The sequence below is a fragment of the Gordonia alkanivorans genome, from assembly GCF_004011905.1.
Lineage (GTDB): Bacteria > Actinomycetota > Actinomycetes > Mycobacteriales > Mycobacteriaceae > Gordonia > Gordonia alkanivorans.
Map to the genome: position 1 here is coordinate 342,646 of NZ_CP027114.1, position 57,671 is coordinate 400,316.

Sequence of the window (57,671 nt, forward strand, 5' to 3'; positions counted from 1 at the left end):
GGCACCCAGCCAGTCCGGATCGTCGCTGGGCGAGGAGACACCGCCGCTGGAGGCGACCTTGATGACGTCGACGCCGCTGCGGAGCAGCTCGCGGACGGCCTTGCGCGCCTCGTCGACGGTGTCGACCAGCTCACCGCCGATCAGGCCGGTTCCGCTGAGGCCCGACGGGATGTGGAAGTCGGCGTGACCACCGGTCTGGCTGAGCATCTTGTCGGCGACCAGCAGACGCGGGCCGGCGACCAGACCGTGGGCGACGGCGTCGCGGACGCCCACGTCGACACCCATGAGGTCGCGGACGGTGGTGACACCGGCCTCGATGGTGGTCTTGAGCCGGTCGATGAGCTCGAAGAAACGGTACGACGCCGGCACCATAGCGGCCATGATCGGCGAGCCCTTGGTGCCCGGCAGCGAGAGATGCACGTGGCAGTCGAAGAACCCGGGGGTCACGGTGTTTCCCCCGACATCCACCTTCACCGGCTTCGCCGATTCGTCGATCTGCGGGGCACCGGAAGCCGCACCGGCGTAGGCGATCTTGCCATCGTCGATCACGACGACCGCGTCGGCGATCGGGTCGGCGCCGGTCCCGTCGATCAGGCGAGCATTGTGAAGGATCGTTGTGGTCATGACTTTTGGTTATACCGTGTATTCATTCTTTTCCCGGCATCCGAGGGAGAACCTCACACCGGGTCCCGCATTCATGCGCAGATTTGTTCCTCGGAATAGGCACGAAATTGCCACTCGCCGGAACCACGCAAACAAAATGAGGGATTCATACCGTTTTTCCGGCACGAATCCCTCACTTTGCGAAGTGGACTTCTACAGGTTGATCATGTGCCCGATCGCGCCATGGAAAGTCTCTTGCAGCGCCTCCGACATCGTCGGGTGGGTGTGCACGTTGCGGGCCAACTCCTTGGCGGTGAGATCCCACTTGTGGGCCAGCGTCATCTCCGGGAGCAGCTCGGACGCACCGTCACCCACCACGTGGCCGCCGAGCAGCTCGTCGGTGTCGGCGTCGGTGACCAGCTTGGCGAAGCCCGCGGTCTCACCGAGACCCTGCGCCTTGCCGTTGGCGGTGAAGGGGAACGTGGTGGCCTTCACGTTGTAGCCCTCGTCCTTGGCCTGCGCCTCGGTGAGACCGAACGACGCGACCTGCGGCTGGCAGAAGGTGGCACGCGGCAGGAAGCGGTAATCGCCCAGGGTCATCGTCTCGGCGCCGGCCATGGTCTCGGCAGCCACCACACCCTGCGCTTCGGCAACGTGGGCGAGCTGCAGCTTGGCGGTGACGTCACCGATGGCGTAGATGCCCTCGACATTGGTGCGCATATGGTCGTCGATGGCGATCGCGCCGCGATCGGTGAGTTCGACGCCGGTCTTCTCCAGACCGAAACCCTCGACGCGCGGGGCGAAGCCGACGGACATGAGGACCTTGTCGACGGTGAGCTCGCCTTCGGAGTCCTTCGCGTCCTTGTAGGTGACGGTGACGCTGTCGCCGTTGTCGGTGACCGACTGCACCTTGGTGGAGGTGAGCAGCTTGACGCCGAGCTTCTTGTATTCCTTGGCGACGGCCTTCGACGAGTCGGCGTCCTCGTTCGGCAGGACGCGGTCGAGGAACTCGACGATGGTGACGTCGACGCCGTAGTTGGCCATCACATAGCCGAATTCCATGCCGATCGCGCCCGCGCCGACGATCACGATGGATTCGGGCAGCTCCCGGGTGAGGATCTGGGTCTCGTAGGTGACCACGTTCTCCGACAGTTCGACGCCCGGCAGCAGCTTCACGGTCGAGCCGGTGTCGATGATGACGTTGTCGAAGGTGATCTCGCGATCACCCACTGTGATGGTCTTGGCATCGGTGAACACGCCATAGCCGTCGATCTCGGTGATCTTGTTCTTCTTCATCAGGTAGTGGACGCCTTTGACGATGCCGTCCGAGACCTTGCGGCTGCGGTCGAACGCCGCGCCGAAGTCGAAGGACACGTCGCCACTCATGCCGAAGGTCTTGGCCTGGTGATTGAAGATGTGTGCCAGTTCGGCATTACGGAGCAACGCCTTGGACGGGATACATCCGACGTTGAGACACACACCGCCCCAGTACTTCTCCTCGATGACGGCGGTTTTCATGCCCAGTTGAGCCGACCGGATCGCGGCTACGTACCCACCTGGACCTGCACCCAATACAACTGTTTGAAAGTGTTCAGCCACGCCTGCCACCCTACGTCCCGTCGATGGTCCGTCGCAGTCCGTCCCGCTACTCCCTGGTAACACCACCACGATTTCAATCACTGTTTGAAACGCTGTTTGATCTGTGGTTCCATCCCACTGTGACCCAGACCACCGACGCGACGCCGTCCGGGACCGGCTCGCCCGGTACCCGCGAGACCCTGCTCGTCGTCGCCGAACGGTTGTTCCTGGCCGAGGGCTACGACAAGGTGTCGGTCCGCGCGATCTGCGCCGCCGCCGATGCAAACCCCGCGGCCGTGCACTACCACTTCGGGACCAAGGACGATCTGACCATCGCCCTTCTCGAATCCCGGCTGGCACCGTGCTGGGCAGACGCGCTGGCCTCGATCGATCCCGAGAACGATTCGGTGCGCCACGTCGTCGACGTGCTGCTCGCGCCGTTCGTCGATCTCCAGTGCGATCCGACCGGGCACCTACACCTGCGCCTGCTGTCGCGGTTCGTGCTGACCCACCCGACGGTCGGCTGGACCGCCCGGTGGTTCGGCCTCGATCCGTTCGCCGACCTCCTGCTCGACGCCATCCCCGGACTGCCCTCCCGCGCGGCACGGCGCCGCTGGGCACTCGCCTTCCAGCTGATCCTCCTGCGCTTCGGCAGCTCCGAGCCACTCGACGCCCAGGCCGTCGACGCGCTCGCCGGGTTCGTCACCGCGGGACTGTCGGCGCCACCAGACCCCAGCCCGTCCGAACAAGAAACCGATTGAGAGGAACCGACGTGGACAGCCCCGACGCCGGACCGTTCAGCCCAGCACAGCTCGGCCCGCTCACCCTGCGGAACCGACTGATCAAGTGCGCCACCTTCGAGGGCATGACGCCCGACGCGCTCGTCACCGACGAACTCGTCGAGTTCCACCGTGAGGTCGCGGCCGGCGGTGTCGCGATGAGCACCGTCGCCTACTGCGCGGTCTCACCGGAGGGCCGCACCGACCGCCACCAGATCTGGATGCGTCCCGAGGCGATGCCCGGACTGCGCAAGCTGACCGACGCCATCCACTCCGAGGGCGCACTCGCCGCCGCGCAGCTCGGCCACGCCGGCGCGGTCGCGAACTCGGTGTCGAACCGTGCGAAGGCCTGGGGGCCGGGCCGTATCCCCGCACCGATGGGGATGTCGCTGACGCACAAGGCGAGTGTCTCCGACATCGCCGAGCTGCGGGTGAGGTTCCGGCAGGCCGCCCGCATCGCCGTCGACTCCGGCTTCGACGGGCTCGAGATCCACTGCGGCCACAACTATCTCATCTCCAGCTTCCTGTCTCCCCTGCTCAACCACCGCCGCGACGGGTACGGCGGCAGCCTGGTCAACCGCGCGCGTATGGCACGCGAGGTCGTCGAGAGCGTGCGTGAGGAGGTCGGGGACGAGGCCGCGATCTGGGTGAAGCTCAACACCTACGACGGCGTCGGCAAGCCCGACATCGAACGGTCGCCGGAGGCACGAACGAAGGGCCGCGCCAAGCTCAGCGGCTTCAACGTCGACGAGGCCTGCCAGGTGGCGCAGCTGCTGGAGTCCGACGGCCATCTCGACGCCATCGAACCCACCGCGGGCAGCTCGCTGCTCAACCCGATGTACCTGTTCCACGGCGAGGCGCCGCGCAAGGAGTTCGCCGCCGCCTTCTCCGGTCCGATGAAGTACGGGCTCAAGGCTTTCGCGCCGATCTTCCTCAAGCACTATCAGTACCACGACGGCTACCTGCTGCCGCTCGCGCGGGAACTGCGGAAGGCCGTCGACCTGCCGATGATCCTGCTCGGCGGAATCACCGACCGGGCCTCGATGGACACCGCGATGGCCGAGGGGTTCGAATTCATGGCGATGGGCCGGGCGGTCCTGCGTGAGCCGGATCTGCCGCTGCGGATCGCCGCAGACCCGTCGACGACGTCGAAGTGCGTGCACTGCAACCTCTGCATGCCGACGATCTACTCGCACACGCGGTGCCCGATCCGCACCGGCGAGGTGCCCGATCCCCTCGCGGTCTCGTCGTCGGTGAGCGGCCCGGCCAGCTGACGCCGCGGTAGCTGTCGCGTGTCGTGGCGCCGACCGCACCGATACGCGACAAGTGCCTCAGCTACGTAGGAAGACCCCGTCGCTCTCTTCGTCGTCGTAGTACTCGATCGTCATCTTCGGGCCGTCGAAGGTCACCTGGGAGATGCTGCCGAGTTCGGCGTTCTCGTCGTGCAGGGTGAAGGTGAAGATGTTCCGATCCCAGTGTGCGAGTTCGTGTTTGCGGACTCCACCGGGACCCATCTCGAGGAACAGCTTGCCGTCCCGTTCGACGACCTCGGCCGGTCCGTAGACGGCGTTGGCATATGTGCCGACGAATGTCGGCAACGGCTGGGCCGGAGCAGGATTCGCCGGTGCCTGCTTTCCGACGAGGTCGCCGCTGGGCACACTCAGCGGCGCATATGCCTTGGCGTACAGCGCACGCCAGTCGCTGCGGATCTCACCGAACTGCACGAGATCCATGAACTCCGCGGCGAGTGCATCGACCGCCCCGATGGGTGCGGCGTTGGACAGCACCACGATCGCCGTGTCCGCGGACGGCAGGATCGAGAACGAGGTTCCAGCACCCGAGGCGAAGGCGCCGGCATGGCTGAACTGGGTGCGCGCATCGGTGGTGACGCCGACGTTGAAGCCGTGCCCGTAGAACCCGGCACGGTCGTCCGGCGACGCCGGCGGGTTGGACACGATCTGCGGAGAGACCGCCGGCAGCAGGGCGTCCGGCGCGACGATCTCGGCGCCGTTGTGCTTGCCCTGCGCCAGAACCATCTTCAGCCAGACGGCCATGTCGTTGACCGTGGAGCTCACCCCGCCGGCCGGCGACTGGGCGTCGGGGTCACGGGGGATGTCGGTCTTGGCCCACTTGCCGTCGATCTTGATATGCCCGACGGCTCGGTCGGCCCGCTTCTCGAAGTCGGCGTAGCGGGAACTGGTGCTGGTCATGCCCAGCGGCCCGTAGATGAGGTCCTGCGACAGCGTCGGCCAGTCCTTGCCCGCCTTCGCGGCGACTGCCTCACCACCGGTGGTGACACCGAAGTTGGTGTACGCGTAGCTGATCCGGAACGGGTCGAGAGGCATGAACCGAAGCCGCTGGAGGATTTCGGTCTGCGAGTAGCCCATGTCCTCGAGCTTGTCGCCGGCGTGATCGGGCAGACCGGATCGGTGCGAGTACATGTCGCCGACGGTCACGGTCCGGGTGACGTACGGTTCGGCGAGCGCGAACCAGGGCAGCCCCTCGACGATCGGCATGTCCCAGGCAACCGTCTTGTCGGTGACCGCCGCGCCGACCACCGTCGATCCGACCGACTTCGACACGGACGCGAGCTGAAAGACCGTGTTCGGATCGACCTTCTGCCCGGTCGTCAGGTCCTTGACCCCGAACCCCTTCGCATACTTCGTCTCTCCGCCCGACACCACTGCCACCGCGAGTCCGGGCAGACCCGTCGACGACATCAACGACTCGGCGAGCCCGTCGAGCTGCCCGACCGCTTTGTCCACCGCACCGTCGGGTAGCGGCATCGCGTCCACGGCGTTCGGGTTCACCAGCGCCGACGCCCCCGACGGTTCGGTCGGCGGGTTGCCGGTGCCGGACGAGGCCGTGTCGCACGCAGCGACGAGGGCGATCACCGACAGGGCCGAGCAGGCCGCGAGTGACACGCGTCCCCATCCCGGGCCGCGCCATCGTGATTGTCGCCCCGCGGCGGAGTCGGTGTCGGGGCCGGAGCGTCGGACAGGGACCGAATCGGTAGTGGGCATGCGGATCTCCTCATCCTCGCGGAGAAAGATACCGCGAAGACGCCCTGACGTGCACATTCCGTGGTCCACCGGCACGATTTCGGCCTGGATGGGCACAGACGTGACGAGGGCGGGTCCCGCACCGGCGGTGACCTGCACCCGTCCCGCGTAAGTTGGACGCCATGACCGAGCACGCCGACGGCATCTCCACCAGCACCGACACCGACGATCCGTTCCTCTGGCTCGAGGACGTCACCGGCGACGACGCGATGGCCTGGGTACGCTCCCACAACGACCCGACCGTCGAGAAGCTCTCGTCGTCGGACCGCTTCCGCGACATGGAGGCGTCGGCGCTGGCGATCCTCGACACCGACGACCGGATTCCGTTCGTCCGGCGTCGCGGTGGGTTCCTCTACAACTTCTGGCGCGACGCGACCAATCCCCGCGGGCTCTGGCGGCGGACGACGCTGGAGTCCTACGTGACCGATGCGCCCGAGTGGGAGATCATCCTCGACGTCGACGAACTCGCGCGCACCGAGGACGAGAACTGGGTGTGGTCGGGGGCCACGGTGCTCCGTCCCGAGTACGAACGCGCGCTGGTCTCGCTGTCGCGGGGCGGTGCCGACGCGAGCGTGATCCGCGAGTTCGACATCCCGACGCGGCAGTGGATCACCGACGGCTTCTCCTTGCCGGAGAACAAGTCGAGTGTGCGCTGGATCGACCGCGACACCGTCTATGTCGGAACCGATTTCGGCGATCAACCCGACGGTGTCGGGTCGCTGACCGACTCCGGCTATCCCCGCGTGGTCAAACGCTGGTCGCGGGGCACCCCGCTGGAGGCCGCGACCACCGTCTTCGCCGGCGAGAAGAGCGACGTGTCGGTGCACGCGATCTACGACGACACCCCCGGCTTCGAGCGACACTTCATCTCGCGCTCGACGGACTTCTTCAACTCGCTGATGTTCGAATTACGCGACGGCGAACCGGAACTCGTCGACGTCCCGACCGACGCCCACGCCGGTGTGCGGATGAACTGGCTGCTGGTGATGACGCGGTCGGAGTGGACGCTCGACGGTACGACCCACGCGCCGGGCACCCTGCTGGCCTTCGACTACGACGACTACCGGGCCGGTGGCCGCGACGCGACCGTGCTGTTCACCCCGGATGCCCACACGAGTCTCGTCGACTATGCCTACACGCGTTCGCAACTCATCATCGTGACGCTGCGCGATGTGCACACCATGGTCGAGGTGCGCAAGCTCGGCAGCTGGGAGGTCATCGACTTCCCGGGCCTCCCGGGCCTCGCCACCGTGTCCGTGCTCGACACCGATCCGGACGAGAGCGACGAGGTGTTCTGGATGGCCACCTCGTTCACCGATCCGCCGAGCCTCCTGCACAGCAACGGGACCGCGCCGGAGGTCATCAAGCGCAGCCCGACGTACTTCGACTCCGAATCGGTGATCGCCGAGCAGCATTTCGCCACTTCCGACGACGGAACACAGATTCCCTACTTCGTGATCCGTCGACGGGCGGTGACCAGCGGTCCCACCCTGCTCTACGGCTACGGCGGGTTCGAGAACTCGCTCACACCCAGTTACCTCTCGTTGTCGGGCAAGAACTGGATCGAGCGCGGCGGCATCTACGTCATCGCGAACATCCGCGGCGGTGGCGAATACGGTCCGTCGTGGCACACGCAGGCGCAGAAGGCCGGACGTCACAAGGTGTACGAGGACTTCGCCGCCGTGGCACGTGCCCTCGTCGACGGTGGCCTCACCACTCCGGAACAGCTGGGCGCACAGGGCGGTTCCAACGGCGGACTCCTCATGGGCGTCATGCTCACCCGATACCCGGAACTGTTCGGCGCGTTGGTGTGTCAGGTCCCGCTGATCGACATGAAGCGCTATCACCTGCTCCTCGCCGGCGCGTCGTGGGTGGCCGAGTACGGCGACCCCGACGATCCCGAGCAGTGGGAGTTCATGAAGCCGTTCTCGCCATACCAGAACATCGATCCCGGCGCCTCGTACCCGCCGATCCTGGTCACGACGTCCACCCGCGACGACCGCGTCCATCCCGGCCACGCCCGCAAACTCGTTGCGCGGCTGGAGGAAAGCGGTCACGAGGTGCTCTACTACGAGAACATCGAGGGCGGCCACGGCGGCGCCGCGGACAACAAGCAGGCAGCGTTCAAGTCCGCGCTCGCGTTCGAGTTCCTGTGGCGGACGCTCGCTCCTCAGGCGGGTTGACGTCGCAGCTCCACTACCCTGGGCAGCAGATCACCGCGACCGACAACGATGTCGCCCACGACGAGATGAGGAAACCTGATGGGGATCGACTACACCAAGCGTCCGAAAGCCCAACCCCCGCAACCGCCTGCGCAGCCTCCGGCCCCCACACCCACGTACGGCCAGCAGCCGCCCGCCCAGCCGGTGTCGCTCTCCAAGATCACGCTGACCAAGTCGGCGCCGAGCATCTCGCTGAGCAAGCAGGGCGCGACCACCGGCCAGGTGCGCGTCAATCTCAGCTGGACGGCCAACTCGTCGGGCGGCGGATTGTTCCGCAAGGCCAAAGGCATCGACCTCGACCTCGCCTGCATGTGGGAGTTCACCGACGGCAGCAAGGGCATCGTCCAGGCACTGGGCAACTCGTTCCAGGCGCCCCGCCAAGGGCAACCGATCATCTACCTCGACGGTGACGACCGCTCCGGCAAGGGCGGCGAGAACATGTACATCGATCTCTCCGCGACCAACCAGATCCGCCGAATCCTGATCTTCGCCTACATCTACGAGGGCACCCCCAACTGGGCGAGCGCCAACGGCGTCGTCACGCTGTCCCCGGCGAGCGGACCGGAGATCGAGGTCCGCCTCGACGAGGCCGACCAGTCCGCGATCTCCTGCGCAATCGCCTTGCTCGAGAACCGCGGCGGCGAACTGGTGATCAACCGCGAGGTTCGCTACATCCGCGGTGCCCAGGACAAGGTCGACGAGGCCTACGGCTGGGGCATGAACTGGCGGGGCGCACGCAAGTGACCGCCACCGCCCTGCCCGGTTTCCTCACCGGCCTCGCCGACGGATCCCTCCGGGTGATAGACCTGACCACCCCGCTGTCGAGTTCGACCCCGGCCCTGCGGTTGCCGGCCCCGTTCGCGAACCTGATCGACTTCAGTCTCGAAGAGGTCAGCGCCTACAACGAACCCGGACCATACTGGCGGCACAACAACATCCACACCGGCGAGCACATCGGCACCCACCTCGACGCACCGATCCACTGGATCAGCGGTCGCGACGGTGACGACGTCTCCCAGATCCCCGTGCAGCGGCTGATCGGTCCGGCAGCCGTCCTCGACCTGACCGCGAAGGTCGCCGACAACCCCGACTATCTGCTCGAGGTCGCCGACGTCGAAGAATGGGAGGCCGAGCACGGCGAACTGCTGCCGGGCGCCTGGCTCCTGCTGCGCACCGGATGGGAAGCACGAGGCGGGTCGGAAGCGGAGTTCCTCAACGCCGACGAGACCGGCTCGCACACCCCGGGCGTCTCGGTCGAATGCGCCGAGTGGCTGGCCGTGCAGCGGCAGATCACCGGACTCGGCGTCGAGACGGTCGGCGTCGACGCAGGTCTCGCGGGTGGCTTCGAGCCGGCCTTCCCAGTCCACTACCACTTCCTCGGCAACGACAAGTACGGCCTGACCTCGCTGCGGAACCTCGGTTCGCTGCCCGCTACCGGTGCCGTGATCGTCGTCAGTCCGCTCCCGATCGTCGGCGGTACCGGCAGCCCGTCGCGGGTGCTGGCCATCGTCGAGAGCTGATCGGCGTGACGGACTCGGCGACAACGTACGGCCCGACGGTCGCCGACGTAGCGGGCCGTGTTCTCGCCGATCTGGGCGTCGGTCACGCGTTCGGGGTCGTCGGCAGCGGCAACTTCGTCATGACCAACGCGCTGCGCGCCGGCGGGGTCGGGTTCACCGCGGCACGCCACGAGGGTGGCGCGGCCTCCATGGCCGACGCCTACTCGCGAATGTCTGGACGGGTGGGTGTGCTGACGGTGCACCAGGGTTGCGGCCTCACCAACGCGGTCACCGGCATCGGCGAGGCGGCGAAGAGTCGTACCCCAATGATCGTGCTGACCGCCGACGCCCCGGCTGCCGCGCTGCAGTCGAACTTCCGGATCGACCAGGACGCACTGGCGACGAGCGTGGGCGCGGTGAGCGACCGCGTCTACGGCCCGAACACCGTGGTCGCCGATGTGACCCGGGCGTACCGGACCGCAGTGACCCAGCGCCGGACGGTCGTGCTCAACATCGCAATCGACGTGGCCGCGGCACCGGTCGAGGTGTCCGGGCCGGTCGTCGCATCGTTCGGGGCACCGCGGATCCGGCCCGACGCCGCATCGGTGGAAACCCTCGTCGCGGCGATTCGCGCGGCCCGCCGACCGGTCTTCGTCGCAGGACGGGGCGGTCGCGAGGCCGGTCCGCAGATCGCGGAGCTCGCGGAGGCAAGTGGTGCGCTGCTCGCCACGTCGGCGGTCGCCAACGGCCTCTTCGCCGAGAATCCGTTCTCACTGGGCATCTCCGGCGGCTTCTCGTCGCCGACGACCGCGGAGCTCATCGCCGGCGCCGACCTCATCGTCGGGTGGGGATGTGCGCTCAACATGTGGACGATGCGGCACGGCCGGCTCATCGGTGACCAGACCGTGGTGGCCCAGGTCGATGTCGAGGTCGAGGCGATCGGCGCGCACCGCCCGGTCGACGTCGGCGTGGTCGGAGACTGCGCAGCAACCGCAACCGACGCGCTCGCCGCACTTTCCGGTGATCCGCTGTCGCACAACGGATACCGGACCGATGATGTGGCCGAACGGATCGCCGCGTCGACGCGGTGGCAGGACGTCCCGGTCACCGCCGAGCCTGTCGACGGCCGAATCGACCCGCGCGCGTTGAGCATTGCTCTCGACGAGATCCTGCCTGCCGACCGCATCCTGTCCATCGATTCGGGCAATTTCATGGGGTACCCGTCGACGCATCTGTCGGTGCCCGACGAGTTCGGCTTCTGCTTCACCCAGGCATTCCAGTCGATCGGTCTCGGACTGGGCACGGCCATCGGCGCGGCGATCGCCCAACCCACCCGGTTGCCTGTCCTCGGCACCGGTGACGGCGGTTTCCTGATGGCGATCTCCGAATTGGAAACCGCCGTCCGCCTGGCGCTTCCGCTCGTCGTGCTCGTCTACAACGACTCCGCGTACGGCGCCGAGGTACACCATTTCGGCGACGCCGACACGACGACGGTGACCTTCCCCGAGACCGACATCGCCGCCATCGCCCGCGGCCACGGCGCGAACGGCGTGACGGTCACCGGGTTCGACGACCTCGACCAGGTACGACGCTGGGTCGCCTCACTCGACTCCCCTGAACCGTCCGGCCCGCTGGTCATCGACGCCAAGATCACGAACGACGGCGGATCCTGGTGGCTCGCCGAGGCCTTCGCCGGGCACTGAGAGGCTCGCTTCGCTCGCATCTGGAGGGAGCGGGCGGCTCAGCGCCGGCCCGCGAAGACCACCCGGCCGATGAGCCCGACAACGACCATCGCGACGCCCACCCCGCCGACGATCAGCGCGACCTGGGTGAGGTCGGAGTAGGCCCCGTCGATGATCAGCTCGGCCACCTGCCGACCCGATGATTCGGCGCCCGCGACCTCCTGCTTGGCGCGGTCGGCGAAGAACAGGCCGATGACCCAGCTCGCGACCCCGGCCGCGACCGCGCCCAGCCCGAGCCAGGCGAAGACCGTGCTGCGCCGGTGCGCGAGCAGAAGGGCGAGGAGTCCGGCGATGACCGCGACCGCCGCCGCACCCCGGGCGAGCATGGTGATCTGGTTGCCGACCTCGGCGTATCTACCGGCCTCGAGACCCGAAGCCCCGTTGGTCAAGTCGACGACGACCGGTCCCGAGATCTCGTTCGGGGTGCCGGTCAGATTGAGCGCCCGGTTGATCATCGCGGTGATGTCGAGCTGCATGACGGACGTGTCCTCACCCGGTGCGGGTTGGGTGAACAGCCAGGCGTGCTGCTGGCCGACGACATCGGCGAAGTCGAGCCGGAACTGCTCGCTGTCGGTGTACGTCGCGGCCAGCGGACGCACCAGCGCACCCGCGATCGGGAGATCGGTGCGGGCGGTGGCCTGGGCGGCGATCTCGTCGGCGAGGTAGTCCTTCACCTTCTGGTTCTCGGCCATCGGCGCGACGGTGGAGACGAATCCGTCCTGGTCGACGATACGCAGGTCCAGCCACAGAGCCGGGACCGCGAGCACGGTCGCCGCCATCGCGACGAGCGTCATCAGAGCACTCAGAAAGCTTCGCACCCCACGAGGCTACCGAGCCACCGACGGCTACTCCCCGACCACGTCCGCGGCACGCCCGACGATCAGCGGATCCGGTCGGCCGACGAAGTCGTGGTTCTTGCCGTCGTACTCGAACAGGCTGAGCACGTGCCGCATCGCGTTGATGCGGGCACGCTTCTTGTCGTTGGACTTCACCACCGTCCACGGCGCGTGGTCGGTGTCGGTGGCGGCGAACATCGCCTCCTTGGCCTCGGTGTAGGCGTCCCACTTGTCGAGCGAGGCGAGGTCCATCGGCGAGAGCTTCCACTGTCGGACGGGGTCGATCTGGCGGATGGCGAACCGCGTGCGCTGCTCGAGCGGGGTCACCGAGAACCAGAACTTCACCAGGTTGATGCCGTCGTCGACGAGCATCTTCTCGAAGGCCGGGACCTGCGACATGAACTGGGTGTACTGCTGCGGATTACAGAAACCCATGACGCGTTCAACGCCGGCCCGGTTGTACCAGGACCGGTCGAAGAAGACCATCTCGCCACCGGCCGGCAGGTGCTGGACGTAGCGCTGGAAGTACCACTCGGTCGCCTCGCGCTCGCTCGGCTTCTCCAAGGCGACCACGCGAGCACCGCGCGGGTTGAGGTGCTCGTTGAAGCGTTTGATCGTGCCGCCCTTGCCGGCGGCGTCGCGACCCTCGAAGACCAGCAGATGACGCTGCCCGGTCTGCTTGGACCACTTCTGGAGCTTGAGCAACTCGATCTGCAGGCGACGTTTGGTGACCTCGTACTCGCGCCGGCTCATGCGCTCGGAGTACGGGTAGTCCTGACGCCAGGTGTCGACCACGTTGCGGTGCGGCAGCGTCAGCAGGACGGGGTCGTCGTCATCGTCGTCGTTCACGGTGAACTGCGTGACGTCGTGCAGGTCGACGAGTTGCTGAAGTGCCTCTCGGCCGTTCAAGACACTGAAGTCCGGGCCGACGTGGGGGTCTGCGTCGTGTAGTTCGGTCACGGTCCAACGATAGGACTACCGGGTGGACCACGCCCGACGCGCCGGTGAACGACGCGCCGCGTCGGGCGGGTTTGGTCTCAGATCGGTGGACGAGCCGACCGGTCAGTTGCGCAGATCGATGGAACCCGAATGCAGGCAGGCCTTCCCGGTGACCGAATCGAAGGCCGCCGCGAAGCCGCCGCTGCACACCGCGCCGTCGGGTCCGGCGTAGGCCTGGCCACCCCAGCCGCCGACCGCCACCGTGGTGCCGCCGCGCCGCGCCTGCGCGATCGACAGCGCCTTGGGACCGGTGGTCACCGAGTACGCCACGCCGCGCGAGTTGGCACCTGCGAGGGCCGACGAGCCCGGCTGCAGGTTGTACGACGAGGCGTTGCCGCCGTTGTCCGACACGGAGATGGCCGTGCCGTTGCCACTGCGGTCCTCGGCGGTCGCGCGGCTACCCAATCCGGCCTTGGCGCCGCAACCGCTCGCACCCACGACCCGTTCGATCTGTTGCCCGTTCGACGCCGTGCACTGAACAGCCGATGCGACACCCTCACCGGACAACCCGGCGAATGCGACACAACCGGCGCCACCGGCGAGGAAGACCAACGCCCGGACGGCAAATTTGTTCATTTTCAAGGGATTTGGCCTCCATGGTGCAACGGCTGGGCTGATGACGATCCCAGGGTACCCGCGGTCCGCGCGGGCCACCCGGGGGATCGTCGGGTCGACACCGTCCGGATGACGGCGACCCGGTTCGGGCGCGGTTTCGCTCAGCCGATGGCGCGCTTCTCTGCTTCGGCGGTGAGCCCCTTGCGAGAGGTGTCGACGGCCATCTTCTGAGCGCGCTTGACGATCAATCCGGGCAGTTTGATCTTGAGATCGACCTCCAGGTCGAAGTGCACGTGCGAACCGGTGTCGGTCGCGGTGACGGTGTACTTGCCGCGCTGTTCGCTGAGCTGATTCGACTTGATCAGGTGCCATTCGCAGGTCGTGTCGGTCCACTCGTACGTACACGTCTGTTCGTCGGATATACCCGCCGCGGTGACCACCATGCGCACAGTCCGCGGTGCGCCGTCGTCGTGCTCGTCGATGATCTCGGCCTCCTTGTGGGGGCCCGACCACTCGGGGAGGGACTCGATGTCCATGAGTACTTCCATCACCACCGAGACCGGGGCGGCGATGTGGAATTCGATGTTCGCGGAGACAGCCATGGAGTGAACCTACCGTCCGGCCTCCGCGGGCACACACCGAACCGTGCGCCGTCGGTATTCGTACCTGGTCGGGTGACCAGGTTTACCCAGGGCGGGACTCGACGGGGATCAGCTCTCCCGGTCGACGAGGTTCACCGGCCACGCCTCGTCGGGGATGTCGCGCAGTGTGCACGCCTGGTCCGCCGCCGTGAACCATCCTCGGAAATGCATGATCTCGCCGATGACCGGATTGCGAACCGTCATGTCACAGCGGAAGCGTTCGCGCTTCTCGTCCCACCCCTCGATGTATTTCATCTGCGCGGTGAAGAGGCCCTTCATGCCCACCTTCGGTCCGCGCCCCAGCCAGCGCATCGGTCCGCTCTCGAGGAGCAACTCGCCGGCCGGGGTCACCGACGGCTCGATCGGATAGAGGAACTCGGGTCCGTCGCCGAAGTAGTCGACGAGTCCGGTGCGTCCCGCGACGAGTAGGGAGTTGAGCTTGCGCGGGCCGGTCGTGTACCGGAAGGTCCGCAGTACCGCGAGGGACTCGCGCTCGAGTTCATCGACGTAGCAGTAGTAGGCCTGGGTGAACGGGACCATCCGACTGGTCTTGGACGGCAGGGCGTTCCGCTTGGCGTAGTGCCAGAGAGCGGGTGGGGGCAGGACCGAGGACACGTACACCGACTCGTACATGCCGTGGCAGATCTGGGCGACCCCGGAGGTGGAGTCGATGCCGTAACGCCATGCGACGTTGGGGTGGAGGCGGTCGAAGTCCGAGCCCAGCTCATGCCGGAAGACCGGCGTCATCGTGTCCCCTCCCGAACTCGGCCCAGCGTCGTTCACACGGCGTACTGCCACCGAGGTGGCGCCACCGTGAACCTACTACGGAGCCCGCCGCAAGCCAACGGCGTACAGATGACCAGGTCTGCGGGTTCGTCAGAACCGGTGGGAATGCCTACCGGTAGACCGCGGCGTCGCAGAGCGCGGCCAGTTCGGCGATGACGCGATCAAGCGGTTCGACGCTGCGCTGCGTCTGGCAGAGTGCGACCGCCCCCTCGATGGCGGCCACGACCAGGTTCGCCAGCGAATCGGCGCGCTCGCTGTCCACACCGTCGACGACGAGCCGGGCGGTGATCAGATCGGCCCAGCGGCGGAGGATCTCGGCGGCGGCGTCGGCCACCTCGGGCTCGCCGCGACGCGCCAGGCCGCCGGCCATGACCGGGCAACCGAACTGAAAGTCGGTGTTGACCAGCATGCGCCGCCACACGCCGCCGATCTCGCGAACCGTCTCGGCGGGGGTGAGCGTGGCCCGGCGCGCGAGCCGCTCGGCGATGAAGTCTCCCGCGTACCGGACCGCCTCGGTCATGAGCTGCGTCTTGCCGCCGGGAAAGTGGTGGTAGATGGACCCGCGAGGCGCGGCGCTCGCGGAGATGACGTCGCCGATCGAGGTCGCGGCAACACCGTCGCGGCCGATCAGGTCCGCGGCATGGACGATCATCCGTTCGCGCGGACCACGCTCATCCGATCCGGAGATGACGGATTCGGCGGAATGCGGCGCCATGACCTGCTCCTTCATCTCGTCCGGGTGGTCTATGCAACTATACATAGCCCGATCGCCCGGGAGGCGTGTCCGACCGGGTACGCAGACCTTGGTCGCACGCGGCTCAACCACGTGCATCGTCTTCCGGTAGGCCGGGTCAGGCCTCGACGAGGAAACGTTCGCGGATCTTGTCCTGCTCGCGGGTACCGATTCCGAGCGCCTCGCTGAAGTACCCCTCGATGCCGCCGTATCTGGTCCGCACCTCGTCGAAGGCCGCGTCGAGGTATCCCGCGTCGACGCCGAGAACGCCGACGAGAAGTTGCGGGTCGCCGCCCGCGGCCGCGAAGCCGTCGAAGATGTGCTTCAGCGCCGGGATGAGGCGCTCGTTGGTCAGCAGGTAGTCGCGGTAGACGTCCTCTTCACCCACCCCGACCAGGGTGAGAAATGCCGCGGCGGCCCAACCGGTGCGGTCCTTGCCTGTTGTGCAGTGGAAGAGGATCGGACTCGGCGCGTCGCCAAGCAGTCCGCGATAGAACTCCGAGTAGGCGGCGGTGGCACTCGGCAGGGTGATCATCTCGCGGTAGGTACCCGAGATCATCTCGCGCGCCTTGCCGCCGGACAGGACCTCGTCGGCCTGGGCGACGACGGCCGGATCAGCGAGTACGGCACCGATGTTGGCCGGGATCGACATCTGCGCGTCGGCGAGCACGTCGAGCCCGACCTCGGTGGCATCGGGCAGGGACGGGTCCGGGATGGCCTCCCGCTCGTGCACCGAACGGAGGTCGTAGACCGTGCGCAAGCCGAGGCCCTCGAGGGCGGCGACATCGGAGTCGGTGAGCGACGAGAAGTCCGTCGACCGGAACAGCAACCCGGATCGCACCACTCGCCCGTCGGCGGTCCGCCAGCCGCCGAGGTCACGCAGATTCGGGAGGCTGCCGATCGGGCTCGGCGCACCGGGTGTCACAGTCACGCGACTCATCGTTGCAGATGAACACGCCTCACCGGCGTCCAGCCGGTAGATCAGCGGGTCAGAGCACGCTCGAGCATCGGCCACGACTTGGCCAGCTGGTCCTGCCAATACGGCCACGAATGCGTCCCGGGCTCGTAATCGAACGTCGCGGGGATGCGTAGCTGCTTGAGCCTCTTCTCGAGGTTCAATGTGCACTGGTACGTAGCGGCCTCGATGGCTCCACCCACCCCGACGATGTCCACGTACTTCAGAGGGTCGCGATTGATCCCAGAACTCGAGAAGCGATCATGCTTGCCCGGCAGTCCGGTACCGCTACTGACGTAGATGGACTTGCCGCGCAGCTTGTGTGCATTCACGACGGGATCGTGCGCTCTCCAATTAGGCGCTCCGATCGGCCCCCAGATGTTTGCGACGTTACCGCCGCCTCGACCCTCGACCACAGCTTGGATGGCCAACGTCCCCAGCTCAGTGCTCGTTTCCGCACAACCGCTGTAGGACGCGACCGCGCGATAGAGATCAGGCGCCGTCTCCGCCAGTGCAAGAACAGAAGTTCCCGCCATCGAGATCCCTGCGATGCCGTTTGCGCCATCCGTGTCGAACTTCGCGTCGATGACCGGCGGCAGCTCCTTCGTCAGGAAGGTCGTCCACTTGTTGCGCCCGAGAACCGGGTCGTTCCGAACCCAGTCGGTGTAGTAGCTGTAGGCGCCACGCATCGGCACCACCACATTGACGTCCTTGTCGGCGAAGAAATCGACGATGTCGGTCTGTTCGAACCAGTGCCCCGTTCCTTCTCCGCCACCGGCCCCGTTCAAGAGGTACAGCGTCGGCCGCGGTTCGGAAGTGTCAGCTGCCACCAAAACACGAACCGGTACATCACGCGCCATGGATTCAGACCTCACGGACAGATCGACAACCCGGCCCTCGGCGGTCGCCTGAGCAAGCCGCGCCGCCCGCTCACGCACCCCGGGATCTGCGGAAGCGGCGGGCGGGACGGAAAAGGCTGCGACCACCGCTGCGATCGAGACGAGCGTTAAGGCCAACCTCCTGCTGCACACACTCCTACCCGCAGCTGTCATCGACATCCCCTCACATAGCCTTCGGCTCCGAATTCTCGGCAACGGAATCCTCACGTGCAGGTCTCGGTCCGAATACGTCGGACCATACTCAACATCGGTCGGCGGGTTCAGAACATTTCCTCGATCAGACACGGATCCGCATCGGGTCCATTCGGAGATGCCGTTCGAGAATGTCCGTTTCGCAATTGCATGCACGACAGGTCGTTCCCCGCCCATACCTGCGCGACCGGGGGTTATACGCACTTTGTGGTCACCCCGTAATTCACTCCGCGTCGCCGAACATGCATTCCCTCGAGTCGACGACGAACACGAAGGTCCGCAGGGGGCTCACGAAGTTCAATCGACCGGACTACACCTCGTCGAATTCGACCTTTTAATGGTTCTCCACCGCGACCGGGAACATCGTCCGCGGGTTCTGCAGGAGCGCGGGCGGGATCACCGATGACCGTGCCACCGTGCCGGTCCACCGAACACGCCGTCGATGGAGAGCGAGAGTCTTTCCACGCCTGGTGAACTCGTACTCGCTCTCGACGAGCCCGAGCGGGAGCACCGTCGGGTCGTCGGCATCGACGACTGCCACCTCGTCGCCGGGAGTCAGGTCGTCGACGAAGGACGCCAGTACGCGGAGGTCCTTGCCCGGTCGCCGTCCCGGGCTGCACTCCTTGAGCAGGGCGCGCAGCCCGTCGGCACTGGCCGTCGCGGCGTCGACGTCGATACCGGACTCAGTTCCGAGGCCGACGATGTCGCGCCGACGGAACTCGTCGAACTGCTCCTTCGATGACGGCCGGATGATCCACACCGTGCGATCACGGTCATTCCGGTCCGGCGCCGCTTCCGGCGGTTCGGGCCAGAAATACGGGAGATCGTCGGCGACGTCGCCGAACTCAGCGACGTAGAAGTCGGGATCCTTGCGCAGCAACGCCGACCGATGGCTCCGATGGAGGCGGTCGTCGCCCAGCCACGGCGGCATCAGACCGGCGTCGGCGAGATCCGACTGGGAGGCGCCCACCACCTCCGGTGCGAACTCGGCGATCATCGCAGCGGTGGTGTCCGCGCGTCCCTCACGACGCCAGACGTCGACGAAGGCCAGGCCATAGGAGACGAGAGCGGGAGTGTGCCCGCGCCACATCGTGACCGCCGGGTGGTTGCCCCAGCCGTAGTCGAACAGCTCCAGGGCACGCAGGATCTGCAGGGTCTCCACCCGCTGCTTGCCCAGCCGCGCGGGATCGAGGGCCTCGGCGGACCGCCGGAAGTCCGGGTAGGGCAGGAACGTCTGCATCGAAGGTGCCTTACCCAAACCCGGCAGTTCGCACACGAGGATCAGTCGGCGTGCACCTTTTCCAGGACCTGGGTGAAGGTCTCGGCGGGCTGCGCGCCGGACACGCCGTATTTGCCGTTGAAGACGAAGAACGGGACACCAGTGATCCCGTATGCCCGCGCCTGGTCGATGTCGGCGGCGACCGCCTGGGCATGGTCGCCGGATTCGAGCGCCGCGAGCACGGCGTCGCGATCCAACCCGACCTCGGCGGCCAGGTCGGCGAGCTCGGCGGGCCTGCCGACGTGCCGACCCTGCTCGAAGTAGGCCTGGAACAGCCGTTCCGCCAGCTCGAGCTGCTTGCCGTGGGCGCGCGCGAAATGCAGCGCCTCGTGGGCCTTGAGGGTCTTGGTGTGCTGGAGGCTGTCGAAGTCGTAGTCGAGGCCGACGTCGGCCGCGATCCCGCGGACCTGCTCGAGCATCCCCTCGACCTGGGCGGCGGGCATCCCCTTGTGCCGCACCAGGAAGTCGATCTCCGAACCCTCGAAGTCGACAGGGGTGTCGGGTGCGAGTTCGTAGCTGCGATAGGTCACCTCGACGTCGTCGCGTCCGGCGAACTCGGCGAGACCCGCCTCGAAGCGACGCTTCCCGATGAAGCACCAGGGGCACGCGATGTCGGACCAGATGTCGACGGTGATGGGAGAAGCCAAGTGGTCTTCAACCCCCTTCCGCCACGCGCGGTTCCTGCGGGCGGCTCGTGGACCGATATACGAAACCGGCCCACTCCGAATGGGAGTGGGCCGGCCCGTGTGCTTTAGAGCTGGTCAAGCAAGGGGTTCTGAATCAGAAGCCCATGCCGCCCATCTCGTCGGCGCCCGGCATGGCCGGTGCAGCGTTCTTCTCCGGCTTGTCGGCGACGACGGCCTCGGTGGTGAGGAACAGAGCCGCGATCGAGGCTGCGTTCTGCAGCGCCGAGCGGGTGACCTTCACCGGGTCGTTGATGCCGGCAGCCAGCAGGTCCTCGTACTCACCGGTGGCGGCGTTGAGGCCGGTGCCGGTGGGCGAGTTCAGGACCTTGTCGGCGACGACGCCCGGCTCGAGACCGGCGTTGATCGCGATCTGCTTGGCCGGAGCCGAGAGAGCGACGCGGACGATGTTGGCGCCGGTGGCCTCGTCACCCTCAAGCGAGAGTGCGTCGATGGCCGGCTCCGACTGGAGCAGGGCCACGCCACCACCGGCGACGATGCCCTCTTCGACGGCAGCCTTGGCGTTGCGCACGGCATCTTCGATGCGGTGCTTGCGCTCCTTGAGCTCGACCTCGGTGGCCGCGCCCGCCTTGATGACCGCAACACCGCCGGCCAGCTTGGCCAGGCGCTCCTGCAGCTTCTCACGGTCGTAGTCGGAGTCGCTGTTCTCGATCTCGCCACGGATCTGGGCCACGCGACCGGCGATGGCGTCGGGATCGCCCGCGCCCTCGACGATGGTGGTCTCGTCCTTGGTGACGACGACCTTGCGAGCGGTACCGAGCAGCTCGATGCCGGCGCCCTCGAGGGACAGGCCGACCTCTTCGCTGATGACCTCGCCACCGGTGAGGATGGCGATGTCGGCCAGCATGGCCTTGCGGCGGTCACCGAAGCCCGGGGCCTTGACGGCGACGGACTTGAAGGTGCCCTTGAGCTTGTTGACGACCAGGGTCGAGAGGGCTTCGCCCTCGACGTCCTCGGCGATGATCAGCAGCGGCTTGCCGGCCTGGATGACCTTCTCCAGCAGCGGCAGCAGGTCCTTGATGGTCGAGACCTTGCCCGAGACGAGCAGGATGTACGGGTCGTCGAGGACGGCTTCCTGACGGTCGGCGTCGGTGACGAAGTACCCCGAGATGTAGCCCTTGTCGAAGCGCATGCCCTCGGTGAGCTCGAGCTGGAGGCCGAAGGTGTTGGACTCCTCGACCGTGATGACGCCTTCCTTGCCGACCTTGTCCATCGCCTCGGCGATGAGCTCGCCGATCGAGGGGTCGCCGGCCGAGATGCCCGCGGTGGCAGCGATCTGCTCCTTGGTCTCGACCTCCTTGGCGCTCTTCAGCAGCGACTCGGTGACAGCCTCGACGGCCTTCTCGATGCCGCGCTTCAGACCCAGCGGGTTGGCGCCGGCAGCGACGTTGCGCAGACCCTCACGGACGAGAGCCTGTGCCAGGACGGTGGCGGTGGTGGTTCCGTCGCCCGCGACATCGTCGGTCTTCTTGGCGACTTCCTTGACCAGCTCGGCGCCGATCTTCTCGTAGGGATCCTCCAGCTCGATCTCCTTGGCGATGGAAACACCATCGTTGGTGATCGTGGGGGCGCCCCACTTCTTCTCCAGAACGACGTTGCGACCCTTGGGTCCCAACGTCACCTTGACGGCGTCGGCGAGGCTGTTGAGGCCCCGCTCGAGGCCGCGACGGGCCTCTTCGTCGAACGCGATTTGCTTGGCCATGGGTAAGTGATCCTCCGAAGGGGGTGACACTAGGTTCGTATGGCCGGAACTCGGTGCCCGCGACGGACGACCGGTGTGTCATTCGGTACCGATCTCACCGTCCCGACCTGGCACTCACAGCTCGCGAGTGCCAACGTCCGTTTTAGCACTCGACCCTGGCGAGTGCAAGGTCGCACCGGCCCGGACTCCACCGCATCCACCTGGCCGGCCGTCGAGCCCCTGGCTAGGTTGTGGACATGTCTCTCGCGAACAGGCCGTTCCGGTTCGGGGTCAACATGCTCGTCGTGGACACCAGCTCGTCCTGGAAAGAGCGCGCGCGGCACGTCGAACAGCTCGGCTTCGACGTCCTGCTGGTCCCGGACCACCTCGGCATCCCGAGCCCCTGGCCTGCACTCGCGACGGCGGCCGCCGCGACCGAACGACTCCGCGTGGGCCCGTTCGTCCTCAACGCGGCGTTCACCAACCCGGCGCTGCTCGCCCGCGACGCGGCGACCGTCGACCAGCTCTCCGACGGTCGCGTCGAGCTCGGACTGGGCACCGGCTACGTCAAAGAGGAATTCGAGTCGGCCGGAATCGAATTCCGGCCGGCGGGCCGCCGCGTCGATCACCTGGCCGAGACGGTGACCCGGGTTACGTCGCTGCTGAACGATCCCGGCCACACGCCGCGCCCCGTCCAGGAGCGCGTGCCGCTACTCCTCGGCGGGAACGGCGACCGGGTGCTCCGGATGGCCGCCGAGCAGGCCGACATCGTCGGGTTCACCGCGGCGCGGACGGGACGTGACGGCGATCTGGAACCGTTGCCGGCGGCCGAGTTCGACGAACGGGTCGCCTTCGCCCGCGCCGCGGCCGGCGCCCGGGCAGACGACATCGAATGGAATCTGCTGATGCAGATCGTTGTGGTCACCGACGACCCGGGGACGGTCGTCGACGAGCTGATCGCGAAATACGGGCTGACGATGGAGCCCGACGAGTTCGCCGGACTCCCGTCGGTCCTGATCGGCTCGGCGTCGGACATCGCCGCGCGGCTCGTGAGGCTGCGGGACCGCACCGGGATCAGCTACATCACGGTTCTGGAACCGGTACTCGAGCAGTTCGCACCGGTGATCGACCTGCTGCGCGACGTCGATGCCCGCGCGGACTGGTGACGTCGTCATTCACCTCGGCGTCATCGATTCCGGGGTCATTCACCTCGCCGAACCCGGCTGACGGCACCGGAGTATCCGGATAGTGTCGGCGAAGTGGAGTTCCTGCTGATCATCGTCGTGGCCCTGCTCGCGATCATCGCGGTGGTCGCCATCTTCAACTACCTGGGCAACCGCAAGGCCCGCCAAGCCGAGGCGGACGCCCTCCGCAACCGCACGTACCGGCCCGGGGACCCGTTCTCCTCGGCCGACGACGACTCCGTCTACGGCGACCCACGCCAACTCAAGCCCGGCGACCTCGTCGAGCTGCGCGGCGAGACCTATGCGGTCCGCGGCACCGTGCGGCTGACCCAGGACGGATACACCTGGACCGAGAACTTCCTCGACACGGGACTCGGCAGCAAGGCCTGGATCTCGGTCGAAGACGATCCCGACCTCGAGGTCGTGCTGTGGCATGAACTGTCCGGCGTCGTCGTCGAGCCCGGACCCGGCACGGTCGAGGTCGACGGCCGCCGCTACCACTCCGAGGAGGCCGGCACCGCCCGGTTCACCTCGGCGGGCACCACCGGCGTCGCAGCGTCGGGCCGGATGGCCTACCACGACTATCAGGCCGGCAACGAGCGGTTGTCGTTCGAGGACTACGGCAGCGGTTGGGAATGTGCGCGCGGCGAACTCCTCACCCGCGCCGACTACCGCATCTTCCCCAGCAATCCCTCCGACCAGAACATCTGAGCGGCGAAGGACTGCGAGACACATGTCAGAACAGCCCGGCGCAACTGTCGCCCACCTTCCCGTCGCATACGCGGACACGAGCGCCGACCAGCTCGGTTTCTCGCTCGACGCCCCGCTGCAGGAGCCGCTCGCCCGAGAGGACGGGGAGATCGACGGCATCACGGTGTCGGTCCGCTTACTGGGCGCGAGCCATCAGGTCGTCGTCGACGACGGCGCCCAGCGCATCTGCGAGACCGTCGCATGCCTGCCCGACGTGAGCTCGGCGCTGCCGGAGACCTTCCAGCAGAGCGGTTATCTCTTCAGCTCCCGCATCGAGCGTGCCACCGACGATCAGATGGCCGCGCTCGTCGAACAACTCGGAGTCCGCGTCACCGAACAGATGGCGTCGGGGAACCCGAGCGTGATGGGTGTGTTCCCCGGCGACCCCCACGCGGTGACCGCAATCGTCTCCGAATCGACGGCCGAACAGATCTCGTGGCACACCTGGCACACCTATCCGCAGGCCGGTGACGTGGTCATCACGACCAGCGTGATCCACCGCGGAGCGATGCGCGCATGACATATCCGCCCCCGCCCGGCCAACCGCAGCCCGACCCGCGCCGCCGGCTCAACCGCATCCGCAACATCATCATCGGCGTCATCGTGGTGATCACGATCTTCGCGCTGCTCGGCGCGTGCGGCGCCCGTGCCCTGCGTGGCGGGCTGGGTGGGTCGGCGCGCGACTTCATCTCCCAGAACTACGAACGCAATACCACCCTGGACGAGGGGGACGTGGACGCCTACGTCGCCGAGGGCACCCCCACCGAGGTCGCCGAGGACATCCGTGACGCCGAACGCCCCACCGATCAGCGCGCCGGCGCATCGGGGACGGGCAATGTCGCGGGCACCCAGTTCCTCCAGTACCGCGACTACATGGTCGCCCTGTTCCCCTACGCCGCCAACCAGACCCGCGTGATGCTGAGCCGTGACTACCGGTCGGGTTACAACCGGTACCACAACTACGTCGGCGCCTTCTGGGTTCCGACGCCGGGTTATTCCGGCAGCGGCAGCAGCAATCGCGGTGGCGGCAGTGGAGGCGGCGGCAAGTGACGCCCGGACCCCAGTTCTCGCGACCGATCCCCCAGACCGAAACCACGGCCCGAACCCACGGAGATGACCATGCTCGCTGACATGACCGAGAACGCCTACGCCGCAGGTGCCTACGCGGGTGTCGGGGTGATCGTGATGATCGTGTCGTTCGCGATCGTCGACCTGCTGACCCCGGGCAAGTTGCGTCACCAGCTCTGGGCCGAACGCAACCGCAACGCCGGAATCCTGGTGGGATCCAACCTCTTGGCGGTGGCGATCATCGTGACCGCCGCAATCGTCGCCAGCGAGGGTCGCCTGCTCGAGGGCCTCACCTACACGGTGGTCTACTCGGCGATCGGCCTGATCGTGATGAGCGTGACGTTCCTGGTCATCGACGCGCTCACCCCCGGCAAGCTCGGCGAGATCCTCGTGAACCCGGAAAGCCATCCGGCGGTGTGGGTGCAGGGCGTCGCCCACATCGGGGTCGCCGTCATCATCGCCGCCTCCATCCTGTGACCACTTTCCACCTGTGACACTCACGGACACCTCCACCGAACCGCTCTCCGCGCGGCCACGTTTCGCGCGGTCCGCTCTGCTGGCCGTGGTGTTCGTCTGCGCCGCATGCGGTCTGGTGTACGAGCTGGCGCTGGTGTCCCTGGGGTCCTTCCTGATCGGCAACACCGCGACGCAGGCGTCGATCGTCCTCGCGGTGATGGTGTTCGCCATGGGGGTCGGCTCCCTCGCCGCGAAACCGCTCCAACCCCACTCGGTTGCCGCGTTCGCGGTCATCGAGCTGCTGCTCGCACTCCTCGGCGGCCTGTCGGTGATGGCTCTCTACGCCGCCTTCGCCTACCTGGAGCTCTACACGCCGGCGCTCATCGTGGTGGCCTTCGTCCTCGGCGTCCTCATCGGGGCCGAGATCCCGTTGCTGATGGTGCTGCTGCAACGGATTCGACGCCAGGAGCCGGGTGCGGCGGTCGCGGACATGTTCGCCGTCGACTACATCGGCGCGTTGCTCGGCGGTCTCTGCTTCCCGTTCCTGTTGTTGCCGCTGTTCGGTCAGCTGCGCGGGGCACTCGTGGTCGGACTCGTCAACGCCGCGGCGGGCTGCTTCCTCGTATTCGTCATCTTCCGGAAGTCGTTGAGCCGCGGCCAACTCGCCCTGCTGTCCGCCGGAGCGCTGGCGGTGGTCGCGGCGCTCGTGGCCGGATTGATGCTGTCCGCCCGTTTCGAGGTGACCGCCCGGCAGGCGCTCTACCGCGACCCGATCGTGGCCGCCGCCCGGAGCGCCTACCAGGACATCGTGATCACCGAGCGATCCACCGGCGCAGGCCCCGACACCCGGCTGTACCTGAACGGCGACCTGCAGTTCTCGTCGATCGACGAGCACCGCTATCACGAGGCACTCGTCCATCCCGCGATGTCGGGTGAGCGCTCGTCGGTGCTCGTGCTCGGCGGCGGCGACGGCCTCGCGCTGCGTGAGGTCCTCCGATACCCCGACGCGCACGACGTCACCCTCGTCGAGCTCGACCCGGAGATGATCCGGCTGGCACGCACCGACCCCCGCCTGACCTCGCTCAACCGGGGATCGATGACCGACCGGCGTGCCGAGGTGGTGACCGCCGATGCCTTCAGCTGGTTGCGTCAGACGAACCGACGTTTCGACGTGGTCATCGTCGACATGCCCGATCCCGACGACTCCGCCACCGCCAAGCTGTACTCCACCGAGTTCTACGCACTCGTCCGCGCGCACCTCGTCGAGCACGGTCGCGTCGTCGTGCAGGCGGGTTCGCCGTACTTCGCGCCGAAGTCGTTCTGGTGCATCGCCTCCACCATGAGGGAGGCCGGACTGCCGGCCACGCCGTACCACGTCGACGTCCCGGCATTCGGCGACTGGGGTTTTCACCTCGCAGGTGCCGACGGGCCGATCAGCCCGACGGTCGACGCTCCCGGGCCGTTGCGATTCCTGAGTCCGGAACAGCTGACCGCGGCGACCGTCTTCTCGCTCGATCGGCAACCGCTCGACCTGCCACCGTCGACCCTGATGGACCCGCGCATCCTGCGATACGCACAGGGCGAGTGGGCGATCTACTGAACGGTTCACGTCGTAGATGTCGCGTATCGTCGCGCGCGGCAACACGATTCGCGACATCTCACGCACCCGGTTCCAGCGGCGGCGTCAACCGAAGACACCGCTTGTGACCGATGGTGTCAACTAGGGTGACACCATGTCGAGCGACGTGGCCATCATCGGGTCGATCCTGCTGCTGGTCATGGTGCTCGGCCTCGTCGCGTTGGTCCGGACGCGGCGTCAGGTCACCACCCCCACCGAACGCGCGGTACACATGGCGCTGCACACCGCGTCATTGGCGGCGCGATCGCTGCGCACCGGACTCACCGAGGAGTCGGCGGCCGAAGCCCTCCCCCATCTGCGCACACTGACCTCCGCCGAGGCCGTCGCACTGTTCGACGACGAGCCGCGGCGGCTCGCCCACGACCCGGACGACGACGAGATCTGGGACCCCGACATGCTGCGCGAGGCCGCCAAGGCAGCGGCTTCGGCGACCGGCGACCAGCGTCGGGTCCTGGTCTCCGACCCGTGCGGCGCGGAGTCGCCGGTGCGGGCCCTCATCGCCCAGCCGCTCGTCGCCGGCGACGCCAGTGTCGGCGTCCTCGTCGTCGCCACGACCCGCCGGCCTGGCCCGGGCATGCTCGGTGCCGTCGCCGAGGTGGCCCGCTACGTCTCGAGCCAGATCGAACTGGCCGAACTCGACGCCTCCCGCGCCCGCCTCGACCGGGCGGAGGTGCTCGCACTCCGCGCGCAGATCAGCCCGCACTTCATCTACAACGCCCTCAACACGATCGCCTCGTTCGTCCGCACCGACCCCGACCGAGCCCGCGAACTCGTGCTCGACTTCGCCGATTTCACGCGCTACTCGTTCCGCGCGAGCGGCGAGTACACCGTGCTGGCCGACGAACTGCGGAACATCGACCGCTACCTCACCCTCGAACGCGCCCGCTTCGGCAACTCACTCGACGTGAGGCTGCACGTCGCGCCGGAGGTCCTGAACGTCGTCGTACCGTTCCTCGCGCTTCAGCCGCTCGTGGAGAACGCGGTCCGTCACGGACTCGCGTCGAAGGGTGGCGGCACCATCACCATCACCGCGGCCGACGAGGGCACCGACTGCGTCATCACCGTCGAGGACGACGGCGTCGGCATGGATCCCGAACTCCTGCGCAGCGGCGCGCTCGACGCGTTGGACCACAGCGAGGGCGCGCACGTCGGGCTCACCAACGTCGACCATCGCCTCCGCGCCGCGTTCGGCAACGACTACGGACTGGTGGTCGAGACGGCCGTGGGTGCCGGCACCAAGGTGGGCATGCGGGTACCGAAGTTCCGGGCGGGCATCCGACCCTGAGAGCTAGAAGACCATCTTCGCGAGCAGGAACGTGGCGGCGGCGAAAGCGGCGGCCGCAGGGAAGGTGGTCACCCAGGCGGCGGCCATGTTGCCCGCGGTGCCCCACCGCACGGCGCTGGTGCGCTTGGTCGACCCCACGCCCATGATCGCCGAGGAGATCACGTGGGTGGTCGAGATGGGTGCACCCAGGCCGGCCGAGGCGACGTAGAGCACCGAGGCGGCGGTGGCCTCGGCGGCGAAGCCCTGCGGCGGGTCGAGTTCGATGATCTTGCGGCCGAGCGTGCGCATGATCCGCATGCCGCCGGTGGCGGTGCCGATGGCCAGGACCACGGCGGTGAGCAGGAAACACCACAGCGGGATCGAGTAGTCGTCCTGGTATCCGGCGACGACGAGTGCGAGAACCACGATGCCCATCGTCTTGGCCGCGTCCTGCATGCCGTGGCCGAACGCCATCATCGCGGCCGACACGGTTTGTGCGTGCCGGAATCGCCGGCCGGTGATCGCCGGCGAGGCGTTGCGGAAAAGCCACATGATCGCGAGCATCGCCGCGGCGCCCAGCGCGAAGCCGGCAAGCGGCGACAGCACCATCGGCAGCAGGATCTTCTCCACGACGCCGGCCCAGAGCACGGTGACCCCCGCGACCATGGCCGCGCCCACCATGCCGCCGATCAGCGCGTGCGAGGACGACGACGGCAGGCCGAACCACCAGGTGATGAGGTTCCAGGTGATGGCACCGATGAGGGCGCAGCCGACGAGCATCAGCGCGTCGGGTCCCGCTTTGAGGTCGATGATCCCCGAGCCGACGGTGCTGGCCACCTTGGCACCGAAGAAGGAGCCGATCAGGTTGCCGACGGCGGCCATCGCCAGCGCCGCGCGCAGCGTCAGGGCGCGGGTCGACACCGAGGTCGCGATCGCGTTGGCAGAGTCGTGGAATCCGTTGGTGAACGTGAAGGCCATGGCAAGACCGATCACCACGAGAAGTTAGAACACAGGTGTGTCACGACTCCTTGAGAACGATGGTCTCGACGATGTTGGCGACCTTCTCGAAAGAATCGGCCGCATCCTCGAGCTCGTCGGCGACGTCCTTGAGCTTCATCACGGTCAGCGCGTCGAGGTGTCCGTCGAACAGGTAGGCCAGGAAGGTCCGGTAGGTGTGGTCGGCGCGGTTCTCGAGCGCGTTGATCTCGATCCAGTACCGCTCGAGGTCCTTCATGCCGGCCAGTCGCGGCATCGCGTCGGCGGTCACGCTCGCGGAGGTGTCGAGGATCTCGATCATCTCGCGGAGGTGCTGCGGGAGCTCGGTGACCCCGTAGAGGGCCATGAGGTGGGTCACGGCCTCGATGTGGTCCATGACGTCGTCGAGGCTGGAGCCGAGGACGTAGATGTCGGAGCGGTCGAACGGCGTGATGAAGCTCGAGTTGACCGTGCGGAACATCTCGTGGGTGATGCGGTCGCAGTCGTGTTCGAGGTCGACCATCCGGCGCGCGATCCCCTCGAAGTCCGGTTCGGGCTCCAGCAGGCCGGTGAGGGTCTTGGTCCCATCCGCCAGGCACTGGGCCGAGGACGTGAACAACCCGTAGAAGAGATCGTTCTTGGGTTTGAACCGGGAGAACACAGTGACTTTCTTCCTATCTTGCGTCCACCGCATCGAGGCGACGCTGTGCAGCGACTTCCTCGGTGAGTCCGTCTGACGTCGGGATGGCCGTGGACAGGGTATCGAGACAGCCGACGGGCACAGCCACCTGACCGGACTTTTTCCGGAATCCGAGAATCAGCAGGCGGACGGGGCGGCCGGGATCCGCTGTGTGACGCGGCCCACGCGGTACGATCCTCGTGTCCGCCGTCGCGCATCAGCGCAGCAGTCGGGAGGAGATGGATGTCCGGGCTGGTGGTGCTCGCCGTCGACGACGAACCCCCTGCTCTCGACGAACTCCGCTACCTCCTGGACCGGCAGGACGAGGTCGCCGAGGTACATGCCGCGACGGATGCGACCGGCGCACTCCGTGAACTCAACTCCCGCCGGGTCGACGCGATCTTCCTCGACATCAACATGCCGGGCCTGTCCGGACTCGAGTTGGCCGGCGTCCTCGCCAGGTACGCACAGCCTCCCGCGATCGTGTTCGTCACCGCGCACGAGGACAAGGCGGTCGACGCCTTCGAGGTCGGCGCCGTGGACTATCTGCTCAAGCCGCTCCGCGAGGTGCGCCTCGCCCAGGCGCTCGGACGGGTCCGCGCCAGCCTCGACGCCCGCGCCAAACCCGCCGCGAGCACTCCTGCCCCGGCGCCATCGGGTGCGCCACGAGCCGCCTCCGACGACGTGATCCCGGTCGAGATGAGCGGTGTGACCTCGTTGGTCCGGCGTGACTCGATCTCGTGGGTCGAGGCCGTGGGCGACTACGCCCGACTCCACGCCGAGTCCGGCGCGCACCTCGTCCGCATCCCACTGTCGACCCTCGAATCACGTTGGCAGGACAAGGGTTTCGCCCGAGTTCACCGTTCCTACCTGGTGGCCCTGCCCATGGTGACCGGCCTGCGGACCACCGGGAGCGGGACCGTTGTCAGTGTGCGCGCGAACGGGGCGTCGGAAGCGGTGGAGCTGCCGGTCAGCCGGCGTCAGGTCCGCGACCTGAAGGACCGGCTCATCCGGGACCCGTTGCGCCAGTATCGTTCCCCCGCCGGTCGCGGCGATGTCTGAGAATCCGCCGCAGCGCGAACGGGTCGTCCTCGCCTCACGGCGTGGCGCCCGGATGGTGCGCACGCGCGTAGAGGTCCAGGAACAGACCGAGGTCGGTGACGCGCTGGTGCGCGGTCTGATGCGGGCTCAGCTCGGGTTGGCGTTGCGCCTCGGCGGGAGCCTGCTCGTCGTCGTGGTGGCGATACCTCTGCTCGCCGTGCTGGTCCCGAGCGTGGCCGAGACGACCCTCTTCGGCATCCGGATCACCTGGCTCGTCCTCGGACTCCTCGCCTATCCGGTGCTGTATCTGACGGGACTGCTGTACGTGCGGCTGGCCGAGCACGCCGAGCGCGACTTCATGAGTCTCGTCGACGACGATCCCGGCGATCCGGGCCGGACGTGAGCGGCGTCGACATGCTGACCGCCGTGGCGTTGTTCGCCGCCGCGGTCGCCACGATCGCGGTCGGGGCCTGGGGCGGCCGATTCTCCCGAACGACGTCGGATTTCCTGGTGGCCTCGCGTGCCGTCGGGTCGCGGTGGAATGCCGCCGCCGTGTCGGGTGAATACCTGTCCGCGGCGTCGTTTCTCGGTGTCGCCGGGCTTGTCGCGAAGTACGGCGCCGACGCCCTCTGGTACCCGGTCGGTTTCACGGCCGGCTACCTCGGTCTGCTGTTGTTCGTCGCTGCACCGCTGCGTCGTTCGGGCGCCTACACCGTGCCCGACTTCGCCGAGTTCCGGCTCTCCTCGACCGCCGTGCGCAAGACCGCGATGGTGGTCGTGGTCGTCGTCTGCGTGCTGTACCTCATCCCCCAGTTCCAGGGTGCGGGACTCACTCTCAACATCCTGCTCGGCGCACCCGTCTGGACCGGGGCGGTCGGCGTCGGCCTCATCGTGATCGTGAACGTCGTCGGCGGCGGGATGCGGTCGATCACGTTCGTGCAGGCATTCCAGTACTGGCTCAAGCTGACCGCCATCGCGATCCCCACCCTCGTGCTGATCGGGGTGTTCGCGAACGACCCGGCGAACGTCGGCGAGCCCGCACCGCCGCGGGTCACGACCGCCACCACCGTCGACGTCACCACCGACGTCTCGGTCACCGTCGCCGAGACCAAGGGGGTGCGCGTCACCGGCACGCTCGACGGCTCGCCGGTGGTCGATGCTCCGATCCCATCCCCCGGCGGTCATGTCATCTCAGCCGATTCCGTCATCTTCCTCGACGCCGGCGCGGCCACCCCGGTCGTGGCGGGAGCCCCGGTCGACGGGTCGGACTGGGTGGCGCCCGGCGGCGGTCTCGGCGGTCGCCACCCGCTGTTCCAGGTGCTCTCCCTGATCCTCGCCACGTTCCTCGGCGTGATGGGCCTGCCGCACGTCCTCGTGCGCTTCTACACCAACCCGGACGGCCGCACGGCCCGTCGAACGGCGCTCGCCGCGATCGCGCTGCTGTCGCTGTTCTATCTGTTCCCCGTCCTGCTCGGGGTGTTCGCTCGTCTCTACGTGCCCGAACTGCTGATCACCGGGACGTCCGACGCAGCTGTCCTCCTCCTCCCGAGCGCCGCCATCGGTGGCCTGGCCGGGCAGATCCTCGCCGCGCTGGTCGCGGCCGGTGCGATCGCGGCCTTCCTCGCCACGTCGTCGGGCCTGCTTGTGTCGGTGGCCGGCGCGCTGGCGACGGACGTCTTCCGCGGGCGCGTCCGCGACTTCCGCATCGCCGCGATCATCGGCGGCGCCATCCCGATCGCGCTCTCGCTCGCGGCGGGCTCACTGGAACTGTCGCGCACCGTCGGGCTGGTGTTCGCCGTCGCCGCGTCGACGCTGTGTCCGCTGCTCGTCCTCGGCATCTGGTGGCGTGGCCTGACGTCGACCGGTGCGATCGCCGGGCTGATCGTCGGCGGGGTGTCGTCGGGTTCAGCCACCTCGCTCGCGATCGCCGGGGTGATCGACGACGACGCCCTGGGCGGCTGGCCGGCCGCGCTGGTCGGCTATCCGGGCGCGGTCACCGTGCCACTCGCCTTCGGCACGATGGTGCTGGTCAGCCTCGCGACCCGACGACGCTTGCCCGGCGATCTCGCCCGCACTTTCGCGCGGATGCACGTCCCCGAACGCGTCGGGATGGGCGTCGACCGGCTTCCCGGCGGCTGACCGCTCACCGTTCGTCGGATCTGATCGACCGTCCGTCGCACAGTGCACAACCTTCGGCGTGTGACCCACGACACCAGTTGCGGTGTGATCTGCGCCTCAATCAGGCTGTTCTCCGAAGTGCCATCACAGCGGCCTCCACCGCCGTGGCCCCATCGACTTGGAGGACAGCGTGTCGAACATCGACCAACCAGCAGCGGCACCACCGCATACGCCGTCGGGTGAGCAGTTCATCGAGATGCAGAACAGCCCTCAGTTCCAGGAACTGAAGGCGCGCCTGCGCAAGTTCATCTTCCCGATGACCGCGTTCTTCCTGATCTGGTACGCGATCTACGTGCTGCTCGGCGCCTTCGCGCATGACTTCATGGCGATCCAGGTGTGGGGCAACATCAACCTCGGTCTGATCCTCGGACTGCTGCAGTTCGTGACCACATTCGTCATCACCGGCCTGTACGTACGCTTCGCGAACCGCGAACTCGACCCGCGTGCCGAGGCCCTCCGCAACGAGATGGAAGGCGGCCCGTCACTGTGAACACCTCCGTCCACACCACCACGCTCGCCGCCACCGTCGGCAGCCCGGTCGCCAACATCGCGATCTTCGCCGCGTTCGTGGCGGTCACGATGTACATCGTCATCCGGGCCAGCAAGAACAACAACTCGGCCGCGGACTTCTTCACCGGCGGCCGCGGCTTCTCCGGCCCGCAGAACGGCATCGCCATCGCCGGTGACTACCTGTCGGCGGCCAGCTTCCTCGGCATCGCCGGCGCCATCGCGGTCTACGGCTATGACGGCTTCCTCTACTCCATCGGCTTCCTCGTCGCCTGGCTCGTCGCGCTGCTGCTCGTCGCCGAATTGCTGCGCAACACCGGCAAGTTCACGATGGCCGACGTCCTCAGCTTCCGCCTGAAGCAGCGACCGGTCCGTCTCGCGGCGGCCATCTCGACCCTCGCGGTCTCGCTGTTCTACCTCCTGGCCCAGATGGCCGGTGCCGGTGGCCTCGTCGCCCTGCTCCTCGACATCGAGGGTCGCGTGGGCCAGTCGATCGTGATCGCGGTGGTCGGCGCGCTGATGATCGTCTACGTCCTCATCGGCGGCATGAAGGGCACCACCTGGGTGCAGATCATCAAGGCGGTGCTGCTCATCAGCGGCGCGGCGATCATGACCTTCATCGTCCTCGCGAAGTTCGGCATGAACCTGTCGTCGATCCTCGGTGCCGCACAGGACGCCATCAGCAGCTCCGGCAGCGAGAAGGTCGCCTCCCGTGACGTTCTCGCACCCGGCGCACAGTACGGCGGTTCGCTCGAGTCCAAGATCAACTTCCTCTCGCTGGCCATCGCCCTGGTCCTCGGCACCGCGGGCCTGCCGCACGTGCTGATGCGCTTCTACACCGTGCCCACCGCGAAAGAGGCTCGTAAGTCGGTGGTCTGGGCGATCGCGCTGATCGGCGCCTTCTACCTGTTCACCCTGGTTCTCGGTTATGGCGCGGCCGCTCTGGTGGGTCCGGACAAGATCCTGGCCGCCGCCGGCGGACAGAATGCGGCGGCACCGCTGCTGGCGTTCGAGATCGGCGGTGTGGTGCTGCTCGGCATCATCTCGGCGGTGGCCTTCGCCACGATCCTCGCCGTCGTCGCCGGCCTGGCGATCACTGCGTCGGCATCGTTCGCCCACGACATCTATGCGTCGGTCATCAAGCGCAACAAGGTGAGTGAGGACGACCAGGTCCGCGTCTCGCGCTACACCGTCGTCGTGCTCGGCGTGCTCGGCATCGTGCTCGGCATCCTGGCCAACGGTCAGAACATCGCCTTCCTGGTGGCCCTGGCCTTCGCCATCGCCGCGGCGGCGAACCTGCCGACGATCGTGTACTCGCTCTACTGGAAGCGCTTCAACACCCGCGGCGCCCTGTGGAGCATGTACGGCGGCCTGATCTCCACGATCCTGCTGATCGTCTTCTCGCCGGCCGTGTCCGGCTCGTCGACCGCGATGATCCCCGGCGCCGACTTCGCCTGGTTCCCGCTGGCCAATCCGGGCATCGTGTCGATCCCGCTGGCCTTCGTCCTCGGCATCGTCGGCACCCTGACCTCGCCGAGCGACGTCGGGACCCCGGAACGCAACGCGGAGATGGAGGTTCGCTCCCTCACCGGAATCGGCGCGGAGAAGGCCGTGCAGCACTAGCCTTTTCGCACACCCACCCCTTTTCGGCAAACCCGTCACCCTGCGAGGTGGCGGGTTTGCCGATCAGTGGTGGGTTTGTCAGCGCGGGAATCGCCGGTCAGGCGTCCTGAATCCGCGCGAACGGCCGGGCGGCTTCGAGTTCGAACGCGAGCTCCAGCAGGGTGCGCTCGTCGCCGAGGTCGGCGGAGAACTGGATGCCGACGGGCAGCCCCGACGTCGACTGTCCCAGCGGCAAACTGATCGCCGGGGTACCCGACGTGTTGTTCGCGGGCGTGAACGCGACATAGCGCGTCAGACGGTCCATAGCCTCACCGAAATCGATACCCGGGTCGAGGTAGCCGATCTCCGGCGGGAGGTGCGCGAGGGTCGGCGACAAGATCACGTCGAACTGCTCGTGCAGCGATCGGAACGCTGCGGTGGAGCGTCGGAGACCGCGGATCGACGACGGCATGCGATAGAAGTGTCGCAAGGCGTTGCGCGACAGCCCACGGGTGAACGAGTCCAACTGCTTGCGATCGAAACCCTTGTCGTGCAGTCGCTTACCGGTGCGGTCCAGCGCGAAGGCCAGCAACGACCAGTAGTCGATGAACTGCCGGATGTAGACGCGGTCGACCGGCAGCGGCACCATCTCTGTTCGGTGGCCGAGCGACTCGACGAGTTCGGCGACATCGGTGACGCACCGTTGGGTGTCGCTGTCGAGCAGCTGCCCGGTGATCGGTTCGGTGATCAGCGCGATCCGCAGCCGCTTCTCCCCCGGCCCCTCCACCAGACCGACCGGCGGCAGGCCGGGGCCGGGCCGGAAACCCTGCGAGTCGTCGAGGAACCGTGCCGTGTCCCGCACCGATCGGCTCACGATCCCGTTGCACACCAGGTCGATCGGCGCATCCTCGGTCTGCTTCGCCGGCGCGGTACGGCCCCGGCTCGGCTTCAGCCCCACCAGACCACATGCGGCAGCGGGGATTCGGATCGATCCGCCACCGTCGTTGGCATGGGCGATCGGCAGTGCACCCGCCGCCACGAGCGCGGCGGAACCACCCGAGGAGCCGCCGGCGGAGAAGTCGGTGTCCCACGGATTGCGGGTCGGCTCCCGGTCGACGTATTCGGTCGTCGCGGTCAGCCCGAAGGCCGGCATGTTCGACGCCCCGACGAGGTTGACCCCGGTCGCCAGGAACTGGTTGGTGAACGCCTCGTTCGCCGACGCCGGGTTCGGCGCGACCGCAGCGGACCCGTGGCACGTGGGCAGCCCTGCGAAATCGGTGTTGTTCTTGATGATCGACGGCACCCCGACGAACGACCCGGCCGGAAAGTCGCTGTCGACGGCGCGCTTGCGAGCTCGCTCGCGGTCGTCGAAGGCGATCGCGTTCAGCTGCGGATTGACCGCGTCGATCCGGGCGAGAGCCGCTTCGACCGCCTCGGCGGCCGAGATCTCCCGGGCGGCGATGGCGTCGGCGATGCCGACGGCGTCGAGATCACCGAGTGCGTCGTCTGTGAACGCGTGAACCTTCTTCATGCCCGGACCCTATCGCCCTCCGGCGGACCCCGGGGCCGCTCCGAGCATCGCGACGACATCGTCGACCAGCTCGGCGACGTAGGCGTCGTCGACGGCGAGACCGAAGACCGCATGGTGGTAGAGCGGTGCGATCACGTGGTCGAGGAGCTGGCGCACCGACGGCGTCGCCTCGCCGCGCTCGGAGGCCCGCGCGATCATCTCCTCCGCCTGCTCGCGGCGGACCTCCCAGCACGGACACGCCTCGACGACGTCGTCGCGCGCTGCGACCATCGCACGCAGGTACGCCCGACGCTTCGGCCGGCCGATGTCGGCGGCGATCACGCTCGCCCACTCCGCGATGTCGTCGCGGAGCACACCCGTATCGGGCAACGGTTCGCCCTGCGTCAGTGCGGCGACCGCCACCTCCCCCAGGAGCGCGTCGATCGAGCCCCACCTGCGGTAGATGCTGGTCGGATTGACGCCGGCGAGGTCGGCGACCTCCGGGATGGTCATCGTGTCGCGCTGGCCCGCGCCGACCAGCTGCCCGACCGCGGCATAGACCGCCGACTGCACGCGCGCACTCCGACCGCCGGGCCGCGACGCGCGAGGTGCCGTCGCTGCGGCGTCCGCCCGCGACGCTGCATTTCCCATAGCCATGCGGCCATTATTGCAAATCCAATTGCTTTTGGAAGGCATCCGCGCCTATCGTCGTTTTAAATGCAAACGCATTTGCGTTAAGGAGACGACATGGCGCCACTACATCCCCACCGTGCGTTCTGGCTGATCGCGGCCACGTACGTGATGGTGCTCTTCGCCTCCGCCGCCCCGTCGCCGCTGTATCCGATCTACCAGGAACTCTGGGGTTTCTCGTCGCTCACCCTGACCCTGGTCTTCGCCGTCTACGTGGTCACGATGTTGGTGAGCCTGCTGACGGTGGGGTCGCTGTCCGACCACATCGGCCGACGTCCCGTGCTCGCGGTCGCACTCGTCCTGCTGATCGCCAGCATGGTGCTCTTCGTCGTGGCCCAGGACGTGGGTACGTTGCTCGCCGCCCGCGCCCTGCAGGGCCTCGCCACCGGCGCCGCCATGGGCACCCTCACCGCGACCACCGTCGACCTCCAGCCCACCGCCCGACTCGGCTCGACGATCATCGGCGCCGCCCCGGCCTTCGGCCTCGCCACCGGCGTCGGCGTCGCCGGATTGCTCGTCGAGTACGCGCCCGCGCCCCGAATCCTGGTCTACGAGGTCATCCTCGGCCTGTTCGCGGCGCTGCTCATCGCACTCCTCGTGGTCCCCGAGACCCGCGAGCGCGTGGCCTTCACCTCACGCCGGCATCTGGCCACGACCCTCGCACCCCAGGTTCGGGTGCCCCGCGAGGTCCGCCCCGTGTTCTTCGCGTCGGCCCCCACCCTGGTGGCCACCTGGTCCCTCGGCGGGCTGTACCTGTCGCTCGGTTCCTCCGTCGTCGCACGCGTCTTCGGGGTCACCAATCACGGCGAGGCCGGGCTCATCCTCTTCACCTTCTTCGCCAGCGCGACGGTCACCTCCTTGTTCATCACGGGACGGCCGGCGACCGTGAAACAGGCCTACGGCTACCCGACCCTCGCGATCGGCGTGCTGATCTCGCTGTCCGGCGTCATGACCGAGGTCCTGCCGCTCTACATCCTCGGCTCGCTCGTGGCCGGCTCCGGATGGGCGGCGACCTTCCTCAGCGCCATGGACAACATCACCGCCGCGACGCCTCCCGCCCAGCGCGGACAGGTCTTCTCCTCGGTGTTCGTCGCCAGCTACCTCGCGTTCAGCGTGCCGGCGGTGATAGCCGGAATAGTCGTGTCCCACATCGGACTTCGCGCGACGGTCATCGGGTACGCCGGCTACGTCCTCGCCGTCGCACTGTTCGGCGCGGCACTCGCGGTCGTCATGCGGCGTACCGCGACCAGGGCCGAGGTGGCCGCCACTGCAACGGAAGACGCGCCGGAACCGGTTGCGGTCGGCGAATCCTGAACGGACGCCGGGGTCAGCCCCGGTCCCGCAGCCCCACCATCCGGGTGGCCAACTCCGCGTAGAACTTCCCCATCTCCTCGGGCGGGAGAGAGTTCTCGGCGCGGTACCAGCGCGCGACGTCGATGCCCATCGACAGCATCGCGTTGGTGGTGGCCTGGGAATCGGCGACGTCGAAGTCGCCGTTCTCGATTCCCGCATCGACGATCGCCCGCACCCGGCGGGTGATCTCCCGCCGCAACTCCATGACCGTCTCGAGGTGATCGGGCGCCAGCGACCCCAACTCGTAGTTCACGACGCGGGCGCGTACGTGCTCGCGCGCGTGGTGCTCGGTGAACGCGCCGACGACCGTTGCCAGGCGTTCGGCGGGCGCCACCGCCGGGTCGTCGACCTCGTCGATCATGCCCAGGATGATCCGGTGCCCCGCCTCGGAGAGCTTGAAGAGGAGCTCCTCCTTGGACCGGAAGTGCACGTAGACCGCCGCCGAACTCATCTGCGCGCCGTTGGCGATGTCCCGGGTCGTCGTGGCGTTGAAGCCCTTCGCCGCGAACGCCTCGGCAGCGGCCAGCAGCAACCGCTCCCGGGCCGCGACCGGTTGTATCCGGGTCGTCGGTTCGGTCGACGAGACCACGTTCACCCCCTCGTTCGCTCGGCGACCTCGCGCCTTCTCCAGCCGATTGACACCGCCCTTGATGCGCGGCATAGTGCAACTTATCACTAAGCAAGCGCTTAGTCAGCGGTCGGTCTTCCAGGTCTTCCCAGGCAGACGGTCCGTGATTGGTGTCGCCGAACACCCGGCAACCCCCGACAGGAGTAGAGAAGAACCCATGCACCTGAAGTTCAGTCCGGAGGAAGAGGCGTTCCGCGAGGAACTGCGCGGCATCTTCGCGAAGGTCCCCGAGGACCTCCGCAAGCGGAACGAAGAGGGCAGCCTCAACTACCCCGACGACATCGTCACGGCATCCCGCGTCCTCAACGAGCACGGCATCCTGACGCCGAGCTGGCCGATCGAGTGGGGCGGCAAGGACTGGACGCCGATCCAGCACCACATCTACCGCGAGGAGATGAGCCTGGCGTTCGTCCCCGACCCGCTGCCGTTCAACGTCAGCATGATCGGTCCGGTCATCGCCCAGTTCGGGTCGCAGGAGATGAAGGAGAAGTTCCTGCCCAAGACCGCCAACCTCGACATCTGGTGGTGCCAGGGCTTCTCCGAGCCCGAGGCCGGCTCCGACCTCGCCTCGCTCAAGACCCGCGCGGTCCTCGACGGTGACCACTACGTCATCAACGGCCAGAAGACCTGGACCACGCTGGGCCAGTACGCCGACTGGATCTTCCTGCTCGCCCGCACCAACCCGGACGTCAAGAAGCAGGCCGGCATCAGCATGTTCCTGATCCCGATGGACACCCCGGGCATCGAGCTGCGCCCGATCCAGCTCATCGACGGCAGCTACGAGGTCAACGAGGTCTTCTTCAACGACGTCCGCGTGCCCGTCGAGAACATGGTCGGCGAGGAGAACAGCGGCTGGACGCAGGCCAAGTTCCTGCTCGGCAACGAGCGCAACGGCATCGCCCGCGTCGGCTACACCAAGTCGAAGCTGGCGCGCGCCAAGGAGCTCGCCAAGGAGACCCGGACCGCCAACGGCACCCTGCTCGACGATCCGCTGTTCGCCACCCGCCTGGCCGAACTGGAGAACGAGCTGCTCGCCCTCGAGATCACCCAGCTGCGCGTCGCCGCGTCGTCGGCCGACGGCAAGCCGAACCCGGCATCGTCGCTGCTGAAGCTCAAGGGAAGCCAGCTGCAGCAGGCCGCGATGGAACTCATCGCCGACATCGCCGGACCGGATTCGCTCCCGGTCGCCGAGGTCGACGTCGACGCCGCGAACGGCAGCGCAGCGGTCACCGCTCCCGAGTGGGCCCAGCTCGCCGCCCCGACCTACCTGAACTACCGCAAGGTCTCGATCTACGGCGGTTCCTCCGAGGTCCAGCGCCAGATCATCGACAAGGCGGTCCTCGGTCTCTGACCGCCGACCCCGCCGCCCTCACTTCGACTTCACAGACCAAGGACAACAATGGATTTCGAGCTTTCCGAAGAACAGGGGATGTTGCGCGACACCGTGCGCGAGGTCCTCACCAAGACCTACGACGTGGAGACCCTCCGCAAGGTGACCGACACCGATCTCGGCTGGAGCGAGAAGGTGTGGAAGTCGCTCGCGGAGATCGGCATCCTCGGCCTGACCTTCCCCGAGCCCGAGGGCGGCATGGACGCCGGACCGGTCGAGTTCACCAGCGTGATGACCGAACTCGGTCGCGCCCTGGCCCCCGAGCCGTACCTGGACTCGGTCCTCGTCCCCGGTTCGCTGCTCGACGCCGCCGACGACGCGACCCGCGCCGAGCTGCGCGGCGGCCTCGCCTCCGGTGAGCTGCTGATGGCCTTCGCCCACAACGAGCCCGGCGACCGCTGGCCGGTGGCCGCGGTGTCCACCACCGCCACCGCCGAGGGCGTGCTCAACGGCACCAAGACCCTTGTCGGACACGGCGATTCCGCACACAAGCTGATCGTCTCGGCACGTGTCGGCGACGAGGTGGGCCTGTTCCTCATCGACGCCGACGCCGAGGGCGTCACCCGCACCGCGTACCGCACGCACGATCGTCGACGCGGCGCCGAGTTCACGTTCAACGACGCCCAGGCCACCCGCCTCGGCAGCGGTGACGCGTCGGAGCTCATCGCCAACGCGGAGATCGGCATCCAGACCGCACTGTGCGCCGAAGCCCTCGGCGCCATGGAGCGCAGCCTCGAGCTGACCGTCGAATACCTCAAGTCGCGCAAGCAGTTCGGTGTTCCGCTGGCCACCTTCCAGGCGCTCACCCACCGCGCCGCGGACATGTACGTCCAGCTCGAGCTCGCCCGGAGCCTGGTGCTGTACGCGACGACCGCCCTCGCCGACGGTATCGCCGACGCGGCCATCGCGTCGCGGGTGAAGCTGCAGACCGTTCGCTCGGCACGCCTCATCGGCCAGGAGGCCATCCAGATGCACGGCGGCATCGGCATGACCGCCGAGTACCCGATCGCGCACTACGTGAGTCGCCTGACCGCGATCAGCCACACCCTCGGCGACGCGGACGCCCACGTCACCAAGCTGTCGAAGGACCTGGCGTCCTACGACATGCTCAGCGTCGGCTGACACTTCTTCTCCCTCCCTGAGGTGCGCTTCGGCTCGCACCTCAGGGAGCAAAGAGGTACCGCCACGGATCCCGGCACCTCCCACCCCGCACGCCGGCCCACCGATACTGTTTCCTCAGCACAGCTCGGTGAGGAAAGAGGGACTCGGATGGATTTGCTGCGTGACAATCTGGCCGCTGGGGCGTCGTTCAGCCTCGTCGGGATCACCCTGCTCGTCGTCGGGTTCGTGGCGCTCGACGTGGTGACCCCCGGCCGGCTTCGGCAGCTGGTGTGGGTCGACCACAACCGCAACGCCGTCATCCTCGCCACCTCGATGGTCATCGGACTGTCGATCGTGCTGGTCTGCTCGGTCATCGACACCGAACTCCTCGAACTGTGGCGCGCGCTGCTCTACACCGTCGCCTACGTGGTCCTGACGATCGCGGTGATGATGTGGTCGTTCGTGCTCATCGACTGGCTGACCCCGGGCAAGCTGGGGACGCTGCTGCTGGAGAACGACGAGCACCCCGCCGGCTGGATCACGGCCGCGGTCTTCGTCGGCGTCGGTGCCGTCATCGGCATGACCCTGCTGGTCTGAGCGGTTTCCGGCGCGACCACCAGGCTTATTGACGGTCCGCCAACAACCTATTGACGGTGCGCCAACAAGCCCATACTGTTGGCGACCATGACCGCATCACTCATCGAAGAGTCCATCGACATCGACGCATCTGCCGAGCAGGTGTGGTCGGTGATCTCCGATCTCCAGCGCATGGGCGAGTGGAGCCCGCAGTGCAAGAAGATGATCATCCGCGGCGGCACCGTCGGGTTGGGGACCAAGACCATCAACATCAACCGCCGCGGCCCGCTGGTGTGGCCGACCACCTCCAAGGTCGTGCGTTTCACACCCAACCAGGAGATCGCCTTCCGCGTGGCCGAGAACCACACCGTGTGGAGCTACGCCATCACCCCGAACGGTTCGGGCGTGACCGTGACCGAGCGCCGCGAGGTGAACGGCTCCACCACCAAGGTGTCGTCGTTGCTCGTCGACAAGCTGTTCGGCGGCGCCGATTCCTTCGAGGCCGAACTCCAGCTGGGCATGGCCGAGACCCTCGGCAAGATCAAGCGCGCCGCGGAGAGTCAGCTCGACCGCGTCTGAAACCCCGTGATGCCCGTCAGGTTCCGCTGATCTTGTCGATCAGTTCGGGGAGGTCGGCCACCGAGTCGATGACGTGGTCCGGGAACGGCCCGAACTCGTCACGCGCGAGCGCATCGAGCGCCTCCTCGCGGAACTTGCCGGTGCGCACCAGCACACCGATCAGCGCCGACGCCTGTGCACCCAGGACGTCGTTGTGCATGTCGTCGCCGACCATCACCACCTGGTTGGGCTCGAGCCCCAACATGTCGGTGGCGGCGCGGAATCCGAGCGGCGAGGGTTTGCCGATCGCCTTGATCTTCTTGCCCGACGCCTTCTCGAGGCCCTCGAGATAGACGCCCGTGTCGATCGACAGCCCGTCGGCCGTCGACCACGTCATCGACCGGTGCATGGCGATCACCGGCACTCCGTCGAGCAGCATCTCGAGGACCTTCGACAGCGCGTCGTGGGTGAACACGGGACCTGCCCCACCCAGAACCACGACCTCGGCATCCGCCGGGTCGTCGGTCAGTTCGACGCCGGTCATGTCCTCGGCGATCGGGCCCTGGTTGAGAACCCAGACCCGTTTGCCCGGGAAGGTCGACCCCACGTATTCGGCGGTCAGCTTCGCGGCCGTCAGGATCTCGTCGGCATCGACGAAGAAGCCGCAGTCGTTCAACAGCTCCGCGATCTCGTTGCGCGAGCGCGAGGTGGTGTTGGTGAGGAACATCCGCGGGATCTTGCGGTCGGCGAGGCGGGAGACGGCCTCCACCGCGCCGGGCAGAGCCTTCCACGAGGTGACCATCACCCCGTCGATGTCGAGAAGCAGACCCAATGCCATGTGCACGAATGTAGTCCGCGGTCCCCGGCGACGCAGTGCAGGCATCCCTCGAACCGGGTACCCCGACGAGACGCGTCCGCTCACCTGGCATCCTGAGGCGCATGCGTACCGTCGCAGAGCATCAGGCCGTCGTCTCCGCATTGTTCGGCCCACCCGTTCCCGTCCGGCTGTCCCTGCCGGAGGCGTTGGGCAGGGCCACGTTCGCCGACGTCGACGCGCCGCTCTCGTTGCCCGGCTTCGACAACTCGGCGATGGACGGATTCGCCGTCCTCGCCGACGATCTCGCGGACGCCTCCCCCGACTCCCCCGTCACGCTGCCCGTCGCCGCGGACATCCCGGCGGGACGCACCGACGCTCTCGCACTGACCCCCGGCACCGCGCATCGCATCATGACCGGTGCCCCGCTGCCGGCCGGCGCCGACGCCGTCGTCCCGGTGGAGCTGACCGACGCGGCGGTCGGCCCGGTCGCGGCCGCGGAGACGGTCACGTTCACGGCACCGGTCGAGTCCGGAAAACACATCCGGCGTGCGGGTTCCGACATCGGGCAGGGCGTCCGTGCCCTGCCCGCCGGGACCGTCATCGGGGCGCCGCAGATCGGGCTGCTGGCCGCGCTCGGGATCGCCGAGGTCACCGTCGCCCGGCCGTTGCGCGTCGTGGTCCTGTCCACCGGCTCCGAGCTCGTCGAACCCGGAAAACCGTTGCAGCACGGCCAGATCTACGAGTCGAACGGAGCGATGCTCACCGCCGCCGCCATCGAGGCCGGCGCGATCGGCCGGCATGTGCACTTCGTCCCGGACGACACCGGCGACTTCCTCGACCGGCTCGACCAGGTCGCCGGCGAGGCCGACCTGATCATCACGTCCGGGGGTGTCAGCGCGGGCGCCTTCGAGGTCGTGAAGGACGCGCTGTCGGCCACCGGGTCCGTCGAGTTCGTGAAGGTCGCGATGCAACCCGGTATGCCGCAGGGCTGCGGTCACCACACCGCGTCCGACCGGCCCGACGGAACGCCCGGGCCCACCGTGCCGATCATCACACTCCCGGGCAACCCGGTCAGTGCCCTGGTGTCCTTCGAAGTCTTCATCCGGCCCGCACTCCGCGCCGCGATGGGGTTGCCACCGCAACGACGTCGGGTGACCGCCCGGCTGGGCGCCGACATCCGCTCACCGCAGGGCAAGCGGCAGTTCCTCCGCGGAGTCCTCCGGACCGACGAGGACGGATCGGGCGTCGTCGTCGACCCGATCGGCCCGCCCGGCTCCCATCACCTCCGCTTTCTCGCCGAGGCGGACGCACTGATCGACGTGCCCACCGAGACCGACGGTCTGGCCGTGGGAACTCCGGTCGACGTGCTCGTTCTGCGCTGAGCTCTAAGCTGGACCGAAGTCGTACCCGACCCGTGGTGCGCAAGGTTTCATCGAACGGCCCGCATCGGGCACAACAGGAGGTAGATCGTGGCCAGACGTCCGCGTCCGGACGAGGGCAACACCGGCCGTGTCGCCCATTTCCTAGACCTGGCCCGTGAGACCATCCCGCCGATCCATCCGGCCGGTATCCCGTTCGTCGCCGCCCCCGCGGCGGTCGCGTTCCTCGGACGCCGCCACCGCTGGATCGCGCGGCCCGCAGCACTGACCGCCGGCGCCTGTGCCGCGTTCTTCCGGCACCCGAGCCGTGTCCCACCGACCGAGCCGGGCGTGGTCGTCGCACCCGCCGACGGCACGATCGCACTCGTCGACGAGGCCGTCCCACCGGCGGAGGCGGGTCTGGGCAGCGATCCGCTGCCCCGTGTCTCGACCTTCCTGTCGATCTTCGACGTGCACGTCCAGCGTGTGCCCATCGCCGGTACGGTCACCGCGGTGACGCACACCCCGGGCGCGTTCTTGTCCGCGGACCTCCCCGAGGCCAGCCGTGACAACGAACGCACCACCATGACCATCCGTACGACGAGAAGAAGCGGAGGGGCGACCGGCGGCGGCGCCGGACCCGACCTCGCGGTCGTGCAGATCGCCGGGCTCATCGCGCGCCGGATCGTCTGCGACCCGAAGGTCGGCGACACCCTGCGGCTCGGCGACACCTACGGACTGATCCGCTTCGGTTCCCGGGTCGACGTCTACTTCCCCAAGGGCACCACACCCCGCGTCTCGGTGGGTCAGCGCGCCGTCGGCGGCGAGACCCCCTTCGCCTACCTCGACCTCTGATCCGGCCCGTGAACCCCCAGGCTGCGAATTCATCCGACGGTCCCGCCGGACGCCGGGCCGGTGACCCCGGTCTCCGCCGGCCGTCCCGCTCCTCCAAGACCCGCGTCCCCACCGCGCGGTCAGCACGACGCCAGGCGCAGGCCCATGGCCCCGCACCGTCCAAGCCACGTGAACCCGAACGTCGCCGGCTCAGGAAGCAGGCGCAGGCGGGACGCATCATCATCCCGTCGTCGCTCACGATCCTCGCGATCTGCGCGGGACTGACGGCGATGCGCGCGGCCACCACCGGCGACATCGACGTCGCCATGGGTCTCCTCGTCGCCGCCGCGTTCCTCGACGGCATCGACGGACGGGTGGCCCGGCTGATGGGCGCGACGAGCCGTATCGGCGCCGAGATCGACTCCCTGGCCGACGCGATCAACTTCGGCGTGGTGCCGGCGATGATCGTCTACTTCTTCCTGCTCGACGGCCAGGATCTCGGCTGGGCGCTGGCGCTGATCTACTGCTGCGCGATCGTGTTGCGCCTCGCCCGGTTCAACACCCTGCTCGACGACGACGAGGCACCCGGGTACACGAGGGACTTCTTCGTCGGCGTCCCGGCACCGGCGGCCGCCATCTGCGCGCTGCTGCCGATCGGTCTGGCCCAGCAGTTCGGCGAGGGCTGGTGGACATCGGTGCCCGCCGTGGGCGGATGGCTGGTCCTGGTCGCGTTCCTGGCCGTCAGCCGCGTTCCCACGGCGTCCCTGAAGACCGCGTCGATCCCGCCGCGCGCGGTCGCCGGTCTGCTCGTCCTCGTCGCGGTCGGTGCCGCTCTCCTGCTGACCTACCCCTACCTGCTGATGATGATCGGCATCGCCGCCTACGCGATCCACATCCCGTTCGCGTGGCGTTCGCGTCGGTGGGTCGCCTCGCGGCCGGAGCACTGGGACGACAAGCCCGCCGAGCGCCGTGCGCAGCGGAAGGCGTCGAAGACCGCGCCGGGTGGCCGTCGACGACGCCCCGTCCTGAAGTCGCAGCGCAGGCTGGGCCTCAACCGTCCCACCGGTGCGCCGGTCACCGTGCAGAGCTCCGAACCGGCTGCGGACGACACCGAAAGCGAGACCGAATGAGCTCCCAGGTGTCCCTGACCCTGACCGCCCGACTCAACACCTCCGCGGCCGAGGCACGCCGCGGCATCATCCGGGTGCACCCCGAGGTGCTGACCGCGTTGTCGCTGCGGGAGTGGGATGCCGTGTCGATCACCGGCGCCCGCGTGACCGCCGCGGTGGTCGCGGCGACCGATGCGTCGGCGCCGACCGGGACCGTCCTGCTCGACGAGATCCTCTTCTCCAACGCCGGGGTCAAGGAGAACGCCCCGGTCGTGCTGGCCCCGGTGGTCGTGCACGGCGCGAGCCGGGTCGTCGTGAACGGCTCGGTGCTGGCCACCCAGTCGATCACCGAGTCCACGCTCCGGCGCGCGCTGCTCGGCAAGGTGCTCTCGGTCGGTGACGCGGTGTCGCTGCTGCCCCGCGACCTCGGGCCCGAACTCGCCGCGACCGAGGCGACGCGCGCCCTGGCCCGGTCCGTCGGCATCACCTGGACCACCGAACTGCTCACCGTCACGGGTACCGATCCGGGCTCCCCCGTCAGCGTGCAGACCAACACCGCGGTGCTGTGGTCGACGACCGCAGGCGAGGTGCCCCCGCTCGGCGACCGCGCCGGTCTCGGTTCGCCGCGGATTCCGGGTGCGCTCGGCATCGTGCCCGACACCCCGGTCAACGCACCGCCGACGATCCCGGCTCCCGTCGGCAGCGTCCCGGTCGAGGAGCCCGACGTCCCGGTCCGGCCGGTGTCCGAGCTGGTCGGCGTCGACTCGCAGATCACCAAGCTCACCGAATGGCTGACGATCACGCTCGACGAGCCCGACGTCCTGCGCACCCTGGGCGCCGCGCCTCGTCTCGGCGTCCTGGTGACCGGGCCGGCCGGTGGCGGCAAGGCGACGCTGGTCCGATCGGTCTGCGCGAAGCGCACCCTCGTCACCGTCGACGGCCCGACGACCGGCGCCACCGAACCCAACACCCGCCTGCGCACGGTCACCGACGCGGTGGCCCGCGCCCGCGCCACCGGCGGGGTCCTGCTCATCACCGACATCGACGCCCTCCTGCCATCCGAGCCGGAGCCGGTCGCCACCCTTGTCCTCGACGAGCTGCGCTCGGGCATCTCCGATGGCCGTATCGCGCTCGTCGCGACCACCGCCGAACCCGTTCGCCTCGACTCGCGCCTACGCGACCCGTCGCTGTGCGACCGCGAACTGATCATCGGACTGCCCGACGCCGCCACCCGCGGACGGCTGTTGGCGGCGATCCTGTCGACGGTTCCCACCGAGGGCGACCTCGACCTCGAGTCGGTGGCCGCACGCACCCCGGGTTTCGTCGCCGGCGACCTCGCCGCGCTCACCCGCGAGGCCGCGCTGCGCGCCGCGACCCGCGCCAGCAGCAGCAAATCCGAACCCGCACTCCGCACCGAGGATCTCGTGGGCGCGCTCGACGTGATCCGGCCGGTGTCCCGGTCGGATTCCCCCGAGGTGGCACTCGGTTCGATCACGCTCGCCGATGTCGGCGACATGGTCGAGACCAAACAGGCGCTGACCGAGGCGGTCCTGTGGCCGCTGCAGCACCCGGACACCTTCGCCCGGCTCGGTGTCGACCCGCCCCGCGGTGTGCTGCTTTTCGGCCCGCCCGGATGCGGCAAGACCTTCGTCGTGCGGGCGCTCGCCGCGTCCGGCCAGTTGTCGGTGCACACCGTCAAAGGTGCTGAGCTGATGGACAAGTGGGTCGGCTCGTCGGAGAAGGCGGTCCGTGACCTGTTCGCCCGCGCCCGCGAGTCGGCGCCGTCGCTGATCTTCCTCGACGAGGTCGACGCGCTCGCACCTCGTCGAGGGCAGTCCACCGATTCCGGGGTCGCCGACCGTGTGGTCGCGTCACTGCTCACCGAACTCGACGGCGTCGAACCGCTGCAGGACGTGGTCGTGCTCGGCGCGACCAACCGCCCCGACCTCATCGACCCGGCGCTGCTGCGACCCGGCCGGCTCGAACGCCTGGTCTTCGTGCCGCCGCCGGATGCCGCAGCCCGCGGGGACATCCTGCGCACCAGCGGCCGCGACGTCCCGCTCGACGGCATCGACCTCGACGAACTCGCCGCCGACCTCGAGGGCTACTCCGCCGCCGACTGCTCGGCGCTGCTCCGCGAGGCCGCACTGTCGGCGATGCGACGCGACATCAACGCCGCGGTGGTCACCGCCGACGACGTGACCGAGGCCAGGAGCCGGGTCCGTCCGTCGCTCGACCCCGACCAGGTGGAGAACCTGCGGACGTATGCCGAGCGCCGACTGGAGTGACCTGCACACCAATCGTCGCAGCCACATGGACGACCGGACACGGAGAAACTACTGTGGTTAGGTCGGATGCGGGCGCGTGACAGGTGTGCCGAATGACATGACGCGCTGAGAGGTGGACAATGGCACGGCCGTCCAAGCCGTTGATCAGTCGCGATGCCGCCGTGACGGCATCGATCGAGATCATCGACTCCGAAGGGCTCGACGCCTTCAGCCTCCCCAAGCTCGCCAGACACCTCGGGGTGCGCGCCCCGTCGCTGTACCACCACTTCGACGACAAGAACGAGATCCTCACCGAGGTCGCCCGCTACATCGCCGGTACCGCGGTCCGACGCCCCCGGATGAAACCCGGACCGGACTGGCCGGAGTTCTTCGTGAACCTGGCGCTGAACTTCCGGCAGTCGATCCTCCGGCACCGCAACGCCGCGCCGGTACTGCTGCAGCACCTGCCCCGCGACCTGTTCACCGGCACCTACGAGGACACCGCACAGTTCCTGCTGGAGTCGGGAGTGCCCGTCGACCTCCATGTCCGCATCCTGGACGGGATGGAGACACTCGCCATCGGCGCGGTCCTCATGGAGGCAACGCGGCCGCCGCGGCCCCGCTCGGCGATCTTCCCCAACGTGTCGGCCACCTCGCAACCGCTTCTCGCAGAAGCGTTGTCGAAGAACGAACTGACACAGAAGCAGCTGTTCGAGGCAATGGTCCGGAGCTTCCTGCACGGCATCATCCGGGACCACGATCTCCCGGAGCCGGAGTAGCTCCTTTCGATACGTAGAGACCTCAGAGATCCAGCACGAGCCTCGGCGTGCAGCTCCTCGACACGCACACCATCATGCAGTCGTTAGCAGCCTGTTCGTCGTCGTCGAGCACCGAATCCCGATGGTCCGGAATGCCGTCGAGGACTGACTGTTCGCAGGTGCCGCAGGTGCCCTCACGGCATGAGAAGTCGACCTCCACGCCATCACGCAGGAGCGCGTCGAGAACCGATTCATCCGCCGAGACCGCCACGGTCGTGCCGCTGCGGTCGAGCACGACCTCGAATCCTTCAGCGGGACCGTCGATGACCTTCGGTGCGAACCGCTCCAGATGGAGTTCGATATCGTTGCGCGACCTGCACTTCTCCTCGATCGACGCCAGGAGCGGCTCGGGTCCACAGCAATAGACGGCAGCACCCGGAGCCAGCGCATCGAGTGCCGCGTCGAGGTCGAGCAGACCGAACTCGTCCTGCGGCCTCACCTGAACCCGATCCGAATACTGTTGCGAGAGAGGGTCGGCGAACGCCATCCCCGACGCGGTGCGGCCACCGTAGAGCAGCGCCCACTCGGTTCCACGCCCATCGACCTCGGCGATCATCGGCATCAGCGGAGTGATGCCGATACCGCCGGCCACGAACAGATACGACGACGCATCGACGAGCGGAAAACTGTTCCGAGGGCCCTTGACCGCGATCAGATCGCCGACCGCGACGTCATCGTGGACGCTCTTTGAGCCACCGCGACTCTCGGGTTCGCGCAGAACCGCCACCCGCAGGTGCGTCCGGTCGGTGACGTCACCACACAGGGAGTACTGGCGGATCAGGTTGTCGCCGAGCACGAGGTCGAGGTGGGCGCCGGGCGCCCACTCCGGCAGTTCACCGCCGTCGGGATCGGCGAGGACGAGTGACACGACCCCGTCGGCCGCAATCTCCTTGGCAACCACGCACAGCTTGTGATTGTCGAGCGCAGCTGCCTCGGCCCGGTTGTCGTTCATCAGGACCTTCTCACATGTCGGAAGTCGTGTCAGCGGAACGCCGGCGGCGGGCTCGAACTCTCACCGAGCTGGTAGCAGGAGTGCACATCTTCCTGCTCGTAACCGAGCAACCGGCACATCCGGACCGCGCCCGCATCGTCGGGATCGATTCGTAGCGTGGACACCTGGACACCGGCGTCGAGTTGATGCCAGAGCGCACTGAGCAGCAGGGCTGTCCCGACGCCTCCGCCCCGCGCTGCCGAGGTGAGCACCAGCGCGTCGACCGGCGCGGCGCGGAGTTCGAGGTGACGGCGTTGCTCGGTGGAGAACCACACGAACCCGAGAACTTCCCCGTCCGCGTTCCGCGCGTCGACGATCAGCCCACCGCCGAGGCGCAAGTCGTCGGCGACGCGATCACGATGCCGCGGTGCGAGTTCCGCGGACGCGAGGACACCGGCGACCACCTGATCGTCGGCCGCGTGCTCACGAGGACCGACGACGGCGAGGCCGGACGGAACCTCGGGCTTGTCGAGCGGCAGGGCGAAGGGGCCGGTCAGGTGCCGGACCAGCGTCCATTGACGGCTGACCGTCGGGATCCCGAAGCGGCGCGTGAGGCGGCCCGACGCCGGGTGCGTCGAATATGCCCAGCAGCGAAGCGCTTTGGCGCCGGTGTGGTCCCAGCCGTCGGCCCCGTCGGTCTCGAGACCGATCTCCTCGACGAGCAGGGTGGTGATGCCCCGGGACCGGTATTCGGGGTGGACCACGTAGGAGACGGTACCCAGCCCGTCGGCGTCGACCGCAAGGTGCAGGTACGCCACGATCACCATCGGGGCGTCCTCGAGCGGGCTGAGGTCGCGCCGTGCCTTGATGGGCAGATGCGCGACGGTGCGGCCGGCGTCACCGACCTCCCGGACCGTGGTGGGATCGATGTGCGAGAACCCGGCCTCGTCGTCGTATTCGGCTGCCGTGGTAACGAGTTCGATCACCTCGTCGAGCTCGGCGCCGTCGAGGCGCGGTCGCCATTCATAGGTGATCATCGGGCACTCTCCTCGAGTGGCTGGAGGACTCCGTCGGCGACGAATCGCTGATACTCGGCTTCGTCGAGGCCGAGCAACCCGACCGCGATCTCATGCGTGTCGGCGCCGGGCAGTGGTGCCGGGTGCAGCGGCGCATCGGGGATCGACGTGAACCGTGCAACACGCACCGCGGTGGGCAGCGGCGCCGGGAGCAGCGGATGTTCGAGCCGGGTGTAGGCCTCACGCGCCGTCAGATGCGGGTCGGTGAGCAGCTCGGGCAGCCGAACCATCGCGCCCGCGGGTACACCCGCCTCCTGGAGGGCCGTCATCGCCTCGGTGGGAGTCCGCTCCGACAACCATTCGGTCAGGACCTTGTCCGCCTCCTCCCGATTCTCGATCCGCTTGTCCGCGTGCCGGAATCGGGCGTCGTCGGCGAGATCTTCACGGCCGATGAGACGAGTGAGGTTGCGCCAGCCCTGATCGTCGCGGATCGCGACCACGCACCACTCGTCGTCGCCGGCACACGGGTACACGCCGGCCGGTGCGGCGAACGGGTCGGTGTTGCCGACTGCGGACACCGATCCCGGCGCCAGTGATTCGCGGACGAGCCGGCCGCCGAGCGCGACGAGAGCCGTATCGGCCTGTGCCACCTCGATCTCGGCACCGCGTCCGCTCGACAGTCGCGCGATGAGGGCGGCGAGCACCGCGACCGCGGCGACCTGTCCGCCGATGTGGTCGGGGTACACCGTCGAGCCGTCGCTCAGGCCGGTGTCGGAGTCGGAGTACCGCCACAGTGCCGAGACGCCGCAGGCCGCACGGACGAGAGGACCGTAGCCCAGTCGGGTGTTCCACGGACCGGTGCTACCGAAGGCGCTGCCGTCGGAGACGATGATGCGCGGGTTGATCTTTCGCAGTTCGTCGTAGCCGATGCCCATCGAGTCGAGGGTTCCGGGTTTGAAGTTGGCGAGGACCACGTCCGCGTCCGCGGCGAGCCGGCGGAACAGGTTTCGGCCGTCCTCGGTACGGAGGTTCACACCCAGCGAGCGACGGTTGCGGTGGCCCCAGGCCACCGACGGCGACAGCACGTCCTTCCGCTTCGACTGGCGCAGGCCATCCGGGAAGTCGCGGTTCTCGACCTTGATGACGTCGGCGCCGTGGTCGGCGAACTGGCGGCCGAGTTCGGCACCGAAGACCACAACCCCGAGATCGAGCACGCGCAGCCCGGTGAACGGGTGGGTGCCGGGCTCGGCAGTCGCTTGCGCGAGTCCGCGGGCGTCGGTCGTCTCGGACCAGAGGTCCGCGGCGTCGTCGGCGGATCGGGCATGATGCCGGAATCCCGCTCGCCGGCCATCGAACTTGACGTAACCCGACGGAATGCGGGCCGTGACACCGGGCGCCAGCTCGGCGTCTACGAGTGTCCCGGAGGCTGCGAAGTGGTCGTTGTCGAGCACCTCGGCGGGACGCAGCACGCCCCCGATCGGTATGCCGCGCGCGGCGCCTTCGGCGACCAGCTCGTCGCGAGTGCGTTCGGCGAACAGTTCCTCGATCAACGGATGCAGGCGGTCCGCGGCCGCGAAACGCGCCGGGATGGTGTCGAAGGCGGGGTCGGCGAACTCGGCGGGCTCGCCGAGCCACGCGAACATCGCGCGCCACTGGCGCTTGGCGAGCAGGCAGATTCGCACCTGCCCGTCCGCGCAGCGGAGCACCGGATAGAAGTTCGCGGCGTCGGGTCGGCCTCGCGGGAAGTCGTCGCGGCGACCCGCCGCCGCGGAACCTTGCACACCGAAACCGGGGTCGAAACCGTGGACCACCGCTTCGAAGGCCGAGATGTCGACGAGTTGTCCGCGGCCGGTACGCAACCGGTCGTAGTAGGCCAGCAGCGCCGACCAGGCCGAGTGCACCCCCACCGACTGTTCGACGAGCCCGGCCGGGGGCAGCAGCGGTTCCCGTCCCGGCTCACCGGACCGCGACAGCACCCCGCTCATCGCGTAGATCACCGATTCGGTTGCGGTCCAGTCGGCGTAGGGACCGGTCTGACCGAATCCGCTGATCGACACGACGACCAGTTCGGGTGCTGTGGCCAGGAGATCGGCTGCGCCCAAGCCGGTCCCGGCCGGCAACCCGTTGGGTGTGCTCTCCACCAGGATGTCTGCGGCGGCAACCAGACTCAGGAATCGGGACCTGCCCGCGTCGGAGTCGAGGTCACAGACGACGACCCGCTTGTTCGCGTTGTTCAGTGCGAACGGGATGCTGATCCCGGACTCGATGGGCTCGGTACGGCGAGAGGCCGATCCACCCGGATATTCGACACGGATCACCTCGGCGCCCAGATCGGCGAGGAAACGTCCACACGACTCGCCGAGGCCGTCGGTCACGTCGACGACCCGTACTCCGGCAAGGGGCAGATCCGTCATGTCACTCCTGTTGCAGCTCAGTCGATCAGCGGGTGGCGAAGTACACCGATTTGGGGGCGAGGTAGGGCGCGAGGCCCTCCGGTCCGAGTTCACGTCCGAGACCGGACGCCTTCACCCCGCCGAACGGGGCGGTGAGGTCGAGGGCGTAGTGATTGACACCGACCGTCCCCGTTCGGATCCGGCGGGCCAGTTCGAGTCCGCCCTCCTCGTCGGCGGTCCACACCGTGCCGCCGAGTCCGTACTCGGAGTCGTTGGCGATGCGCACCGCGTCGTCGGTGTCGACGTACTCGGTGATGGTGAGCACCGGGCCGAAGATCTCCTCCTGCGCGATAGGGGCAGAGTTGTCGACCCCGGCGAAGACCGTCGGCTCGACGAACCAGCCCTGCGGGCGATCGGCGGGAACGCCTCCCCCGGTGGTGATCTGGTAGCCGTCGGCCCGGCCCGCCTCGATGTGGCCGAGGACCCGGTCGCGCTGCGCCGCGCTGACGAGCGGGCCGATGGCCGTCGCTTTGTCGAGCGGGTCACCGATGCGAAGCGCACGGACGGTCTCGGTGACCGTGTCGACGACCTCGCCGTAGCGGGACCGCGGGGCGAGGATCCGCGTGCTGGCGTGGCAGGTCTGCCCGTTGTTCAGGAGCGACACCTCCAGCAGGTGGCCGGCGAAGACATCCAGGTCGGCGTCTTCGGCGACGATGGCGGCCGACTTGCCGCCGAGCTCGAGCGTCACCGGCCGCAACAGGCGGCCGCACACCTCACCGATCGCGCGTCCGGCGACGGTCGACCCGGTGAAGGCCACCTTGTCCACGCCGGGATGCTCGACGAGATGTGCTCCGGCCTCGCGACCGCCGGGAACGACGTTGAGCACACCGGCCGGGAGACCGGCCTCCTGTGCCGCGTCGGCGAAAACGAAGGCATCGAGCGCGGTTTCGGGTGCAGCCTTGAGGACGACCGTGCACCCCGCGGCGAGCGCGGGCGCGATCTTCATCGCCGCCAGCGGCTGCGGGTAGTTCCACGGCGTGATCGCCGCGACCACCCCGACGGGCTCACTGCGGACGACGGTCCGACCCCCCAGCGCGCCGGGGCGCACCTCCTCGTCCTCCGTGGCCCGGATCAGGCCTGCGTAGTAGGAGAGCATCGCCGCGGGACCGTAGCCGTTGGTCGGCTTCGCCAGGCTGATGGGCATCCCGTTCTCGCGGCTGACCAGTTCGGCCGTGTCGCGAGCCCGGGCGGTCATCGCCGCGGCGAATCGGTCGAGGACATCGGCGCGCTCGGGCCTGCCCATCGATCCCCATGGTCCGTCGAGTGCGGCCCGTGCCGCCGCGACGGCGGCATCGATGTCCGCGGTCCCCGCCAGAGCACTACGGCCGAGCACCTTCTCGGTCGCGGCCTCGATGACGTCGCCGTACTTCCCCGATGCCGGCGACGTCCAGTTCCCGTCGATGAACAACTCGTTGCGATCCAACATGATGACCCTTCGGTGTCTTCAATGCCTGGTTAGAGCGTGTCTGCGTGGCCGAACAACACCGAACTGACCAGCGGGGCCATCGGACCACCGATGAACAGCGACGTCTTCGCGTCGGACACCTGGTTGGTCGAGGTACCGCGGATCTGACGCACGGCCTCCGCCGCGAGGTTCAGACCGTTGATGAACGAATCGGCCAGGTTGCCGCCGCTGGTGTTCACCGGGAGCTTCCCGTGCGGTGCGGTCAGGTTCTCCACCGTCATGACCGTGCCGGCGGCTTCTCCGGGCGGACACAGACGATGGTCGATGAGTGCCGCGACCGCGGGACCGCTGAAGTTCTCGTAGACCTGCACGACGTCGACGTCGTCGGGACCAAGCCCCGCTGACGACCAGAGACGTTCGGCGACCCCGGGTTTGCCGTTGTTCGCAGGACCGAACCCGGCGGTCGAGTACTGCTCGTCGTTGTCGACGCGCTCGCAGTAGCCTCCTGGCGCGCCCTGTGCACCCGCGATGACATAGGCGGGGTCGGAACGGAGTTCGCGTGCCCGGTCGGCGGAGACCAGGACGAGTGCCACCGCACCGTCGCTCTCCCGCGAACAGTCGTACAGGTGGAACGGTTCGGCGATGAGCCTCGACGACTCGTAGGTCTCCTCGTCGAGCGGCCGACCGTGCCCCTGGGCCGTGGGGTTCTGTTGCGCATGCTGATAAGCCGCCAGCACCAGAGATCGCATCGCCGAACGCGGGACGCCGTCGTGCTCGAGCATCCGCTGCGTCCGCATCGCGCAGATCTGTGCGGGCGAGCCGACCCCGTGCGCCAGGAAGTGCGGGCCGTAGTGGTACTTGGCGTAACCGAGTCGTCCGGTGTCGGCCTGCGACATGGCGCGATACACGACGACGCAGTCGGCCTGTCCCGACGCGATCGCAACGGCCGCATTCGTGATGGCCGCGGCCACGCTGCCCCCGCCGCCGCCCCACATCATGTTCGACCAGCGCAACTCGTCGACCATCAGGGCCGCACCGAGGATGGGACCGTCGTTGGAACCGCCCGCGTACGAGACGAATCCGTCGATCTCGCGGGGCGAGACCCCGGCGTCGGCGCAGGCGTCGAGGATGGCCTTGATGGTCATCTGCTGCTCGGTCATGGGCGATTGCCCACGCTTGTAATGCATTTCGGCGACACCGACCACGGCGGTCGCACCACGGATCGATCCGGACATCAGCGTCCTCCCCCTATCGAATCGGCTGGGGCCGAATCGTTCCGGCGCCACCTCAGCAGCGGCCAGGGTTCGCCCTCCTTGTGCTCGAAGAGTCCGGTGACGGACTCACCGATCCGCGGCGTCCGCTCCACATCGTCGACGAGCAGTCCGAGGACGCGGCGACCACCGGCGCCGGCGAGTTCGACGAGGACGCTGATGTAGGGCATCCGGTCGGACAGTTCCTCGATGTACGGGTACCAGCTCCGACTCCAGCTGTAGACGGTGCCGACCGGTTCGACGCTGCGCCATTCGAGGTCGAAGCCGTGACAGTTGCCGCACACCGATTGCGGACTCCAGATCCAGGTCTGGCAGGTGCCGCAGCGCTGCAGGCGGAGCTCACCTGCGAGGAGGCCCTCCCAGTACGGTGCGTCGATACCATCGGCGGCCGGGCCCCACGGGACGTCGGTCGTCGCGGCGGTCATGCCCCATCACCGGGCGGGAAGTTCTCCAGGGCGGCAGCCAGCCAGGTGCCGTCGCGGCGTTCCCAGACCGAGC

At 68.0% G+C, this 57,671-nt stretch carries 55 protein-coding genes (2 of these 55 only partly in view); 28 read left to right on the plus strand and 27 right to left on the minus strand.

Annotated elements, in window-relative coordinates:
* Together C5O27_RS01575 and lpdA are read right to left on the minus strand one after the other, a co-directional pair.
* On the minus strand, positions 1-624 hold the 5' portion of the coding sequence (locus C5O27_RS01575) for a metal-dependent hydrolase family protein (RefSeq protein ID WP_006358315.1). 615 nt of this gene lie to the left of the window's left edge; 624 of the gene's 1,239 nt are visible here — the first part of the coding sequence; the start codon lies at positions 622-624; the stop codon falls past the left edge of the window.
* A 192-nt stretch (positions 625-816) separates the two neighbouring features.
* Positions 817-2,202 carry a dihydrolipoyl dehydrogenase gene (lpdA, locus tag C5O27_RS01580; RefSeq protein WP_127961721.1) on the minus strand — a complete coding sequence of 462 codons (1,386 nt, stop codon included), beginning with the start codon at positions 2,200-2,202 and terminating at the stop codon, positions 817-819.
* A gap of 119 nt (positions 2,203-2,321) precedes the next feature.
* Here lpdA and C5O27_RS01585 point away from each other — a divergent pair, with 119 nt between their 5' ends.
* Positions 2,322-2,942, plus strand: a complete 621-nt coding sequence (locus C5O27_RS01585) for a TetR/AcrR family transcriptional regulator (protein ID WP_035752045.1) — start codon at positions 2,322-2,324, stop codon at positions 2,940-2,942.
* A gap of 11 nt (positions 2,943-2,953) precedes the next feature.
* Positions 2,954-4,234: an NADH:flavin oxidoreductase gene (locus C5O27_RS01590; RefSeq protein ID WP_127961722.1), complete on the plus strand. Its 1,281-nt coding sequence runs from the start codon at positions 2,954-2,956 to the stop codon at positions 4,232-4,234.
* 57 nt (positions 4,235-4,291) lie between these two features.
* Here the strand turns inward: C5O27_RS01590 and C5O27_RS01595 are convergent, their stop codons facing one another.
* On the minus strand, positions 4,292-5,884 hold the full coding sequence (locus tag C5O27_RS01595; protein ID WP_127963735.1) for a serine hydrolase: 1,593 nt from the start codon (positions 5,882-5,884) through the stop codon (positions 4,292-4,294).
* Positions 5,885-6,144: 260 nt separating this feature from the next.
* Between C5O27_RS01595 and C5O27_RS01600 the strand changes: the two genes are divergently transcribed.
* From C5O27_RS01600 to C5O27_RS01615, 4 genes are all read left to right on the plus strand, one after another.
* Positions 6,145-8,205 (plus strand): prolyl oligopeptidase family serine peptidase, encoded by a 2,061-nt coding sequence (locus tag C5O27_RS01600; protein ID WP_127961723.1) that lies wholly within the window; start codon positions 6,145-6,147, stop codon positions 8,203-8,205.
* A gap of 78 nt (positions 8,206-8,283) precedes the next feature.
* Positions 8,284-8,988, plus strand: a complete 705-nt coding sequence (locus tag C5O27_RS01605; RefSeq protein ID WP_127961724.1) for a TerD family protein — start codon at positions 8,284-8,286, stop codon at positions 8,986-8,988.
* On the plus strand, positions 8,985-9,764 hold the full coding sequence (locus C5O27_RS01610) for a cyclase family protein (protein WP_127961725.1): 780 nt from the start codon (positions 8,985-8,987) through the stop codon (positions 9,762-9,764). The genes C5O27_RS01605 and C5O27_RS01610 overlap by 4 nt, the downstream gene beginning before the upstream one ends.
* Positions 9,765-9,769: 5 nt before the next feature.
* A complete protein-coding gene (locus C5O27_RS01615; protein WP_127961726.1) occupies positions 9,770-11,446 on the plus strand; it encodes a thiamine pyrophosphate-binding protein in 1,677 nt (558 codons plus the stop codon).
* 38 nt (positions 11,447-11,484) lie between these two features.
* Here the strand turns inward: C5O27_RS01615 and C5O27_RS01620 are convergent, their stop codons facing one another.
* The 11 genes from C5O27_RS01620 to groL all read right to left on the minus strand — a co-directional run bounded on the left by C5O27_RS01620 (position 11,485) and on the right by groL (position 21,766).
* A complete protein-coding gene (locus C5O27_RS01620) occupies positions 11,485-12,279 on the minus strand; it encodes a hypothetical protein (protein WP_127963736.1) in 795 nt (264 codons plus the stop codon).
* 51 nt (positions 12,280-12,330) lie between these two features.
* On the minus strand, positions 12,331-13,281 hold the full coding sequence (ppk2, locus tag C5O27_RS01625; protein ID WP_127961727.1) for a polyphosphate kinase 2: 951 nt from the start codon (positions 13,279-13,281) through the stop codon (positions 12,331-12,333).
* A gap of 102 nt (positions 13,282-13,383) precedes the next feature.
* Positions 13,384-13,902 (minus strand): DUF6764 family protein, encoded by a 519-nt coding sequence (locus C5O27_RS01630; protein WP_035752055.1) that lies wholly within the window; start codon positions 13,900-13,902, stop codon positions 13,384-13,386.
* Positions 13,903-14,036: 134 nt separating this feature from the next.
* Positions 14,037-14,477, minus strand: coding sequence for an SRPBCC family protein (locus tag C5O27_RS01635; RefSeq protein ID WP_127961728.1), 441 nt, complete (start codon positions 14,475-14,477; stop codon positions 14,037-14,039).
* A gap of 108 nt (positions 14,478-14,585) precedes the next feature.
* The gene (locus C5O27_RS01640; RefSeq protein ID WP_127961729.1) at positions 14,586-15,263 is read right to left on the minus strand and encodes a DUF4166 domain-containing protein; all 678 of its coding nucleotides are present in this window, start codon (positions 15,261-15,263) and stop codon (positions 14,586-14,588) included.
* A gap of 148 nt (positions 15,264-15,411) precedes the next feature.
* Positions 15,412-16,017, minus strand: a complete 606-nt coding sequence (locus C5O27_RS01645) for a TetR/AcrR family transcriptional regulator (protein WP_127961730.1) — start codon at positions 16,015-16,017, stop codon at positions 15,412-15,414.
* A gap of 136 nt (positions 16,018-16,153) precedes the next feature.
* Positions 16,154-16,966: a tyrosine-protein phosphatase gene (locus C5O27_RS01650; protein WP_127961731.1), complete on the minus strand. Its 813-nt coding sequence runs from the start codon at positions 16,964-16,966 to the stop codon at positions 16,154-16,156.
* A gap of 50 nt (positions 16,967-17,016) precedes the next feature.
* The gene (locus tag C5O27_RS01655) at positions 17,017-18,042 is read right to left on the minus strand and encodes an alpha/beta hydrolase (RefSeq protein WP_127961732.1); all 1,026 of its coding nucleotides are present in this window, start codon (positions 18,040-18,042) and stop codon (positions 17,017-17,019) included.
* A gap of 373 nt (positions 18,043-18,415) precedes the next feature.
* Positions 18,416-19,321: an MSMEG_6728 family protein gene (locus tag C5O27_RS01660; protein WP_127961733.1), complete on the minus strand. Its 906-nt coding sequence runs from the start codon at positions 19,319-19,321 to the stop codon at positions 18,416-18,418.
* Between the two features lie 41 nt (positions 19,322-19,362).
* Positions 19,363-20,007 carry a DsbA family oxidoreductase gene (locus C5O27_RS01665; RefSeq protein WP_127961734.1) on the minus strand — a complete coding sequence of 215 codons (645 nt, stop codon included), beginning with the start codon at positions 20,005-20,007 and terminating at the stop codon, positions 19,363-19,365.
* A gap of 133 nt (positions 20,008-20,140) precedes the next feature.
* Positions 20,141-21,766, minus strand: a complete 1,626-nt coding sequence (gene groL, locus C5O27_RS01670; protein ID WP_127961735.1) for a chaperonin GroEL — start codon at positions 21,764-21,766, stop codon at positions 20,141-20,143.
* Positions 21,767-22,002: 236 nt separating this feature from the next.
* Here groL and C5O27_RS01675 point away from each other — a divergent pair, with 236 nt between their 5' ends.
* From C5O27_RS01675 to C5O27_RS01705, 7 genes are all read left to right on the plus strand, one after another.
* On the plus strand, positions 22,003-22,911 hold the full coding sequence (locus tag C5O27_RS01675) for a TIGR03621 family F420-dependent LLM class oxidoreductase (RefSeq protein WP_127961736.1): 909 nt from the start codon (positions 22,003-22,005) through the stop codon (positions 22,909-22,911).
* 93 nt (positions 22,912-23,004) lie between these two features.
* Positions 23,005-23,640 (plus strand): DUF4178 domain-containing protein, encoded by a 636-nt coding sequence (locus tag C5O27_RS01680; protein WP_006867297.1) that lies wholly within the window; start codon positions 23,005-23,007, stop codon positions 23,638-23,640.
* 22 nt (positions 23,641-23,662) lie between these two features.
* Positions 23,663-24,199 (plus strand): DUF2617 family protein, encoded by a 537-nt coding sequence (locus C5O27_RS01685; RefSeq protein WP_127961737.1) that lies wholly within the window; start codon positions 23,663-23,665, stop codon positions 24,197-24,199.
* The gene (locus C5O27_RS01690) at positions 24,196-24,729 is read left to right on the plus strand and encodes a DUF4247 domain-containing protein (RefSeq protein ID WP_127961738.1); all 534 of its coding nucleotides are present in this window, start codon (positions 24,196-24,198) and stop codon (positions 24,727-24,729) included. The genes C5O27_RS01685 and C5O27_RS01690 overlap by 4 nt, the downstream gene beginning before the upstream one ends.
* Before the next feature lie 69 nt (positions 24,730-24,798).
* Positions 24,799-25,224, plus strand: coding sequence for a DUF350 domain-containing protein (locus tag C5O27_RS01695; protein WP_127961739.1), 426 nt, complete (start codon positions 24,799-24,801; stop codon positions 25,222-25,224).
* A gap of 13 nt (positions 25,225-25,237) precedes the next feature.
* Positions 25,238-26,803, plus strand: coding sequence for a polyamine aminopropyltransferase (locus C5O27_RS01700; RefSeq protein WP_127961740.1), 1,566 nt, complete (start codon positions 25,238-25,240; stop codon positions 26,801-26,803).
* A 133-nt stretch (positions 26,804-26,936) separates the two neighbouring features.
* On the plus strand, positions 26,937-28,127 hold the full coding sequence (locus C5O27_RS01705) for a sensor histidine kinase (protein WP_127961741.1): 1,191 nt from the start codon (positions 26,937-26,939) through the stop codon (positions 28,125-28,127).
* A gap of 3 nt (positions 28,128-28,130) precedes the next feature.
* On the opposite strand, the gene C5O27_RS01710 is transcribed toward C5O27_RS01705, so the two are convergent.
* Both C5O27_RS01710 and C5O27_RS01715 read right to left on the minus strand, forming a co-directional pair.
* Complete coding sequence (locus tag C5O27_RS01710; protein ID WP_279636560.1) at positions 28,131-29,099, minus strand: inorganic phosphate transporter; 969 nt, start codon at positions 29,097-29,099, stop codon at positions 28,131-28,133.
* Positions 29,100-29,124: 25 nt separating this feature from the next.
* On the minus strand, positions 29,125-29,742 hold the full coding sequence (locus tag C5O27_RS01715) for a DUF47 domain-containing protein (RefSeq protein ID WP_127961742.1): 618 nt from the start codon (positions 29,740-29,742) through the stop codon (positions 29,125-29,127).
* A gap of 261 nt (positions 29,743-30,003) precedes the next feature.
* Between C5O27_RS01715 and C5O27_RS01720 the strand changes: the two genes are divergently transcribed.
* The 5 genes from C5O27_RS01720 (at position 30,004) to C5O27_RS01740 (ending at position 35,109) form a co-directional block, all read left to right on the plus strand.
* Positions 30,004-30,822, plus strand: coding sequence for a LytR/AlgR family response regulator transcription factor (locus C5O27_RS01720; protein ID WP_127961743.1), 819 nt, complete (start codon positions 30,004-30,006; stop codon positions 30,820-30,822).
* Entirely contained in the window at positions 30,815-31,204 is a 390-nt protein-coding gene (locus C5O27_RS01725) for a hypothetical protein (RefSeq protein ID WP_006358079.1), read from the plus strand. Before C5O27_RS01720 ends, C5O27_RS01725 begins: the two co-directional genes overlap by 8 nt.
* Positions 31,201-32,940, plus strand: a complete 1,740-nt coding sequence (locus C5O27_RS01730) for a sodium/solute symporter (RefSeq protein ID WP_006358080.1) — start codon at positions 31,201-31,203, stop codon at positions 32,938-32,940. The genes C5O27_RS01725 and C5O27_RS01730 overlap by 4 nt, the downstream gene beginning before the upstream one ends.
* A gap of 169 nt (positions 32,941-33,109) precedes the next feature.
* Positions 33,110-33,469 (plus strand): DUF485 domain-containing protein, encoded by a 360-nt coding sequence (locus tag C5O27_RS01735; RefSeq protein ID WP_127961744.1) that lies wholly within the window; start codon positions 33,110-33,112, stop codon positions 33,467-33,469.
* Positions 33,466-35,109 (plus strand): solute symporter family protein, encoded by a 1,644-nt coding sequence (locus tag C5O27_RS01740; protein ID WP_127961745.1) that lies wholly within the window; start codon positions 33,466-33,468, stop codon positions 35,107-35,109. Before C5O27_RS01735 ends, C5O27_RS01740 begins: the two co-directional genes overlap by 4 nt.
* Before the next feature lie 97 nt (positions 35,110-35,206).
* Here C5O27_RS01740 and C5O27_RS01745 read toward each other — a convergent pair whose 3' ends face one another.
* Both C5O27_RS01745 and C5O27_RS01750 read right to left on the minus strand, forming a co-directional pair.
* Entirely contained in the window at positions 35,207-36,619 is a 1,413-nt protein-coding gene (locus C5O27_RS01745; protein ID WP_127961746.1) for an amidase, read from the minus strand.
* A gap of 9 nt (positions 36,620-36,628) precedes the next feature.
* Positions 36,629-37,255 carry a TetR/AcrR family transcriptional regulator gene (locus C5O27_RS01750; RefSeq protein ID WP_127961747.1) on the minus strand — a complete coding sequence of 209 codons (627 nt, stop codon included), beginning with the start codon at positions 37,253-37,255 and terminating at the stop codon, positions 36,629-36,631.
* 90 nt (positions 37,256-37,345) lie between these two features.
* On the opposite strand from C5O27_RS01750, the gene C5O27_RS01755 reads away from it, so the two are divergent.
* Positions 37,346-38,602, plus strand: a complete 1,257-nt coding sequence (locus C5O27_RS01755) for an MFS transporter (protein WP_127961748.1) — start codon at positions 37,346-37,348, stop codon at positions 38,600-38,602.
* 13 nt (positions 38,603-38,615) lie between these two features.
* Here C5O27_RS01755 and C5O27_RS01760 read toward each other — a convergent pair whose 3' ends face one another.
* On the minus strand, positions 38,616-39,302 hold the full coding sequence (locus tag C5O27_RS01760) for a TetR/AcrR family transcriptional regulator (protein ID WP_244216576.1): 687 nt from the start codon (positions 39,300-39,302) through the stop codon (positions 38,616-38,618).
* A 124-nt stretch (positions 39,303-39,426) separates the two neighbouring features.
* Here C5O27_RS01760 and C5O27_RS01765 point away from each other — a divergent pair, with 124 nt between their 5' ends.
* The 4 genes from C5O27_RS01765 (at position 39,427) to C5O27_RS01780 (ending at position 42,915) form a co-directional block, all read left to right on the plus strand.
* Positions 39,427-40,620, plus strand: a complete 1,194-nt coding sequence (locus C5O27_RS01765) for an acyl-CoA dehydrogenase family protein (RefSeq protein ID WP_006358087.1) — start codon at positions 39,427-39,429, stop codon at positions 40,618-40,620.
* A 48-nt stretch (positions 40,621-40,668) separates the two neighbouring features.
* Positions 40,669-41,781 carry an acyl-CoA dehydrogenase family protein gene (locus C5O27_RS01770; protein ID WP_127961749.1) on the plus strand — a complete coding sequence of 371 codons (1,113 nt, stop codon included), beginning with the start codon at positions 40,669-40,671 and terminating at the stop codon, positions 41,779-41,781.
* A gap of 147 nt (positions 41,782-41,928) precedes the next feature.
* Positions 41,929-42,357, plus strand: coding sequence for a DUF350 domain-containing protein (locus C5O27_RS01775; RefSeq protein WP_127961750.1), 429 nt, complete (start codon positions 41,929-41,931; stop codon positions 42,355-42,357).
* Positions 42,358-42,444: 87 nt separating this feature from the next.
* Positions 42,445-42,915 (plus strand): SRPBCC family protein, encoded by a 471-nt coding sequence (locus tag C5O27_RS01780; protein WP_005199097.1) that lies wholly within the window; start codon positions 42,445-42,447, stop codon positions 42,913-42,915.
* A 16-nt stretch (positions 42,916-42,931) separates the two neighbouring features.
* On the opposite strand, the gene C5O27_RS01785 is transcribed toward C5O27_RS01780, so the two are convergent.
* Positions 42,932-43,732 (minus strand): HAD-IIA family hydrolase, encoded by an 801-nt coding sequence (locus C5O27_RS01785; protein WP_005199098.1) that lies wholly within the window; start codon positions 43,730-43,732, stop codon positions 42,932-42,934.
* Positions 43,733-43,833: 101 nt separating this feature from the next.
* Between C5O27_RS01785 and moeA the strand changes: the two genes are divergently transcribed.
* From moeA to C5O27_RS01810, 5 genes are all read left to right on the plus strand, one after another.
* Complete coding sequence (moeA, locus tag C5O27_RS01790; RefSeq protein ID WP_006358090.1) at positions 43,834-45,093, plus strand: molybdopterin molybdotransferase MoeA; 1,260 nt, start codon at positions 43,834-43,836, stop codon at positions 45,091-45,093.
* Positions 45,094-45,180: 87 nt separating this feature from the next.
* Positions 45,181-45,924, plus strand: a complete 744-nt coding sequence (locus C5O27_RS01795) for a phosphatidylserine decarboxylase (RefSeq protein ID WP_006358091.1) — start codon at positions 45,181-45,183, stop codon at positions 45,922-45,924.
* Between the two features lie 8 nt (positions 45,925-45,932).
* Entirely contained in the window at positions 45,933-47,033 is a 1,101-nt protein-coding gene (locus C5O27_RS01800) for a CDP-alcohol phosphatidyltransferase family protein (protein WP_127961751.1), read from the plus strand.
* Complete coding sequence (locus tag C5O27_RS01805) at positions 47,030-49,300, plus strand: AAA family ATPase (protein WP_127961752.1); 2,271 nt, start codon at positions 47,030-47,032, stop codon at positions 49,298-49,300. The genes C5O27_RS01800 and C5O27_RS01805 overlap by 4 nt, the downstream gene beginning before the upstream one ends.
* Before the next feature lie 119 nt (positions 49,301-49,419).
* Positions 49,420-50,058 (plus strand): TetR family transcriptional regulator, encoded by a 639-nt coding sequence (locus tag C5O27_RS01810; RefSeq protein WP_127961753.1) that lies wholly within the window; start codon positions 49,420-49,422, stop codon positions 50,056-50,058.
* 22 nt (positions 50,059-50,080) lie between these two features.
* On the opposite strand, the gene C5O27_RS01815 is transcribed toward C5O27_RS01810, so the two are convergent.
* The 7 genes in view from C5O27_RS01815 to C5O27_RS01845 are tightly spaced (at most 29 nt apart) and all read right to left on the minus strand, a layout consistent with a single transcriptional unit that may run on beyond the window.
* Positions 50,081-51,049 carry a PDR/VanB family oxidoreductase gene (locus tag C5O27_RS01815; protein ID WP_127961754.1) on the minus strand — a complete coding sequence of 323 codons (969 nt, stop codon included), beginning with the start codon at positions 51,047-51,049 and terminating at the stop codon, positions 50,081-50,083.
* A 29-nt stretch (positions 51,050-51,078) separates the two neighbouring features.
* Entirely contained in the window at positions 51,079-52,065 is a 987-nt protein-coding gene (locus C5O27_RS01820) for a GNAT family N-acetyltransferase (RefSeq protein ID WP_127961755.1), read from the minus strand.
* Positions 52,062-54,458, minus strand: coding sequence for a CaiB/BaiF CoA transferase family protein (locus C5O27_RS01825; protein ID WP_127961756.1), 2,397 nt, complete (start codon positions 54,456-54,458; stop codon positions 52,062-52,064). The genes C5O27_RS01820 and C5O27_RS01825 overlap by 4 nt, the downstream gene beginning before the upstream one ends.
* Positions 54,459-54,483: 25 nt before the next feature.
* Entirely contained in the window at positions 54,484-55,923 is a 1,440-nt protein-coding gene (locus C5O27_RS01830) for an aldehyde dehydrogenase (RefSeq protein ID WP_127961757.1), read from the minus strand.
* 29 nt (positions 55,924-55,952) lie between these two features.
* Positions 55,953-57,137: a thiolase C-terminal domain-containing protein gene (locus C5O27_RS01835; RefSeq protein WP_127961758.1), complete on the minus strand. Its 1,185-nt coding sequence runs from the start codon at positions 57,135-57,137 to the stop codon at positions 55,953-55,955.
* Complete coding sequence (locus tag C5O27_RS01840; protein WP_127961759.1) at positions 57,137-57,598, minus strand: Zn-ribbon domain-containing OB-fold protein; 462 nt, start codon at positions 57,596-57,598, stop codon at positions 57,137-57,139. The genes C5O27_RS01835 and C5O27_RS01840 overlap by 1 nt, the downstream gene beginning before the upstream one ends.
* Positions 57,595-57,671, minus strand: partial view of a hypothetical protein gene (locus C5O27_RS01845; RefSeq protein ID WP_127961760.1) — the 3' end only. Its footprint extends 238 nt past the window's final position; 77 of the gene's 315 nt are visible here — the last part of the coding sequence; its start codon lies beyond the right edge, outside the window — the gene reads right to left on this strand; it ends in the stop codon at positions 57,595-57,597. Before C5O27_RS01845 ends, C5O27_RS01840 begins: the two co-directional genes overlap by 4 nt.

Coding starts and splice junctions, on each gene's coding strand:
- C5O27_RS01600 (WP_127961723.1), top strand. CDS start 6,145: ATGACCGAGCACGCCGACGGCATCTCCACCAGCACCGACACCGACGAT.
- C5O27_RS01605 (WP_127961724.1), top strand. CDS start 8,284: ATGGGGATCGACTACACCAAGCGTCCGAAAGCCCAACCCCCGCAACCG.
- C5O27_RS01620 (WP_127963736.1), bottom strand. CDS start 12,279: ATGACGCTCGTCGCGATGGCGGCGACCGTGCTCGCGGTCCCGGCTCTG.
- C5O27_RS01635 (WP_127961728.1), bottom strand. CDS start 14,477: ATGGCTGTCTCCGCGAACATCGAATTCCACATCGCCGCCCCGGTCTCG.
- C5O27_RS01640 (WP_127961729.1), bottom strand. CDS start 15,263: ATGACGCCGGTCTTCCGGCATGAGCTGGGCTCGGACTTCGACCGCCTC.
- C5O27_RS01645 (WP_127961730.1), bottom strand. CDS start 16,017: ATGGCGCCGCATTCCGCCGAATCCGTCATCTCCGGATCGGATGAGCGT.
- C5O27_RS01655 (WP_127961732.1), bottom strand. CDS start 18,042: ATGACAGCTGCGGGTAGGAGTGTGTGCAGCAGGAGGTTGGCCTTAACG.
- C5O27_RS01660 (WP_127961733.1), bottom strand. CDS start 19,321: ATGCAGACGTTCCTGCCCTACCCGGACTTCCGGCGGTCCGCCGAGGCC.
- groL (WP_127961735.1), bottom strand. CDS start 21,766: ATGGCCAAGCAAATCGCGTTCGACGAAGAGGCCCGTCGCGGCCTCGAG.
- C5O27_RS01675 (WP_127961736.1), top strand. CDS start 22,003: ATGTCTCTCGCGAACAGGCCGTTCCGGTTCGGGGTCAACATGCTCGTC.
- C5O27_RS01685 (WP_127961737.1), top strand. CDS start 23,663: ATGTCAGAACAGCCCGGCGCAACTGTCGCCCACCTTCCCGTCGCATAC.
- C5O27_RS01690 (WP_127961738.1), top strand. CDS start 24,196: ATGACATATCCGCCCCCGCCCGGCCAACCGCAGCCCGACCCGCGCCGC.
- C5O27_RS01695 (WP_127961739.1), top strand. CDS start 24,799: ATGCTCGCTGACATGACCGAGAACGCCTACGCCGCAGGTGCCTACGCG.
- C5O27_RS01705 (WP_127961741.1), top strand. CDS start 26,937: ATGTCGAGCGACGTGGCCATCATCGGGTCGATCCTGCTGCTGGTCATG.
- C5O27_RS01720 (WP_127961743.1), top strand. CDS start 30,004: ATGTCCGGGCTGGTGGTGCTCGCCGTCGACGACGAACCCCCTGCTCTC.
- C5O27_RS01725 (WP_006358079.1), top strand. CDS start 30,815: ATGTCTGAGAATCCGCCGCAGCGCGAACGGGTCGTCCTCGCCTCACGG.
- C5O27_RS01745 (WP_127961746.1), bottom strand. CDS start 36,619: ATGAAGAAGGTTCACGCGTTCACAGACGACGCACTCGGTGATCTCGAC.
- C5O27_RS01750 (WP_127961747.1), bottom strand. CDS start 37,255: ATGGCTATGGGAAATGCAGCGTCGCGGGCGGACGCCGCAGCGACGGCA.
- C5O27_RS01755 (WP_127961748.1), top strand. CDS start 37,346: ATGGCGCCACTACATCCCCACCGTGCGTTCTGGCTGATCGCGGCCACG.
- C5O27_RS01760 (WP_244216576.1), bottom strand. CDS start 39,302: ATGCCGCGCATCAAGGGCGGTGTCAATCGGCTGGAGAAGGCGCGAGGT.
- C5O27_RS01765 (WP_006358087.1), top strand. CDS start 39,427: ATGCACCTGAAGTTCAGTCCGGAGGAAGAGGCGTTCCGCGAGGAACTG.
- C5O27_RS01770 (WP_127961749.1), top strand. CDS start 40,669: ATGGATTTCGAGCTTTCCGAAGAACAGGGGATGTTGCGCGACACCGTG.
- C5O27_RS01775 (WP_127961750.1), top strand. CDS start 41,929: ATGGATTTGCTGCGTGACAATCTGGCCGCTGGGGCGTCGTTCAGCCTC.
- C5O27_RS01780 (WP_005199097.1), top strand. CDS start 42,445: ATGACCGCATCACTCATCGAAGAGTCCATCGACATCGACGCATCTGCC.
- C5O27_RS01785 (WP_005199098.1), bottom strand. CDS start 43,732: ATGGCATTGGGTCTGCTTCTCGACATCGACGGGGTGATGGTCACCTCG.
- moeA (WP_006358090.1), top strand. CDS start 43,834: ATGCGTACCGTCGCAGAGCATCAGGCCGTCGTCTCCGCATTGTTCGGC.
- C5O27_RS01805 (WP_127961752.1), top strand. CDS start 47,030: ATGAGCTCCCAGGTGTCCCTGACCCTGACCGCCCGACTCAACACCTCC.
- C5O27_RS01810 (WP_127961753.1), top strand. CDS start 49,420: ATGGCACGGCCGTCCAAGCCGTTGATCAGTCGCGATGCCGCCGTGACG.
- C5O27_RS01815 (WP_127961754.1), bottom strand. CDS start 51,049: ATGAACGACAACCGGGCCGAGGCAGCTGCGCTCGACAATCACAAGCTG.
- C5O27_RS01820 (WP_127961755.1), bottom strand. CDS start 52,065: ATGATCACCTATGAATGGCGACCGCGCCTCGACGGCGCCGAGCTCGAC.
- C5O27_RS01825 (WP_127961756.1), bottom strand. CDS start 54,458: ATGACGGATCTGCCCCTTGCCGGAGTACGGGTCGTCGACGTGACCGAC.
- C5O27_RS01830 (WP_127961757.1), bottom strand. CDS start 55,923: ATGTTGGATCGCAACGAGTTGTTCATCGACGGGAACTGGACGTCGCCG.
- C5O27_RS01835 (WP_127961758.1), bottom strand. CDS start 57,137: ATGTCCGGATCGATCCGTGGTGCGACCGCCGTGGTCGGTGTCGCCGAA.
- C5O27_RS01840 (WP_127961759.1), bottom strand. CDS start 57,598: ATGACCGCCGCGACGACCGACGTCCCGTGGGGCCCGGCCGCCGATGGT.